This window comes from Fructilactobacillus florum DSM 22689 = JCM 16035 (assembly GCF_001436645.1).
GTDB classification, from domain to species: Bacteria; Bacillota; Bacilli; order Lactobacillales; family Lactobacillaceae; genus Fructilactobacillus; species Fructilactobacillus florum.
The window spans coordinates 1-57,671 of record NZ_AYZI01000002.1; the positions used below are offsets into that span (position 1 = coordinate 1).

Consider the following 57,671-nt stretch of genomic DNA (forward strand, 5'->3'; position numbering starts at 1 on the left):
TGATGGTACTGAGATAACAGAGTCAAGGGCTTTAGGTGGGAAAGATAAAAAAATTATAATGTTAAATATGCATTGTTGTAGATGAATCTAATAATGATTTTAATAAAGTCAATATATTTTTAAGTTAGGTAGTGTAAATATGAGTGAAAAATTAGAAAAAAATATTAGTAACAGATATGGTGATGAAGAAATAAAGCAGTCTAAACGTAACTGGAATAGTTATAGTAAAAAAGAAAAAGATGCTATCTTACAAGAAGGTAATGATATTTTTGTAGATCTTGCAAAATTAAAAAATGAAGATCCAGATAGCGATAATGTTCAACAAATTATGATTAGATGGCATGAATTTCTCAGTAATTTTTATGATCCAAGTATAGAATTACTAAGAGGATTAAATGAAATGTATTTTGTAGATACTAAATTTAAAAACAAATTTAAGAAAATAGATCCTGACCTACCAGACTTCCTACATGCATCAATTGATTGCTATGTAGATAAACTTGAAAATCAATGGATCGAAGAGAACAAAGAGACCTTAGACAATGAATTATAATTGGAGAGATACTAGGTATGACAAAAGTTGATAGAAGTGGTGAGAGAAAAACAAGACCACTAAATTTAAAAGAATCAAATTTGCCTTTTCAGGTTGAAGAACCTAAAAGAAGTTTAGAAAACTTAATTGTTTCAAATGATGTATTGAATCAAATCAAAAGTTTAATTTCCAAAATTGATAATTATGATTTGTTATACAATAAATTTGGACTTAGAGAAATAGATTCTAGTGGAGGAAGAACAGTTATAAACCTATATGGTTTACCAGGTACTGGCAAAAGTTTTGCAGCTGAAGCTATTGCTAAAGAAATGGGAAAAAAGATAATTAAAGTTAACTATGCAGAGATTGAATCTAAATACGTTGGTGAAACTCCTAAAAACATTAAATTATTATTTAAAGAAGCAAAAAAAGAAGATGCTATATTAATATTTGATGAAGCAGATTCGATATTAGGAAGAAGATTAGATAGTGTAACTAAAAGTACTGATCATGCTGTTAACTTGACTAAGTCAGTCATGCTTTTGGAATTAGATAATTTTAGTGGGATTACTATATTTACTACAAACTTTGGAAAGAATTATGATCCAGCTTTTTTAAGAAGAATTATTGGGAATATTAAATTTTCTTTACCTTCATTAAGTTCAAGAAGAGCTATATTAGAAAAATTAATATATAAGTAGCATTTTAAAAAAACAAGGAAAAATTTTATCTAAAAGAGAATAGTCAAAAAAGCATTTTTTAACTTAAAAAATGCTTTTTTGACTAGTGAATTTTAAACTCAAACGCAAAATTAGACAACAAAACTTTGTTGAACCGCTTGTCAATTATTACTAACTATTATTTTTTATATTACTTTTGGTTTCATTGTATCCTTTGATGAAATTTAAGATTTCATCAAATTTTCCTTTAAATAGTGAATTAAGAATTTCTATTATTGTTTGTGGATATATTTTGAAAAACTTACCGTGGTCAAAATCACTTAAAGCTTTATTTTGACCTAATTTATAGTCAGAGACATTAATTTTTGTATTGTTATACGTATATTTTTTATTTACATATTTGCCGTTTTCATAATTATGCTTGATTAAATTATGAAGTTTTTTGATTAATTTCATTTTCTTTACCTTTTCAATAGTTCTTGCAAGATTATAACTAACAGTTTTACGCTTAACCAGTTTGACTAACGAGCGATTATATTAACTTTTAGTATATACTATTTAATAATAGCATTAAAACTAACTACAGTTAATAATTTTTTGGTTGAAAATTATTTTAAGAGGATGGCATTAACATTCCTCAATGGGTTGTTTGTGGAATTTTATGCTTGTTAGGCTCAATTATACTTATGAGTCTGGGAACCGTTTTAACATTATTTGAAATATGCAGATAGCTTCTGGTTTTTCTAATACATTATATTTGGGGTTTTCTGTATAATGAAATATCATTTTTAAATTTCATCAAAGGAGATATAAATTATTACATCAATAGAACTAAAACTAATATTTGATCCACCATTTTATAAGTGTATTTTTGAAATAAATAATGATGATAATTATAGTGTTGCATCAGTAAATATGGGAACTAGTGAACCGAATGATTTAGTAATTTATAATTTTATTTTAAAAAACTATTCAAAAATTTCATTTTATAAAGTTGGATCTGAGCAAATTATTAATACCAAGAAGAAAATTAACCCTAAAAGACTACAGAGAATCGCAAGAAAACAAGTTAATAATGAATTTCAAGGAACAAAAGCACAAAAAACTTTACAAAAACAGCATGAATTAATAAAAAAAGAAAGGAAAAAGAAAAATTCTAAGGAAAAAGATGAAAGAAGAAAAATAATGTTTAAAAAGAAGCAAGCTAAAAAGAAAGAGAAACATAAAGGGAGGTAGTAATGAAAAATCATTCTATTATAAGGAAGATAGTAATAGTATGTTCTCTAAATGTTGGAAAATGAATTTTTAGGGAAAACTATTTTTTATAAAGAAGATACTATGATTGATTTGATCCCTAGATTTTCTAAACTTGCATTAATTGTAGCAATAGAAGCAATTAATGATCCTAATGTATTCAAAGATGGTAATAATATTTAGCTCAGCTATTGAAAGGGAAATCTGAAATACAGAGGCCATATGAGATTCTTACCGACAATAAAAGCAAAAAAATAAATTATAAAAATGTTGACATAGATTTTTACAGTCATTGTGGTTTACCTTATATTCTCTATAAAGGTTTTGTAGTGCTTCATAAGTAACAATCACAAATGAGTGGGAAATAAAATATGGGTAATTTAAAATATTCCAACTGACAATTAATCTTTATAATCTTTCGTTCATTTGCTCCATTTGGACGAGATCTAATTGTTACTAGAACTCGTTAGGAGTGAATTGTACGACAAAATATACGATCTATATTTAGCGAAGAGTGACCATAAACCTATATTGATGAACAACTTAGATTTGTATATGATCTAAGAAGATCAAAAATGCCATATAAAATTATATTTTAATAAGGTTTTTAAAGTGGCTACTGTTCAGATTCTACTTGGTTATCCTTAATTTCATGTTTTTCTGTTTAAATTTTGGATTGAACAATAGCGAAACAGCTAAAGTTTATTTAGTGGTTGGAAATTTGTTGACTAACCAGTAATTATTAGTTATGCTTTTAACAAATCAAATAGAGGTCGCAGGTAATAAGAGTAGTTAGTGGAGCTGCCATTCAGCTGAGAAACTAACCAAAGGGTTAGCTGCCGAAGTGCTAAGGAATGGGCCTTAGTTAACTGGGACATGACTTAAGAGGTCATGGACTGTCGGGATACATGTCTCGGGGAGCTATGAACAAACAATTTGATACTACTTAGTTAGGGTCAGTTGGCAGAGCTTCCGCCAATCGACTCTTTTTTTGTAAGAATTGATATAAGGGGAGAAAAGCTATGCTTGCACAAACAGATGTTCAAGATAATCAATTAGTGATCGGTGGGATACCGGCGACTAAGTTGGCTGATCAGTTTGCAACACCGCTACAGGTATACGATGTTGCCAAAATTAGGGCACAAATCCATGCTTTTCAACGAGTATTCACTGAGAACGGGATTGAGTATGCCGTTAGTTATGCCAGTAAGGCGTTTGCTTGTATCGCGATGTATCAGCTCCTGGCTCAGGAACATGTTCACATTGACGTAGTTTCTGCGGGGGAATTGTTTACCGCTCAGCAAGCTGGTTTTCCGATGGAACACGTTAGTTTCCACGGCAATAACAAATCGATTGCTGAGCTTGAAATGGCAGTACGATTGCATGTCGGAGTGATTATTCTCGATAACTTTACGGAAATCAAGCAATTAGCCACGATTTTGGAGCAGGAAGCAGCAACTTGTGATGTGATGATTCGGGTTTCTCCGGCAGTTTCGGCACATACTCATGAATTTATTCAAACTGGTCAGCAGGATAGCAAGTTTGGTTTTGATATGTTGACGGGGCAGGCGGATCAGGCATTGCAACAAGTGTTAGCGCAACCACGAATGAAGGTTGTCGGGGTTCATTCCCACATCGGTTCGCAGATTTTTGATACCACTGGGTTTCAGATTGAAACCAAAAAGTTGGTTGATTTGATGAAACATTGGCAGACCAAGTTTGACTACGTTCCAGCAATTATCAACGTGGGTGGTGGTTTTGGAATTAAGTATACCGATGATGATCAACCTTTAGCCCCAGAAAAATTTGTTGGTCGAATCATCACAACTTTACAAAGTGAGGTTGCAAAAGAAAAGCTCCCACTGCCAGCTGTTTGGATTGAACCTGGTCGTTCAATCGCTGGTCCTGCTGGAACGAGTCTTTATCGGGTGGGAACCAGTAAAACAATTCCTGATGTTCGTAAGTATGTGGCAGTGGACGGTGGGATGGGCGATAACATTCGACCGGCACTATACGGTGCCAAGTATGATGCCGTAGTGGCCGATGAGGTTCGACCAACTGGAAAAACGGAACTCGTTACTTTAGCAGGAAAATACTGTGAATCGGGTGATGTGCTAATCAAAAATATCGAACTACCGGTTTTGCACACCGGACAGGTAGTAGCGGTGTTAGCCACCGGAGCATATGGATATTCGATGGCCTCTAACTATAATCGTAATCCGCGACCGGCCGTGATTTTTGTTGAAAATGGTCAAGCCGAAGTGGTTGTCAAGCGAGAAACAACCGCCGACCTAGTCAGACTGGACCAACCATTTACTTTAGGAGAAGCAAACAAATGAGCGAACTAGATGCAGCAGCAATCATTAAATACATTGGAACTGCCCCCAAAACGACGAATGTTAAGGTTTATATCAAGGGAAAGTTAGCAGAACTTACCTTCCCCCAAGAAATAAAGGCGTTTACTGATGAACAAATTGGGATTTTATTTGGCGACTGGGCCGTTGTAAAACCTTTTTTAGCCCGTCATCAGGATCAGATTGCCGATTATCAAGTGGAAAATCTGGCTCGAAACCAAGCGGTTCCCTTGCTAGACACTAAAGAATTAGATGCCCGGATTGAACCAGGGGCACTTATTCGTGAGCAGGTTAAGATTGGCAAGGATGCGGTCGTAATGATGGGGGCTTTGATTAACATCGGAGCTGAAATTGGGGCAGGCTCAATGATTGACATGGGGGCGGTTTTAGGTGGCCGGGCCCTCGTTGGAAAGCATTGTCATATTGGTGCGGGGGCAGTCCTAGCTGGAGTAATTGAACCAGCCAGTGCTAAACCAGTTCAAATCGATGACGATGTTTTGATTGGAGCTAATGCCGTTGTGATTGAAGGGGTCCACGTGGGGACCGGAGCGGTCGTGGCTGCTGGGGCCGTCGTGACTAGTGATGTAGCTCCGCATACGGTGGTGGCTGGGATGCCAGCCGTTAAGGTTAAGGATGTTAACCAGCAAACCTTGACAAAGACGAAGTTAGAGGATGATTTGAGGGGTTAAAATGGGAACTGAACGAGTTGATTTGCCAAAAATTTATCGCGACTTACATCAGATTCCGGAATTAGCTTTACAAGAAAGCAAGACACATCAATATTTACTAGCGTTGATTCAAAAGCTGACAGCGGGACTTGATTTTGTCGAAATCAAGACGCCAGCTGCACTACCAACGGCGATCTTGGTATTGCTACATGGAAGCAATCCCAAGCGTACGATTGGCTATCGCACTGATATTGATGCCCTACCGGTAACTGAAGCGACTGGTTTGCCCTATGCTTCAAAAAATCCACATGTGATGCATGCCTGCGGGCATGATTTACATATGACCGTTGCGCTTGGGATTTTAGCGAATTTTTGTGAGCATCGCCCCAGTGATCAGCTTCTGTTCTTCTTTCAACCTGCCGAAGAAAGCGAAAATGGTGGCAAATTGGCCTATGAAGATCAGTTGTTCACTGGGAAGTGGCGACCGGATGAATTTTACGGGCTGCATGATAACCCGCAACTGCCTGCGGGAACGATTGGGTGCCGTTTAGGGACCCTGTTCGCTGGAACCACGGAAGTTGACGTTCATTTTACAGGTAAACAAGGGCATGCAGCGTATCCGCAATTTGCGAATGATATGGTAGTTGCTGCGAGTCAATTTATTATGCAAGTTCAAACAATTATTTCCCGAAGTATTGACCCCATCGAAGGGGGCGTAATTACTTTTGGGCAGTTTGAAGCGGGCACGATTCGAAATGTAATTGCGGGTACGGCGCAACTGCATGGGACGATCAGAGGATTGACTCAAAAGATGATTCGACAGATTGATAAGCGCCTCCAAGACGTGGCTACTGGGATTGCCACCAGCTATGATTGCCAGGTTGATTTAAAGCTTAATCAAGGTGGGTATCTGCCAGTTGAAAATGACCCGACAAGAACGGCGGATTTAATTAAATATATGAAAAAGAACCCAGAGATTGACTATCAAGAAACCGAACCAGCAATGACTGGAGAAGACTTTGGCTACTTGTTATCTAAATTTCCTGGAACGATGGTCTGGCTTGGAGCCGGAGATCCTGACCACCAGCTGCACTCTGATCGGTTTGCTCCTGATGTGCGGGCAATTCAACCGGGAGTTAGCGCTTTAAGTGGATTTTTAACACATCGGATGCAGGAAGCAGAGGAGGACTAAGATGTTTGAAACTACAGATATTATCACGGCATTGATTACACCGTTTGATTGTCGCCAACAGATTAACTACGATGCATTACAGAAGTTAACGGATCGCTTGTTAGCAGAGGGTGGTAATGGATTCCTAATCGGTGGGACGACGGGGGAAACAGCTACTTTAGAACATGATGAACGGCTGAATCTTTACCGTGAATTTGTGAAGATTGTAGCTGGTCGCGCTCCCATTATTGCAGGTACGGGGAGCAATAATACGGCAGAAACGATTGCGCTAACAAAGGAAGTCAGCCAAATCGCGGGGATTGCGGCAGCATTAGTAGTAGTACCGTACTATAATAAACCGGATCAAATTGGGATGAAGGCTCATTTTCGAGCCGTCGCTGATGCTTCTGATCTGCCCATCATTATGTATAACATTCCTGGTCGTACCGGAGTTACTATGAGTGTCGATACGATTGTTTCGTTAAGTACGCATCCCAATATTATTGGTGTGAAACAATGTGGTTCATTACCAGATTTTGAGCAGTTGGTGGAACGGACGCCCGAGGACTTCTTAGTATATACGGGCGAAGATCCCCAGAGTTTAGCTACCAAAGTTGTTGGTGGGAGTGGGGTCATCTCAGTTGCTTCCCATCTGTATTTGCCAACCATGCGGGCGATGTTTGATAAATTGGCACAACACCCCTTCCAAGCAGGAGCCCTACAACGAGCATTGACTCCCAAGATGCAGGCACTGTTTTTGTACCCCTCACCTGCACCCGTTAAGTTCATGTTGGCTCGCAATGGTTTGAACGTTGGTGGGTGTCGGTTGCCAATCACCGATCTGGATGAAGCAGAGCAACACCAGTTATTACAAGCGCTTGGAGAAGAGGAGTAGGGATGATTAAAGTTTTAGTTGCCGGCTTTCAAGGCGCCATGGGACAACAGGCAGTTCGTTTAATCGAGCATGATCAGCAGTTAGAGTTAGTGGCTGTTTATAGTCCGCATGCGACAAGGAATGCGTCTGTGCCGACAGGATGTCAGTTATTTACACAGTTGACAGCAATTCAGACGGATGCACAGGTCTGGGTTGATTTTTCGACTCCGGCAGGAGCTACAGAAAATGCTAAGTTTGCATTAGCCCATAATTTGATTCCAATCATTGGTACCAGCGGGTTAAGTTCTGAGACGATTCAAGCGCTTCAGGAATTCGCTAAAACCCAGCACCAAAAGGGGCTTTTGGTGCCTAATTTTGGGCTCTCAGCGGTGTTATTGATGCAGTTTGCCAAGCAGGCAGCGCGTTATTTTCCCGATGCGGAAATCATTGAAATGCATCATGCGGATAAACGGGATTCTCCTTCTGGGACGGCGATTAGTACTGCAGAACAAATTGCGATTGGTCGGCAAGGGACGCCCTTTGAAGCACCACAGACGACAGAAACAATTCCGGGAGCGCGTGGCGCACATTACGAAAATGTCCCGATCCACGCCGTCCGTTTGCCGGGCTATGTAGCTCACGAACAGGTGTTATTTGGTGGTCCAGGGGAAGCTCTTACAATTCGGCAGGATTCATTTGACCGCAGTTCATTTATGCACGGGCTTCGATTAGCATTGTTAAATACCAATAAACTATCTGGTTTTATGGTTGGGTTAGAAAATGTCTTATAGGAAGGAAGCAGCATGACGAAAAATTATACAGTTGCAATTTTAGGAGCAACAGGGGCAGTTGGTACGCGCTTGTTGAGCCAGTTGGAACAGTCAGAGATTCCAGTGGGACAGATTAAATTATTGGCATCAAAACGATCGGCTGGAAAACAACTCCAGTTTCATGACCAGTCAGTGGTAGTTGAAGAAGCAACGCCGGCCTCCTTTGACGGCGTTGATATTGTGCTAGCTTCGGCTGGGGGAGCTGTTTCTAAACGTTTGCTGCCAGAAGCGGTTAAACGAGGGGCCGTTTGTGTAGATAACACGAGTGCTTTTCGGATGGATCCAGCAGTTCCGCTGGTAGTCCCAGAAGTGAATGCGTCTGCATTACAAAAGCATCAGGGGATTATTGCTAATCCAAACTGTTCAACGATTCAAATGGTAGCTGCTTTAAAACCAATCTATGACACGGCGGGATTAAAGCAAGTCGTGGTTTCTACTTACCAAGCAGGATCAGGTGCGGGCCAGCGGGCCATTCAAGAGCTCGATCAACAGGCGCAACAACATTTAGACGGTCAAACCATGACTAGTGAGATTTTTCCAGTTAAAGGAGCTGACCGGCATTATCCGCTGGCTTTCAACCTCTTACCGCAAATTGATGTATTTGAGCCTGATGGATCAACTCATGAAGAATGGAAAATGGTTCATGAAACGAAAAAGATTTTATTGGATGATATGGATGCAACTGCAATTAAAGTGAATGCCACCTGTGTTCGAGTTCCCGTGGTAATTGGACATGGTGAATCAGTTTATTTTGAGGTTGCTCATCCAGAAAAAATGAATCCAACTAAAATGAAGGAAGTTTTGCAGCAGGCCCCAGGAGTGGTGGTACAGGATGATCCAGCAACACAGCTATATCCGCAACCCATTAACGCAGCTGGGACAACTGCTACTTATGTGGGCAGAATTAGAGCCGATCTTGAAAATCAAGGTGGGTATAATCTATGGGTCGTCGCTGATAATTTGCTTAAGGGAGCCGCTGCAAATACGGTAGCTATTGCCGCAACACTGGTTAAAAATCAGTGGCTGTAGCTCACTCGTAAAAACCGAAATATTTACTAATGTAACGGCTTTTTTGTTGCAAAATGAAGATGAATTAGTTAGCTGAAAGACTCAAAAGCTACTTAATCAGAACATTGTTGGTTTTTAAGCTTGACAAATTAATTCAGAGTTCGTAAAATGTGAACAACGATTTGCACGAACGAGTAACTGAAAACGAACGTCGAGAGAGCCGTGCTACAGCTGTGAAGCGGTCGCTCGTTTCAGCGAACCACACTCGTGATCATCAGGTATATTCTAGAACGTACTCGGGTTGCTCCGTTACAAGCTGTACCTCATCATACGCTGGGGTACCTGAGTGGCTAATAGTAATATTAGTCAAAATCGAGGTGGAACCGCGAAATCATCGTCCTCAAGTTATCGTTAATTGATAACTTGGGGACTTTTTTGTTGGGATCCCAAAGGAGGACAGAATGCACTATCTAATTACAATTTTACCTAGCCTATTGGCTGGATTAAAGATGACACTAGGAGTCTTTGCACTGACACTCATTGGTTCACTCCCATTTGGTATCTTAGTGGCAGTCTTGCAACGTAGTCCGGTAGCCCTGTTACGGGGTGTTTTAAATGGATATATTACGATTATGCGAGGAACCCCGTTACTATTGCAAATTGTGTTTGTCTATTATGGCTTGAGTTTGGCGAACTTGGTAACCCTCCCACGGTTTGAGGCAGCGGTGGTCACTTTTATTCTTAACTACACGGCGTATTTTGCTGAAATTTTTCGTGGTGGCTTGCAGGCTATCCCGAGTGGACAAATTGCTGGGGCAAAAGTGTTAGGGTTTAATCGCTGGCAGACCCTGTGGTACGTGACCCTACCACAAGTGGTGAAAACTGTGATGCCATCCGTTGGTAATGAAGTTATTAATCTGGTTAAGGATACCTCACTGGTGTATGTCATTGGACTAGGTGATTTGATGCGGGCTGGGAACATCGCTGTGGCTCGTGATGTTACGTTAGTCCCATATTTAGCAGTTGGCGCACTCTATCTCTTGTTGACCATTCTGTTGACGGTTCTAATGCGGTATGTAGAAAAACGGTTGAATTACTACCAGTAGGAGGATACGATGCTAACAATTAAAAATTTAAGCAAGCAATACAATGGAAAAGTAATCTTTAAGGATCTAAATGTTACCGTTGCGGATGGTCAGATTTTAACAGTTGTAGGGCCTTCGGGGATTGGGAAGACCACCTTTTTACGGGTGTTAGCTGGATTGACGAAGGCGGATGCAGGGGAAATCTCACTCAATCAGCATCCACTGTTATTGAACGAAAACCGCACGGGGGCAGAGGTCGGGGTTATCTTTCAAGATTTTAACTTATTTCCGCAATATACGGTATTTGAAAATATTACGTTAGCACCACGAATTGTTGCTCGTCAGCACCGACGTGTTTATCAGCCACAAGCAGAAGAGCTCCTCGCCCAGTTGCATCTAACGGAACAACGTGATTTTTACCCGTTTCAACTCTCTGGAGGACAAAAACAGCGAACGGCAATTGCCCGCGCATTGGCGATGCAGCCAGGAGTACTGGCCTATGATGAACCGACGTCTGGCCTAGATGAAACAACGACGCAACAAGTGGTTACGGTCATTAAGCAACTGCAACAGCAGGGAGTCACTCAGATTGTGGTTACTCATGATCGACCCTTTGCTGACCAGTTATCCGGAGCAGTGCTTGATTTTGGTACGGATGTAGTACGCTAACCAGGGAGGTCGGGATGAAACGAACAAGAAAACTATGGCTTGCCAATTCGCTGGTGTTTCTGGTAGTCCTTGTGGCTGGAATTTTTATTTTTGAGCGGGCTACTCATCGCAATGACACGTGGAATCGAGTGCAACAGCGCCAAACCCTCAAGATTGGGATTGATGATACCTTTGTCCCAATGGGATTTCGAAATAAACAGGGACAATTAATTGGATATGATGTCGAGCTAGCTCGGGCGGCCTGTAAAAAACTAGGGGTTCGTCCAGAATTTCAAGTGATCGACTGGTCAATGAAAGAAACGGAACTAGCTACTGGACACATTGATGCGATTTGGAATGGATATACAATTACCCCAGAGCGCCGTGAACATGCAGCGTTTACTAATATTTATCATAAAAGTTATCAGGTGCTTTTAACCCGGAAAAATGCTGGGGTTAACCAGCCACAAGATCTACATGATAAACAGTTGGGCGTTCAATCAGGTTCATCTGGTTATACGATGTTTCAAACCAAACCGCAGGCCTTAAAACAGTACTTGAAAACCAAACCGGTTCAGTACGATACCTTTGATAAGGCAATCAATGATGTGCGCGTGGGCCGGTTGGCGGCGGTTTTGATTGATCGCGACTATGCTAATTATTACCTTAATCATGAAACAGGCGTCCATAATCTAAAGATTGTAGCAACTAGTTTCCCGCCTGATGAATATGCAGTTGGGGTGCGAAAACAGGATCGAACCCTTCGCTTGAAACTCAACCAAGCGATCCAACAACTCCATCGTGATGGAACCGAGCAACGGTTGGCACGCAAATATTTTGGGAAAACTACTGCGAAACAATAAACGAAAAAAACCGTCCTCCAAGTATCATTAGGAGGACGGTTTTTTGATGATAATGGAGTTAGTTACTTCAAAAGGAACGATCCAATGATGCCAGCAAGTACGATAAGGGCAAGGCCGACGTTAATAATGATGTTTAGCCAGGGCTTGCGACGTCGCTTGCTGGTATTGGGGCGTTCACGGTCTAGTTCAGCAAATCGATTTTTAATATCTTGGTCAATAAATTTTTTGTTTTGTGTCATAATGACAATAGTATAGTATTTATCTTGAAAAGAAACAATTATTATTTAACTGAAGCAGGTGATGAGTAATGCCAAAATTACACCAGCGAAAGTATCGAAAGATTACCAAGCAAATTTTAAAGCGAATGGCAGGCTACCAACAAATGAGCGATGCCGAACTACAGCACCAAACCCAACTTTTGCAACGCCAGGTTAATGGTCAGCGCCGAAACCTCAAAAAGGTTTTGCCAGCAGCTTATGCGGTAGTCTGTGAGGCTAGTAAGCGGGTTTTGGGTCTGTCACCGTTTCCCGTCCAGATTCTTGGAGCAGTGGCAATGGAAGATGGCAATGTGGTGGAGATGAAAACCGGAGAAGGGAAGACATTGACGGCCACGATGCCAATGTATCTGCATGGACTTGCTGGACGGGGTAATTACTTAATTACTGCAAACGAATACTTGGCGAACCGTGATTCAGAAACGATGGGTAAATTGTACCGATGGCTGGGTTTGTCAGTTTCATCAGCGGTTCCCCAGCCAGGTCAAGATGCTGATCAGCGTGATTTGGCAAAAATTTATCAAGCAAACATTGTTTATACAACTAACAGTACATTGGGATTTGATTATTTATTTGACAACCTAGCGAAAACGAAGGAAGAACAGCACTTACCCAGTTTTAACTTTGCCCTATTAGATGAAGCAGATGCAGTTTTATTAGATGCAGCGCAAACCCCATTGGTAATTTCTGGAACACCGCGGGTTCAGTCCAATTTTTTAGGGAACGCTGATCAAGTGGTTAAGCTGCTACACCAAGACCGAGATTATCAGATCAGCGATGATCGGAAAAATATCTGGTTTACGCCAGAGGGAATCGTTCGGATGGAGAAATATCTAGACGTTGACAATTTACTGAGTCATGAATGGCGAGATCTGTATTGTCACCTAGTCTTGGCTCTTCGTGCCAATTATTTAATCAAAAAAAATCGAGATTATGTTGTTCATGATGATGAGGTGGTTTTAATTGATCAACATAACGGAAGAGAATTACCAGGAATGAAAATGCAAGCTGGGATGCATCAAGCGGTTGAAACGAAAGAAAACGTTTCGGTTTCACAAGAACAGCGTGCAATGGCAACGATTACCTATCAGAATCTATTTCGAATGTTTCATCAGTTAGCTGGCATGACGGGAACTGCAGCCACAGATGCAAAGGAATTTTTGGAAGTGTATAACCTGACGGTCTTTAAAGTTCCCACGAACAAGCCCAACATTCGGATTGATTTACCGGATCGACTTTACATTACAAACCAAGCCAAGCTGGTAGACAGTTTGCAGGTGGTTAAGCAGGCATATGCTCAGCGGCGACCGATTCTGATTGAAACCGGTTCGCTGGAACTATCGGTTTTATATTCACGGTTGTTATTGCAAGCGGAGATTCCGCATAGTGTTTTAAATGCTCGTAGTGAGGTAAAGGAAGCTGATATTATTCGGCATGCGGGAGAGCTTGGAGCAGTTACTGTGTCAACTGCCATGGCAGGACGGGGAACCGATATTCGAATTGCGCCAGCGGTTGAAAAATTAGGAGGTCTGTTGGTATTAGGAACCGAACGAATGCAGAATAAGCGGATTGATAACCAGTTGCGAGGGCGGGCTGGAAGACAAGGGGCACCCGGTGAAAGTGTTTTTTATACATCATTAGAGGATAAAATTGTAACCGAACATTCCACCCGAAGCGTGCAGAAATTCGCTCGTCAACATGCCCAGCAGCAACAACAGTTACTGGGGAAGAAGAGTCGTTTTAAACATGTGATTGATCGAGCACAACGATTTTTAGCTAATCAACAGCGGGCAGCACGTTTTGAAACGTTGCAGTATGGAGAAATCACACGATTACAGCGGAAAGCGGTGTACTTACAACGTGATCAGATCATGACGGCAACTGATCTTAGTGCGATTATTCAAAAAACTTTTCATTTTGTGGCTCATGAGTTTGTTTACCATCGCGGGTATCAGAATCATGGCGAAACCCTGCTAGAGTTTATTTATCAAAATATTGATCCAAGCTATCGCAGTGCGACAGATTTACAGCTTGAGTCACGCAAACAGCAGGAACGCCGCTTATTGCAACTGATGAATGATCGGTTGCAACGGCTTCACGAGCAGCTGGTTGATCAGCAGCAGTGGCTTTATTTTCAACGAGTGACGCTACTGCGGGCAATTGATCAGGGCTGGATTGGTCAGGTTGATCACTTGGAAGTTTTGATGCGAGTGATTAAGGAACGTTCGATTGCACAAGTTAATCCGATCTATGAGTTTCAACGAGAAGGTCAAAAGGCTTTTGATAAAATGAAAACGGTAATCAACTTAAAAGCAGTTCAAAATGTAACTAACTCTGAAGTTATTATAAAAAAAGACGGTAAAATTGAGATCGAGTTCCCATAAAACAGGTAGGAGGCGACGATGAAATTTTTTAGACAACATGATTTGTTGCAGCGTGGGTTGGTGATGTTTCTTCTACTAGCCATTTTACTTATAGGGCAGGCAATTATTTTACCAGGGATTAATCCGGAGATCGCACACGCCGCACTGGCAAAACGGACATATTTAGGTCTATTAGGGATTTCGGTAGGGGGTCAATTTAAACTTCCAACGATTTTTACGTTGGGGCTGGGTCCTTATATGACAGGTCTTATTGTTTGGCAGGCAATTTCTGCGTTGGATTTAGAAGGGATTAATCGGTTATCTCTTAGTCAAACGGGCTATCTGCAAAAAATAATTACGCTGGTATTGGCTATTTTGCAAAGTTCACAGATTGTTCGGTACTTACAACCAGCCCTAGTCAGTGGGACGCAGATCGGGGGAGTTTCTTTTAATAAAACCTTTGTCAGTGCTTCTGCCATGTTGATTTTGATTGCGGGATCGATGCTAACGGTCTTTTTGGGTGAGTTTAATGCAGACAAGGGACTCGGTGGTATTTCAGTTTTAATTTTACCTGGGATCATTTTGGGATTACCACAGTTATTGCAGAAAGGTTGGAAACTACATCATTATCCGTTAACCCACTATCATTTGCTGGTCGCAGCAGGCTTGACTCTCTTGGTGGTGATTATTTTTATCATGCTCTTACAAATTGAACTTCGCATCCCGGTGCAAAATCCCTTTCTGGTTGATGCCGGGCGCCAATCATACCTACCTTTCCGGTTATTAGTTGCTGGCTCCATGCCCTTTATGTTCTCGGCAACCATCTTCACGTTGCCGCGTAGTATCTTTAAAAGTAGTTTAGATCATAATGGAGGGCACTGGTTATTGCAATTGACAAATCCGCAAACAGGAATTGGGATTTTAATGTATGGGATTGTTTTGATGTTTTTGAGTTATGCATTTGGTTTGATCACAATTCAACCTTTGAAATTAGCGAAACAAATGAAAGAAAATGATGAGTATTTAATCAATGTTTTTCCTGGTGTTTATACCAGTCGCTATCTGATGCAACGATTTTTAGGAATGGCAACAATCGGTGGTTTCTGTTTAGTTGGCTTGGGAGTTACGCCGTTAATAATTGGTTTATATGCGCCTGGCTTTGAAAACTTCACTCTGTATTTCGGGAGTGTGGTTATCTTGATAACCATCATGCAGAGTTTAATTGACCAGGTGCGAGCCCTGTATACCCGACAACAGTATCAGATTTTTTGACGGAAAGGAGTTAGTAATGCCGCTAGTAATCCCTAATTTTGAACAAAATGATCGCCACCTTGCGACAGCTCCAGAAATTGTAACTGCTAATTTGTTCCAAGCGCAGGGGATTTCATTTCAACTGGTGTTATTGGAACCATGTACCGATTTGTTACATAAACTAGCAGCCACCAAGCTGCAAAATCAGTCCCTTTGGAGTGCTCTCGATGAGATTCAAAATGTTGAAATGGCTGATGGGATCTCTCGAACATTCTATGATTTGGACTTGCCCACGGGTCTGCGGGGGCTGGAACCGATTTTTTTGGATAACGAGGTGATTGTTTACCGAGAAACTAAGATTGTTGCTCGGGTTAAATTGCGAAACCAAATTGAATTGGTTCAGATTAGTTATTTTCAAGGAGACGGGACGGTACAAGAGGATCATTATGACGATCGGGGTTTTATTAGCTTTACAAGCTGGCGTAATGCGACTCATGAAGTTATCCGAAAACGTTGGTATACTCCACGGGGACATATCGTTATGGAGGCTGATCGTAGTGGAAAAATTACGCCACAGCCAGAATTTCAAGCGCAGTTTCGAGCGCCGAATTATCGTTCATTAGCATTCCTAATTCGTGAAAAATATTTAGAAAAATTTGGTGAACACCAGACAATTATTTCTGCCTTGGGTGGGAGTCGCCGTCAAAACCAAATTGCGTTTAATCTGCCAGCTGCTAAGAATTTAGTCCTCTTGGATGATCAGGTTGTTTCTGATGATTTGCTTAATGTAGTCCAAACTTTTCCACGGTTGCATTGGATTTTTCCTAGTCAGACCATGGCGCGCTCCTTTGCAAAGCAGCTCCAGTCAGCGGATGATCTTCAGCAGACGAGCATCGAACCATTTCCGGCTTCTTTTGATCTGGGAATTAGCAATGAGCTAGAGGCCAAGGTTATTTATGCGCGGATTTCTAAGCTCACAGCGACGGAGCGTACTCAGTTTGTGACGGCACTGTTACCCTTACTACTAGAGGATAAGCACAAGGTCTTAGTGGTTGAAGCTAGTATGAATGATACACAACTTTTACGCCAAGAGGTTGATGACTGGATTGCTTCGAGTCTGCACATTGATTTAACAAAAATTAACTATGAAAAAATGGTTCAGAAGTTAAGTCTCAAATCGTTTGAAACTGAAGAACAATGGCTTGATTTTTTAGATGACCAGGTTGATCAGCTTGGGGTACAAGAATTTAGTAAAGCGCAACTGCGACAATTCTACCAATTAAATCAACTATTAATGCGGATTCACCTGCTTGACGAGGGCAACCAATATCTTTTAACTGATTTTAGTCGCATTAGGCTCTATATTGATTTGGGAGAGCTCCCCAGCTTGCGTCATGGGATTCTGGCAATTACAGTGGGAGTGCCCCAAATTGTACAAGGAGAGAGCGATCTCGTATTAGAGCAAGAAAACGGGTTGCGGTGCCACTCCATAAAGGATTTACATGAACAAATTCCCTATTTTACTGATAATTTATTTAACTGGAACCATGCGCTAGTTGAAAATGTCAAGCTAGAAGAAAAGTATTCAGCCGCAAGTTTAATCAAGCAATGGGAGCAGGTGATTGGAAATGAGTCTTCGTAAGCAACAACCAACTTTAGTTATTCATTTAACCCGTTATGGTTTTACAGATGCTGCAAATATTTTAGGAGAAGATTACCAATATTACTGGTCTGATGATCGCCGATGGCAGCAAGAAATTATTGCTGATCAGCCTTTGTTTGATGATGCTGGAAAACTAAATAAAGCTTATCAACGGGCTTTATTCATTATTGATAATGGTTTTCCCTGGCTGACGGACCGCAGGGTTATTCAACAATTACCGGCCAATCAAATTTTTTTTGCTAAACAGTTAAAGATTAGTTCAGAGCTTCACGACTTATTGAGTCTCCGCGGAGCAATCGAGTTCAACAAACTTCACCCAGAAAAATTGTTTGAGATGATCAATTACTATTGGTATAGCGGCAGTGATGGATACCGTTATGATCCACAAAGCTGGTTATTTAATCCGGCGCTAGTCAAAACGATTTATCAGCGGGGAAATCTTTACCGTGAATTTCAGGTAACTGATCAGGAAAATTGGGATGTTTTGACTTATCCAAACCATTCATTTTATCTGCCTGCCGGACTAACTGATACGATTTCATTAGATTATCAAGTTTTTTCTGGGGTGCAGTTAGGGTTGAAAATTAAGCAGATTGATGTTGAAACGGGGTACCCGCTCCAAACCATTTTTCTAACGAAAAATGAAGATCTAAACAGTTTCGAGATCAAGGGACCCCGAAAACGAGCCACTCAGTTTCAGGTGTTATTGTATATTCGAGGCAGTGGTCAGGTTCGCATTGGGGAACTTCACGTCCGCCGATCTCGTGGTGCATATGGAAATATGATGATTAATGATCAGATGTTGACTGACCAACAATTACACGGAAATATAGGAATCTATTTCAATGCTGGCGACCTAAAACCACCGTTGAACGTTTACTTTGCTGGTTATCGTACGAAAGAAGGCTATGAGGGTAATCGGATGATGGCCTCTATGGGGGCACCATATTTGTTGATTTCTGATTGGCGATTAGAAGGTGGAGCTTTTTATTTAGGAGATCCAGCGTTTGAGCACCAGTTAGTAAGCATAATTAAGAAGACATTACAACGACTACAGTTTGAACCACAACAATTGATCTTGTCTGGAATGTCGATGGGAACCTTTGGCGCATTATACTATGGTGCACAATTAAACCCCAGTGGGATTGTCGTCGGCAAACCACTGACGCAGTTGGGCGAGATTGCGCAAAATGGGCGAGTGAAGCGCTCAACCGATTTTCGCACGGCGGAAGATATCCAGCTGTATTATGAACCAGATTTGACAGAAGCTAGCAGTCAGCATCTCAATGATCGCTTTTGGAACGTCTTTCGTGCAGGAAAATTGACGCAGACAACGTTGGCCGTGGCGTATATGTTACAAGATGACTATGATCAAACGGCTTTTCAGCGTTTGCGACAGGCTTATTGGCAATTAAACCCAGCTGGGCGGTTGCTAGCAAAAGGATTTGTTGGTCGGCACAATGATGATACAGCCGGGGTCGTGCAATGGTTTCAGCGACAGTACCGATTTTTGTTACAAGAATTTGGACGGGACTAGTTGAAAGGAGTACAAGATGGAGACAACGCTATCGTTTTTAACCTGGCCGCCTCAAAGTATTACAACGGACACCTATGGGTCAACGATTAATTATAATGACGATAACAGTGTTTCATATCAAAATTTATTACAACCAGCCGGGACACGAATTCATACGTGGGAGACTAATCACAACATTAATCGACGCGAACCGTTGCAATTACCGGATAAACGTGCGCCCTTTTTGAAGAATGGACAACGGTACCGGTTGCAAGGATATTTTGCAGTTGAGCCCCAGAATTCTGTTGGACTGTCATTGCGAACGTTTAACGCGAAACAAGAGCTACAACAAGATCAGATGGTTTTACAAGATCACTTAGATTTTACCTTGCAACCCTCAGACACGGACTATGAGTTGGCGTTGGTTAAATTTAATAATTATCAGCTTCGTTTTCGGGTTTTTTACTTGGCAAGTCAAACCCTCTTTGCTACGTACCGGCTCGAGTCCCATTGGGATGACTATTATTTTGATTTAATTAGAAGAACTACAACCCCCGTGAAAAAGCAGCAATTAGCGGTAAAACGCTATCGGTCGATTTCTGATGTGATGCGTATTGAACTTGATCCAGCCGAAGTGGAACGACTTCGGATTCTGCTGGTTCCGCAGAAAATGCCGATGGAACAAGTTAATCAGCTCCGATTAGCCGCAAATCATCAATTACTTCAAATTAAATAGGTAGAATGGAGTCGTTAAATTATGGGATCAAGATGGAGGTAGGAGATGAATTTTTTTATTAATCAAGCAATGGGGCTAGGTAATTCTGGGGTCGAACATGCCGAATTCTACCGAGCACAACGTTTTCAGCAGGCGCAGTTACCGTATCGGTTTGTCTTTTTAAATTTAATCCCAGAACTCCACCAAGCAATTGATCGCTGGCACCTTAATGATCACATGGTTCTGAATCTGTGGGAATATTTGGTTCTGGGCGACAACTATTTACAGACAGGACTTTTGCAAAGGCAAGCACCTCGATTACCCGAAACAGTAGTTGATTTAACCCAAACCAACCGAAAAACGGAAGAAGTTACAAGTGCCGGAATCCGGATTGTACAGCACTATTACAAGGGTCCTGATAAGCATCATCCTGCTAATCAAGTATTGCAGGTGCGTACGGCACGGGTGGAACTTTACAATGAATTGACCCAGCAGCGAAAGGTAATGTATGAAGTCGTTGATGACCAGCATCGTGGTCATAATGTGATTAATATTCACTTATTTTCTGAGCATGGGCAACACTTGTTTTTTGCCAATTTAGATGGTTTGCACGAGTATTTTTTTGATCAATTGCGTCAGGTGTATCCAGGGATCAATAACTTTTTAATTGATCGGGGTGAATTTGCAGACGATATTTTAATGCGCCAACAGCGAACTGATACAAAGATTATCTACATCATTCATGCTGATCATCTAGCTGATCGTGATGATCCGAGCCGGCCATTATGGAATGATCACTATGAATACCTTCTAGATCATCTCTCGGCCGTGGATGCGGTTGTCACGGCAACGGAACTGCAACGGCAAGATTTACTGCTCGATTTTCCTAAAGCTACTAATAAAATTGTTGCCATTCCCGTAGGAGGAATCCGGGACCAACCAGAGGTAGTCGCACAACCAGCTCAGGGAAAAGTAAAAAAATTAGTTACAGCGTCACGCTTAGCAGCGGAAAAACACCTTGAAATTGCAGTTAAAGCGGTGGTGGCTATGCACCAGGCTGGTTACCAGCTTCAATTTGATATCTATGGTCAAGGGGAACAAAAAGAACCGATTGAAAAGCTCATCAAAACCTGTCGGGCAGAGGATTATATTCAACTCCGAGGGCTTTCTGATGATTTAGAACACGTTTATCCCCGCTATGACGCTTTTATCTCCGCCTCATTTTCCGAAGGCTTTGGTTTAACCTACATTGAAGCTTTGAATGCGGGGTTACCAGTGATTACCTTTGATGCGCGATTTGGAGCGCAAGAATTAATTAAGGATGGTCAAAATGGTTTCTTAGCGACATTGAAGCGGGAAGATGAAGATTATAATGTGAACCAGCTGAAGTTGGCTTTACAAAGGTATTGGCAAGCCGATCCAGTTAAATTAAGCCACCAAACTCGTGCCTCGGTTCGACAGTACCAAGACCAAAATATTGCACAGAAATGGAGGAAACTACTGGATGGACTATCAACTAGTAAATAATGTAGCGACGGAAAAAGATTGGCACGCCCTGCAGCGAACTTTAGCAGCCAACGGCTCCCAGACGCTCTTGACGTTGGCGGCTTCCCCACAACTAGGTCGGTGGACGACGACCGCTACATTCAAGGTGATGAACATCATTGATCGACTGACCCACCGTGAATATCGAGCGGATCAGTATCGATTTTTTAATGATGCACCCATCCCTACTTGGGCCAAAACGATTGTTAATCGTGATGGTAGTATTTCGATTGTTGACCATGGAACTGAAATTGCTCGAGAATTTTTGTTCCCCAATACGCGGCGTGCAGTTCAAGATCTGCGTTATCATAACCCGGATCAAACACTGGATTTCATTGAAGAATTTGCAGCTGATGGCAGTCTGTTTAGTAACTTATTTTATGCAGAAAATGAGCTACAGGAGATGGTCTTCTTTAATCAGCAGGAGCAGCCAATTGTGCGTTATTATCTCTACCAAGGAACAATTAATTATGTAACAATTGAAGACCCCCAAAATCAGCAAGTACTAGCTGCCTATCCAGATCTAGTGGCATTCTATCGAGATCAATTGGCGCAGTTCATTACAACTGCTGATACGATTATAATTAATTATCTCGGGTTGGAACTCAGTGTTTTAGCAGAGACGAAATCACATAATATTTTGGAACTGGCAGAAGATCCAGTCGATGATCAAGGCCAAATTCGAGGTAATCTGGCGGCGATTTTACGCAATGAAATCACTAGTATTCAAGAAGTACGGGTAACTCGGCAGGTTGAACGGCAACTGCGACGGCAACGATTGCCACTAAACAAGGTTACGGTGATTGCTTCCACAGAGAAAAAAAGGTGACTGAATCAATTGATTCAGTCACCTTTTTAGGATTACTTGGACAGATAGTTATGGTTCCGTTAGCACATATCAATCCCATGTTCTTTGTAATATTCTAGACTACGGATAACCAATTCGTCAGGTTGACAATGTCGTTCTTTGGCAAGTTCCTGCAATAAGGTATCCATGTCCATCAACCGATACTTTTTATGGGGATGGTCTTGCGTATAGACCTGGAGTTGAGCCATCATCCCACCATCTTCGTGTTCGATAATGTGACAATGATACATAAAGACCCCAGGGTAATTAAAACGCATTTTAACTCGGACTGTTTCACCGGCATTGACGCCAATGGTATCTTTGTAACCTAGTTCGTTAGGATAAGGAGCTTTTCCATTTCTTGAAACTACCTTAAAGGAACCTCCGTGGGTGTGGTAAGGATGAATCATCCCACCACAGCAATCATTGGTATTAGTGATGTCCCAATATTCAGCTTTTCCTAATTCCTGACGATCGTCAATCCGCATCATGCCAAATTTTCGTCCATTGATTTCGACTTTTTCATCAGTTCCGGACATGACAACTTGATGGATTGGAGCATTCGGATCTTCAACTTCAGGATAGTCAACATCAGCTAAGTGGTCAGGTAACGGAGTAGGATCTGCTTTAAATTCATGAATCCTAAACTTCATAATGGGCACATCATCAGAATATAAAGTAACTTCATCACCAGGATGATATTGTTCAAAATCGAGGACGATTTCAGCTCGTTCGGCACAGGTAAGCATGAGCTTGGTAAGATAGACGGGCTCTGGCAACAAACCACCATCAGAACCAATTTGTGCCATTTCTAAATCATCACTCAGATGTAAGCGCCATTCGCGTCGATTGGAGCCATCTAAGATTCTCAGGCGAAGTTTTTGGGTGGTAACATCAAAGTAGGGGTTAACTGTCCCGTTAATTAGTGCAGTTGGACCGGCAGTGCCGTCAGGATCATAATCTTTGTCATAATCCCATTGGTTGTGCTCATCGAAGCGACGGTCTTGGAGAATTAGTGGGATATCATCAACGCCATAATTTCTGGGTAGCGGTAACTGGGCTTCGTGCTCGTCTTTGACCACAACAGCGGTAGCTAGTCCATGCCAAACATCCCAACCGGTCAATGGACAGGGATGAGCATGCAACCACAACGTAGCGGCTGGTTGGTTAACTGTAAAATCGATTTTTCGGGGTTTTCCGGGATAAACGGGAGCATGACAACCACCATCAACGTAAGGACCGGGAACATCCAAACCGTGCCAGTGAAAAGTAGTCAGTTCCGGCAGATCATTTTTCAAAGTAACATGATAGTTTTTGCCACTCTCAAAAACAATTGTTGGACCCAAAAGACTTTGGTTATAGCCCCAGGTCTTGGTTTTTTCACCTGGTAATAACTGGGTTTCCCCAGTTTGAGCGGTAACAGTGTACCAAACATCCGTATCAGTTTCTTGATCGGGAGCTAAAATAGCCGGAATGTTAAGCCGGCTTGCTGGTACATCTGGTTCTTCAAGCTTAACATAGCCACCATCGTGATAATCATAAGCAGATTCATTGAAAAAGTAATGATCGTAAACTTGATGTTGTTTAGCAGTCATAGTAGATAACTTCCTTTCTTCTTTCTAATACAAGTCTACTACAATTATAATTTACAAGAAACTGCAATTAGCAAGTTTATTAAATAAATTGGGCTCGATTAATTTCCTCGGTTGGGATGTTCTAAGAAGCAAGCTATTGCGAACAAAAAAAGCCAGTGCAATTAGCACCGACTTCTAAGTTCCCAGACTAGCAAGGCTGAGAAATTGGAAAAGATTTTATTGTTCTGTATACCATGGGTAATGGAAACTTCCAGGGCGATCAGTTCGTTCATAAGTGTGAGCACCGAAGTAATCACGTTGTGCTTGGAGCAAGTTAGCAGGCACAACCTCTGAACGGTAAGAATCAAAGTAAGAAACTGCACCAGCTAAGGATGGAACAGGGATTCCAGCTGCAGTAGCATATGAAATCACCCGACGAGCAGCAGCTTGATACTTATTAGCGATGTCACCAAAGAATGGATCCATCAGTAAGTTGTTTAAATCAGGCTTCTTATCAAAGGCTTTTGTAATCTCATCTAAGAATTGAGCTCGGATGATACAACCTTCACGCCAGATCTGAGCTAATTCACCATACTTCAAGTCCCAGTTATAGGTAGCTGAAGCCATCCGCATTTGTTCAAATCCTTGGGCGTAACTCATGATTTTACCAAAGTAAAGGGCTTGGCGTACATCTTCGACTAAATCGGAACCTTGATAATCAGGTTTTTCAGCTGGACCATGTAAAACTTTGGCAGCAGCTAGTCGTTCGTCTTTCAACATGGAAACGTAACGAGCATAGACAGCTTCAGTAATAACTGATTGAGGAGCACCCTCATCGAGAGCATCTTCAGATGACCATTTTCCAGTTCCCTTGTTAGCTCCACGGTCTAAGATCATGTCGACAATTGGCTTACTCTTATCATCGCCAAGATCATCCTTGCGGGTTAAAATGTCGGCCGTAATCTCAATTAGGTAACTATTAAGTTCACCTTGGTTCCATTCTTTGAAAATGTTGGCGAGGTCATCAACAGAATAACCAGCAGCATTCCGCAGGATGTTGTAGCTTTCATCGATTAATTCTTCGTCACCGTATTCAATTCCGTTATGCACCATCTTGACATAGTGACCGGCACCATCAGGACCGATGTAAGTAACACATGGTTTACCATCTTTAGCTTTGGCAGCAATTTTTTCTAAAATAGGAGCAACTCGGTCATAAGCTTCTTTTTGACCACCAGGCATTAATGAAGGTCCTTGTAAAGCACCAAGTTCACCACCAGAAACACCCATCCCGATGAAGTTAATGCCGGACTTTGCCAATTCTTGGTTACGAGCGATCGTATCGTGGAAGTTTGTATTTCCACCATCAATTAAAGTATCGCCCTTATCCAATAAGGGGAGAATCTCAGTGATAACGGCGTCAGTAGCTTTTCCAGCCTTTACCATCATCAAAATAGTCCGTGGTTTCTCAATGGACTCAACAAAACTTTGTAAGTCATATGAAGGAACTAGTTTTTTATCACTGTGATCCTTCATTACCGTTTCGGTTTTAGAAGCACTACGGTTATAAATTGCAACGGCATAATCGCGACTTTCGATGTTCAGGGCTAAGTTTTTACCCATCACAGCCATGCCGACAACGCCGATTTTTGCTTTTTCGTTAGCCATAATCTACCTTCCTCTTTGCGTAGTTATAAAATGATACAATTATATTTTATCATTAGAAATTAAAATTGTGAAATCGAGGATTCAAGATGTGAAACCGCTTTACTATTTGGTGCCACGGTAAAACCAAGCATTACCATCGCGGGCTAAGAGTTCGTCGGCGGCAGTTGGTCCCATGGAACCTTGTTGATAGTTAGGAAAGTCAGGTTGCTGAGTATCCCAAACTTGTTGCACGGGATCTACGAAGTGCCAAGCAGCTGCCACTTCTGGCCAACTAGCGAAGTAGGTTCCGTCTCCGTTTAGGATGTCATGGAACAACCGCTCGTAGGGAAGTGGAACTTGGGCAGCGCGGTTATCGGATTGAAGATAGTCAAGCGGAACGGTTTCAGTGTGCAACCCTTGCTTGGAATCTTTGGTATTGATGGTGAGGGATAAACCGACTCGTGGATCGATTTCTAAAGTTAAGACATTCTTTTGCAACTCACCGGTTGTACCGGTTCCCTTTGCAAAAATATCAACGAGCGGTTTTTTAAATTCGATATCAACGCGACCTTGTTTATCAGCCAATTTCTTACCAGAACGAATGTAAAAAGGTGTTTTCCCCCAACGTGGATTATTAAAAACAATCTTACCGGCAGCAAAGGTATCGTTGTTAGAATCGACGGGCACACCAGATTCATGGCGGTAGTCGGGATGGTCTTCATCACCAGCGTATTGTCCGCGGACAAAGTTATCTTTAACCCCTTGATCAGTATAGATTTCCATACTTTCTAAGGCTTTGACTTTTTCAGCTCGGATGGCTGTGTCAACAAATGAATTAGGTTGATCCATTGCTAGGTAACTGACGATTTGTAGCGTATGGTTTTGGATCATGTCCCGCAAAGCACCAGCGGTGTCGTAGTAGCCAGCTCGATCCTCAACGCCCAAACTTTCTGCCAGTGTAATCTGAACGTCTTTAATGTAGTTTTGATTCCAAACGGCCTCTAACAGCGGATTACCAAACCGAAGCACAGGGATTGCTTCCACTGTTTCTTTTCCAAGGTAGTGGTCAATTCTAAAAATCTGGTTTTCTTGGAAACCACTATTCAACTGGTCATTTAGTTCTTTGGCAGACTGATAGTCGCGACCAAAGGGCTTTTCAATCACTAGCCGATTGAAGCCCCCGTTCTCTGATAGCACATGCTGACTCTGTAAATTTTGAGCAACGATGCCAAAGAAGCGAGGAGCCATCGAAACATAGAACACCCGATTTCCACCGGTTTGATATTGATCATCAAGCTGATTGCCTATTTTTTTCAAGTCTTGATAGTGATCCATGTTATTAACATCATGTGATTTCCAATAAAAGTGGCTCACAAATTCAGTGGCTACTTGCTGGTCCGCAGTTTCATCAGCAATGGAGGTCATGATTTTTGCACGAAACTCTTCATCAGAGAGTTCTTTTCGAGAAAGACCTAATAATGCAAAATGTTTGCTCAGGCTTCCCTTTTTATAAAGGTTAAATAGTGCCGGATACAGTTTTCGGAGGGCCAAATCGCCGGTTCCACCGAACAACATGAATAAAGCACGTGTTCCATCTGCCATAAACTCACTCCTTTATCATAAATAGGATATACATCAAAAGTATACCATACTAATCCTAAGTTAAGCCGCTCTCAGTGATTTGGTTTTGAAGATAAATTTTTGGTAAAATATGTTAACATTATTTGTTATTTACCATTAATAGTTGCAGAATAAGTTTGTAAAATGGCTGGTTTTTGCTAAAATGACCTTTTCAATTCCAACATCAGAAAGGAGTAAGATTGTGACACAGATGATAACACCACCGCTGGCTAAGCAGCCAGCAGATTGGTGGAAAAATGAAATTATTTATGAAATTTATTGCCGGTCATTTCAGGATTCCAACGGTGATGGCATCGGTGATCTCCAAGGGATTATTTCCCGGCTGGATTATTTGCAAGAGCTTGGGGTAACAGCACTTTGGATTGCTCCAGTGTATCGGTCACCAATGGTCGATATGGGGTACGATATTGCGGCATATCAACAAATCGATCCCGTTTACGGTACGATGGCTGACATGGACGAACTACTGGAACAAGCACAAGCGCGTGGAATTAAAATCATCATGGATATGGTTTTGAATCACACTTCCGATCAGCATCCTTGGTTTCAAGCAGCACTTCAGGATCCCACTAGCAAATACCGAGATTACTATGTCTTTCAGCACCCAGCTAACGGTCAGGTACCTAACAATTGGCGAGCTACTTTTGGAGGCTCGACTTGGGAGCCGGTTCCTAATGAACCTGGTACTTACTACTTTCACACGTTTGCAACCGAGCAACCCGATTTGAACTGGGAAAATCCAGCGCTGCGGCAAGAATTGTATCGCATCATTAATTGGTGGTTAGATAAGGGAGTTGCCGGTTTTCGGCTTGATGCCATTACCCAGCTTAAAAAGGATCAAGACTGGGCAAGTTTACCCCCAGATGATGATGATGGGTTAGTAAATGTTGAACGAAAAGGGCTTAATCGTCCCGGATTGGGGCAGTTTTTAGCAGAATTAAAGGCAGCGACGTTTAGCAAATATAATGCGGTTACGATCGGTGAAGCCTACGGAGTCCCCTTGGAACAATTGGAAGAATTTGTTGGACCGGGTGGCTATTTTTCGATGATTTTTGATTTTAGTTATCTCAATATTGATGTTCAGGACGCTAATGAATGGTTCAAAAAAAATCAATGGGAAGTTTCCGATTTGGCGCAAACGATGTTTATGAGTCAGCAGGAGATTAAGAAGGCGCGGGGTTACTTTGCAAATGTAATTGAAAATCACGATCAAAATCGGGCGGTTTCTAAGTTCATTCGCACAGAAGACCACGACAATCCAGCCGCCGCAAAGGCGCTAGCAGCCTTGTATTTCTTTTTAGCTGGGATTCCGGTTATCTATCAAGGGCAGGAGTTAGGAATGACTAACTTCGAGCGCAGCGACTTGCAAGAATTTAATGATTTATCATCAATTAATAATTATCAACGTGCTTTGGCAAATGGTTACCGACCAAACGAAGCACTGAAAATCATCAACTTTCGTTCTAGAGACAATGCCCGTGTTCCGATGCCATGGGACCAAACTAAATTTGGTGGTTTTTCAACCGTAACCCCGTGGTTGGCTCCGGCCGCTAATAATGTTGTTAGAAACGTTGCTCAGCAGCGAAACGATCCGGCGTCGGTTTGGAGTTTTTATCAAAAGCTGATTCGCCTGCGTCAGGATTCTCACTGGGAAGCGTTGTGGCTGGAAGGTGAAGTGGTTCCTGTAAGGACGGGCGAGGATGAAATGATTGTTTATCAGCGCCGTTTGAAGCAGCAAACGGTGCAAATTATGATCAATCTATCTGGAAAGGTACAACCACTTCGTCAGGTAGTTGTTGGACAGTTGGAGTTAGATTCACTTGCCACAAATGGGAAACCAGCGGCAGAAATCCGTGATTTACAACCGTACCAGGTTTTAATTGTTACAATCGATTAGCTAATCTAGTTGATTTTGTGCCGTTAAATTACACAATGTTTTAAATAGATTACAGCATTACACAGCGGGCTCCTTTTTTTAAAATTCCTGTAATTTTCTTGTAACATAAACTTCTTAGTATTAGTTTTGTTGATTATTTGGAATCAACATTCTAGCAGACGAAACTAGCGTCAGATATTAAGGAGAGATATTTTTTTATGAGAAACATCAGTTTTAAATCCATAGCAGCCTTTGCTGCAATTGCTACCGGAATCTTGTTTGCCGGGGCGCAAAGTGCAAATGCCGCTTCTAAAATCACAGTTCAATCTGGTGATACATTGTCTGGATTAGCAGCAACTTACAATATTTCGATCGACAGTTTGCAAAAAGCTAACAACATCAAGGACATTAACAAGATTTTTGCAGGTGAAGTCTTTATCATTGGGGACGATGGTCAGATTAAGGCTAACCCGAATAATGCAGCGGTTAAGGCAGCAACTCCAGCTGTACCGACCGAACAAGCGGGAGCTCAAACGAGCAAGCCTCAACCAGTAGCACAGCCAAAAGCACAACCAGCTCCACAAAGTAACCAGCAACCAGCTGCTGTTAACAATGATGGTTCAATGGAATCAATTGCCAAGGTTGAGTCTGGTGGCTCTTACACAGCCCGAAATGGTCAGTATATTGGTAAGTATCAGTTATCTGCTTCCTACCTAAATGGTGACTATTCTCCTGCTAATCAGGAACGAGTAGCTCGTGAGTACGCAATTAGTCGTTATGGTTCGATCCAAAATGCAGTTAACTTCCGTGCTTCTCACAATTACTGGTAAACGCTAATAAATTTTATATAAAAAAGGCGCCAACTGAAGTTTAATTCAGCTGGCGCCTTTTTGTAGTTACGCTGGTTAATCCCGGTTAACTAGTTATTTTATTGATAGATAATGGCAAAGCCACCAGGTCCAACGTGGGTCATAATGACGGGGCAAGTTAGGCGTACCAGTACGTCAATATCTGGGCGTTCTTGGTGGATCCGCTCTGCCACGGCATCTACGTCTGCTCTAGAATCAACGTAAGATAAACCGACGGCTGTTACTGATTTGTCAGCAATTAATTGATCGGTGATTTGATCCCGAGTCGCCTTAAATTTTTTACTGCCACGGCACTTAGCCACGAACTGCAGTTTGTTATCTTGCAGCTTCAGCACCGGTTTTAGTCGAATTAATGACGAAATAAAACCGACAACCCGATTAGCACGACCACCTTTGACGAGGTAATCAAAACTATTAACAAAGACGCTTAAATAGATTTTTTTGCTAAATTCGATGGTGGCTTGTTCAACTGCATCCGCATCTTTTCCAGTAGCCGCTAGTTTAGCTGCTTTTAAGACGACAAAACCCTGACCGCGATCGGTCAATTCGCTATTAAGAACTCGAATGTCTCCATCCACTTGTTTCGCAGCGGTCCGAGCCGTTTCCAAGGTACCACTGAGAACATCGGTTAGATGAATGGAAATGATCGTTCCGTTTGGATCCGCTTCCATGATCTTTTGATAAGTATCAACGAACTGTCCGAGGGCTGGTTGACTGGTTTTGGGGAATTCGCTTTGATCGTCATCCAGCATTTTGGAAAATGCTTCTCGAGTTAGATTGACATTATCAAGGTACGTTTGACCCTCAAACGTTACTTGCAGTGGAATTACGGTGAGTTTGTTTGTTGTAATTTCATCTGGAGTAAGTTGGGCGGTCGAGTCGGTTACGATATGAATCATGATGAACTTCCTTTCGTTGAGCCTGGATAGCAGTAGCTTGTGTTTAATTATAGTTGATTTCAGCTATGAGAAATAGGGACGCATTAGAGATTACCAATCCTTTTTTCCACGGGTTAACTATGAGAAAATAGCAGTATTGTGAAAAAAGGAGATGAGCAAATGGCACGGCAACCTAAAAAAGAAATTAGTTTGCTTGCAGTCTTAGTATATTCCTTACTCTTGAATTCAGGAGCAGCACTGATGTGGCCATTAACCACGGTCTATATGCATGGGACGCTACACGAATCTTTGACAGTAGCAGGCGCAGTTTTATTTGTCATGTCTTGTTTTATGGTTTTGGGTAATTATCTTGGTGGTCAATTGTTTGACCGGTGGTCGCCCTACCAAACGGCTTTGATTAGTATTACCGTGGCGTTGGGAGCCTTGGTAACTTTGATCTTTTATCATGGTTGGCCGATGTTTGCCATCATGTTATTTGTGTATGGATTGGGACAGGGAGCAAGCCTCACCCTTCTAAATGCTTATGCTGCCAAGGTTCGCTCTCGCAGTACTAGAAGTGTTTTTAATTCATTGTACATCGGAGTTAACCTGGGGGTAGTTGTAGGAACGGCTTCGGTGGGCTATCTTTTGAAATTTGGCATTCCAGTGGTTTTTAGTGTGGCAAGTCTATTCTATCTGATTTTATTACTGATGACATTCGTATCATTTAATGTGGACTTTAGTAGTCAACCACTCGTTGCACATCAACCACAGTTGAAGCAACATTCCGCATCGCAGCGGGGAAATCCGCGGTTAGTCTGGCTAATTTGTACAATGGTATTTTTTATTTATTTAAGTTACACACTATGGGAAAGTGTTATGCCGGTTCATATGGAAGCCCTGCACATTTCATTTGAACAGTATAGTTTGATTTGGCCCGTCAATGGGTTATTAATTGTGATTGGTCAGCCAATTATTAATCGAGTGGGGCTACATTTTAACATGATTCGGCAAATTGCAGTTGGAGTTTTGATTTTTGCGGCTTCGTTTATCATGCTGATTTGGGCCAAGAATTATCTGTGGTTCGTTATTATCATGGTGGTACTGACTTTTGGAGAAATGAATGGACTACCAGCCATCCCGGCGTGGATTGATAGTTTGGCTGATGCCAAGGCAAAGGGGCGGTATCAGGCCATGTTTAATATTTTTATGTCATTTGGTCGGGCAGTCGGTCCCTTATTTGGTGGATTAATGGTAGAGTGGTTTAACTATCCGATTTTATTTGCCACGGCGGCAGGCTTGATAATAGTTTCACTGGGCTTAGTTTTAAGCACGGCTGCTACTAACAAGGACTCACAGTAATCGTTAAAGTAAAAAGGAGCCGTACAAGTATTAAACTTGTACGGCTCCTTTTTTGGTAAGCAACGAACTGCAATTAAGGGGTTCCAGTGTTATTAACGGTCCAATTTAGAGCAGCGCCATAGGTTTTTCTTTGACCACTCGTTGGAGCAGGAACATCGTCTTTGACATACATCATTAGTCCGGTTCTATTGTTCCACTGCACCTTTTGTTCATTAGGGGTGTCCTTATTACTGGTGAAAATCGGAATATTTTGGTTTCCACCCGGCGATAAGAAATGTGGCTTATCCTGTTTGTCGTAATAGACTAACTGGAACGGTGAACCATCACTGCCGATAATGTCAGCATTTTTTAGCTGATCGTTACCCAAACCATTGTTATTATCAGCGGCTTGTGACAGCGTTAATCGATAAGGCTGTCGTTCATCAGTGCCACGCGTATCTTGAATGGTAGCTGCCGTATAATCCCTGACGCCAGGATTGATTCTTGGTGAGGTTGGGATTACTTTACCATCTTGATCAAAAGTATAGGTGTTATAAGGTGCAAACGCACTATTCTTTTTGAAGTAGGCATAGGTTCCATAATCAAAGCTGTTCGGCATGATGCTAAGGCTTCCTGGCTTGAGATTATAAGTTTCTTCATTACCAGCAAATGCTAGTGAACTATCATTGGCAGTTCCAGTCACTTTAGGAGTGCTTTTGAAGGTTTTTCCTTGATTGGCGCCTAGAATGACATCTGCTTCGATGTTTTTGGTAGTTTGCTGCTGAAGGGTTCCCATGCCAGTGATGGTCACTTGTTTGGCGTTCTTGGAGTCACTGTTTTGATCCTTGCTAACCGTAAAGTGAGGGCTATCCTTAGAATCATTGCTAATTTCTTGTCCATCGACTTTAATCTTAAGATTCTTTGGATCATTGTCTTTTAGACTTGGCAAATAGAAAGTATAGCTACTATTATCAAGATTAACCTGACGACTAATATTTCTAACGGGAATCCGATACTTGATTTCGTCATTATCGCGGACATCATTTAACGTCGTTGACCAATCAGAACCCTGAGTCACGTTCTGCATTTGATTATTGATATACAAGTTAGGAGTTCCGTGATTAGTTTGATCAGGAACCACGTTGGCAATCGTTGATCGCACAGAAGTATCTGCAAAGTTGGATCCCTTGGCAACCAGCGTATTGCTAATTGCGGTAGTACCGGGATCTAGTTGATTCGATACTAAAGCAGCTTTAAATCCATGTGACATAGGGGTAGGGTCATGAATTGGAGGGATTTTATCAAAGTAGAGATCTACGTCAGTACTGTCATCCAATAACCTTAACTGGTCAGGCAAATGGTCGGTAGCATGAACATTTAACCAATCATTACCGTTCAGATTACTGTCATAGTAGTTATAGATATCGGCTCGATAAAGCAGAATATCTCCAACACGAGCGTTGTTTACCTGACTACGAAAGACTGGGTAAACTGTGCCTCCTTTACCTCCCTTCCCATCATTATAAGTTGCATCGAATGGGAAGGCATGCATTAACTCATCGGGAGAAAGGCTGGGGTCATCCGGTTTTTTCCCGTTTTCATCACCATAAACCATCGTACCACCATCTTTGTCGCTAACCCGAACGTCAGTATCTCGACTGAGTTTTGATAGGTCAGCGGCCGTCTTACTAACTCCAGGATCACCCGGAATTTGAGAAGCAGAGATGGCACTAATCATTGATTTAGCACCGGTGGAGGCGGTCATTCCCCAGTTGACCATTTTACTGCCAAATTGCTTGTTAACATCAATTTTGGGAGAAGAGAACGATTGTTGCTTAAAGCCACCAGTGTTTTTACTGCTATCGGGATAGCCAAAGGTCATAGTTGCTAGTCCGGTATTACCACCATCAGTGGTATTCCAGTGATAAACAACTGGTTCCCAACGAGCACTATTACTATTACCCTTGCTATTAGTTCCAACTAGGTTTGGAGTAGCCCGTGCCCCGAATCCATCGTTTCGCCCAGGGGCTGGATAGATCGAATTGCCATTGGGCTGGTTATTGAACCAGTCACTAGTATTCGTATAATGAGCGATCCCAGGACGAAAACTAGAGGTGGTACGATTATGCATAGTCAGGTGATCTTTATCTGGTAAGACAAAGGCCATGTGAGCACCGGTAGTGTACGGACCATTAGTTGGTAAGACATCGGCATCACTATAGTCACCATTAAAGTATGGATCAAATTCCAATGAAAGAGCATTGTTGATGCCACCATGATAAGAATTTTTGAAATAATCAAGCACCGGCTGCTTATCGCTGGAGGAACCATATTTATCCATTCGAAGATTTCCATAAGAACCAAGCGATTCCCCGCTGACTCCTAGAGCTTTGCTACCCTTATCATCATTTTGGAGGGTGAAAGTAATTCCATCGGCCGCTTCATCAGGATTATCTGAGGCCATGTAAACGTAGAATCTAAAGGTAAACGAATTTGATAAGTTAACCTTATTTTTCCACCACAACGAAGTAGCTTGGGAGGTGTCCTTGGTTACAACTTGGACGTTGGGATAAGGGGTAGTAACCGGTGGATTGGTGGTATTTGAATTGTATGAAAAATTATTCATACTTGGACCTGACTCAGGTGGTGCTGGAATATTGAGCTCATTATTAGATTCGGCAGCTTGAACTGCCGGAACAATCTGAGTGATCCCAACCCCAACAACGAGCAAGGTTAAAAGCATGATTGCAAAAAGACCCTTGAAGTGTTTGATAATAAAACCTCCCTTCTGCTGGTCATTAATGCTAGCTTGAAACGGCTCTCTTAAGTGAAACTTGTTGACGATGAGCTTTGAAACTCACAACTGTTTTGGTTCCCTTCGCACGTTTGGGAGCGGGGGTAACTAAATTAGTAGTTGTTTTCGGAGCAAGACTAACATTGGTTAACTTGGTTGTGCGTAATAATTTTTTTCCACGATAAACCTTCACAGTGGCTGTACCGTGCTGGATGAGTTGGGCAGCTGGATTTTGTAAGCGACTCTGCAGAACCTCATGATTTGCTTGAGATTTTAGTTGAACGCTCGATAACCGCAACTGCTTGAGTCGCACGCGATTGGCATTACTGTTTAGAGATACCCCGACGACGTACTCCAACTTATTCTCTATTTTACCATTAGATGGTAACGGAGCGCTTACATTAACCCCGCCAAGTACAATCCCAGGTTCCTGCTTTTTAGTAGCCAGCTGGTAGGTTACTACCTTAGATTCATCAGGTGCTAGAGTGGTGACCTGTTGCTGGGGACCGACGAGCTTGTTAGTTAGTCGGTGGGGATTATTCCGTTGCCAACTTGGTTGGTTGTAAGCAATAACCCCATTGTCAGCGGTATAGGCGTTATTGAGCGAGGTTGTAACGGTAAGGGACTGGTTACTGTTGTTTTTTAGCAGTAATGGTAATTGATACGTGTGATTATCTTTACTATTTAAAGCAAAGTAAGCCTTTTTGGACTGAATTGGAAGTTTTGTTAAGAGGGGATTAACAGAATAGGGTGCTGCCGCCCGTACGGTTGATTGCCAACCAAGACATAGCAACAAACACCCTATGATTGTTAACCACCAGCTATTTTGTTTGAAGTTCATGGTGGTCTTCTTTAGCTAACTTGCGATTAAAACGATCCATGGAAATAATGGTAAAGACTAAAAATAAGGTTATGATTCCAACTGCAGTGACACCCCAGTGCAAGGTTTGCCCGGTTTGTGGAAGGGTAGCCTTTGGAGGCTGTTTAACGCTCGACATGGAATTTGTCTGGTTTTCACTTGGCTGAGGCTTAGGGGTTGGTTTCGGTTTATTTTTATCATTTTTAACTTCCACTTGGGTGTTGGAATTATGCGTATTACCTTGTTGGTTGTCCGCATAAATGCTGGAAACACCAAACACAATTGTCACAATCGCCAGTCCTAAAACAAATATTAAGAAGACATTTCTTTGTTTTAATTTCATGGAAGTACACCTTTTTTCTTAGCTTTGATTGTTGGAAAGGGTTTGTTTTTGTTTCTTATGCTGTCGGTAAATCATGTAAATCAGGATTAGAATTAGCAATAATAAGATTGCCAAGAGGATGATCCACCACCAGTTTTGTTTCGTGTTGTACTGAATGGCATCGCCGACGCTCACGTTAAAATCTTTTTCGATTTTCCAGTGATTACCATTGTTGTCACTAGCACGGGCACTTAAATGGTAGGTTCCCGGAAGGAGAGTGTTTTTACCGAAGTCATTTTGGAATGGGAAGTTGGAATTAGGAGCCATGCTTAAGTTACTACGGCTGGCTTTGCTCAAGATTTTTTTGGGATTACTCTTGCGATAAATCTTGTTTTTCAGCTTCATTTGTTGGATGGTAGTAGGTTTTTCGTTGGCATACTTCGTCTTGATGACGGTTTGTGTCCCTTGCTGTCCTGGCTTGATGCTAGGAACTGTTAGTTTGGGCTTAACGCCAACGTCTTGGGAGCGGAGTAACACTGGCATTACGAGCGCAATCTTGTTGTTAATGTTAACCCCGTTGTTATTTTCTGCCTGGGCAATGTTACCAGTCTTGACGTAGAGACTTCCCATGATAATTCCCTTGTACTGTTTTTCAGGGGCGGTAACGGTAAAGTTCACGCTTTGGCTCTGCTTGGGAGCAAGGGAAACGTTCTTTTTTTGTTCCTTAACCAGGTCATTGAACTTGTACTTTAAGGTTTTATCAGTAGGGACCTTTCCCGGCTGATATGTAATGGCTCCATCCTTAGAAGTATAAGCAACCGTCGGGGAGACTGTTAATTTTTGTGTTTGATTAGTTAGATTAACTAATTGAATACTAATTTGTTGCGATTCGCCCGGTTTAGTTCGAACAAAGATTGAACCAGTTTGTTCAATCTGCGTGTTAGAATAGTTCGGTTTGACGGCAATCCCGGGACCTGGGGTAGCTTTAGCTGCTGGAAGACTCAGAAAAATCAACATCGAGAAAAACAGTGCCCCAATTGCAATCTTTAATTTACTATACTTTAAATCCATCAGTTACTCCTGTGTTGATAGTATAAGTAAAACGGGAAACACCCCCAAAAAGTGCTTCCCGTTTTTTAACAATTAAATACAAATTAAGCTTAACCTTTAGGCGTTGGGTCTTGGGGTGCACCAGCAGTTAAAGTCCAAGTAATTGGAGCGTTGTATGAACCAACGGCAGTGTTACCAGGAACTTCCAAGCTAGCAGATTTTACACCAACAGGAGAAGTTGATGGATTGTAATCAACTGTTGTGCTACCAGCACCTTGACCATTAGCAGCGTAAAGGACGTTTGCGCCTGAAGTATTACCGGATGTGATAGTTGCCCGGTTAGCCATTACTGCTGAATTCTGTGAGTTAACAACGTGATCGTTATTTAGACCCATAGTCCAACCTGCAGGAGCAACGTTACCAGTGGTAGCATCCTTAAAGTTTCCGAGGCTGGCATCCAAAGTCCAACCGTTTAAAGCCGTAGTTGCACGACTGTCGGTAACTTTAATATGGTTTTGGTTGTTACCAGTATTGTTATTTAACAAGTTTTGAGTCTGGTTGGTAGCTGACTGGGCACTAGCACCAAAGTTCAAGTCAGGAACGCTTTCCAGAGTCAAGTAACCAGTCATAACGTCAACGTGGGCGTTTGAGTCTGCAGAAACACTACCCTTAGTGTCGTCTTTCTGTGTACTAGTGTTCTGTGGAAGCGTTGCGTTGGTAGCAGCGTTAACACTTGGAACAGTAGCAGTTAAACCTAAAACGACAGCTAGGGAAGCAGCTCCGCCTACAAATAAATTCTTCTTCATCAAGATGAAGACCTCCTTAAAAAATATAAAATAAAAATCAACTGGAAAAAAGGCACCCGCGAAGAGCTGACCACTTTTTTCCATGAAACTTTGTTACAAGCATATTGTAACCTACTAACTTTTTGGTTGTAAAGCGTTTTCTTTTTGTAAATAATAATTTTAAGTTAATATTTGGTTAACAATTCCTTATTTATCAAGTGTTTAGGGAATAATTAAAAAATAAATAAATTTTACTGTTTGCAACTAATAATAGGATCATTCATTTTCTTTTTTATAATCATTTAGTAAAATCATTTCTTCATAATTAACGTTTTGCCGAAGTCGTAGTCCCATACTTTGGGGAATATGATGATTCTCAATCAACGTCTCAATTGCCCGGCGTTCCGCTTCAAGAGCTTGATTCTTAAGGGCGAGGACTTGTAACTCATACTGCTTTGTTTCTAAATCGGAATCACCAAATGATTTGGCCTCTTGAATTTGATTCTGATAGTAAACCATTAAGAAATGAACCGTCTGCGCAGAAAAATCTTTTCTACTAATATCATCACGATCTAAAAATTTTTGCAGTGCCGTCATAGCGCCTTGCGCCCCTACTTTTTGAATGAGACGTAGGTCAGACTTGGTTTTTTGACTTTCACTCTCATTCCACTGCCAGATTTTGATTGAACGAAAAATTCTTTGGGCAAACCCGACAGCCGGTTTTTGGCGAATGGTAGGTTTGTCACCACTGAATTGTAATAGGCGAGCTTCTTCGCGATTAAGTCGGCGACTGGCAATCCAATAGGCATCTGGACCAATTAGTTTGGACTGGTAGAGGTCATTGATAGCCTCGCGACTACCATTCAAGCCAACTCGGCGGAGCGAAACTACTTCGTTCATTTGTTTAGTGGAGTCGGCACGATTATGCTCACGACGCTGAATTTTACGGATGGAAACTTGGTAATCCATAATAATATCCCAAACAGCACGTTGGTTGCGCTCCGATCGATTTGATTCTAGATAAGCAATCGCAGAGTTTAATAAGTAGAGTTGGGCAACTGGATAACTAACGTATTCTGGCTGATTAAGCTCGGGTTGGTTATCGTCATCACCAATCGGATTACCTTCATTTAAGAGCGAGGCTCGGGTAGCAATGGTCCCAGTTCCGGGTGAAATCAGTGGCAAAGTGATGGAAGCAGCAATCAGGCTTATGATGATAACACACGCTGCAATAAAAAGCATTAAAGAACGATCAGGGAAAGTTGCACCACTGGCTATAACGCTTGGAACGGAGAGGACTCCAGCCATTGTGATGGCACCACGAACCCCCGACAAACCAGCCAGGAGAGCTACTGAAAACCGAGGCTTTTTGTTTTCCTTTTTACTAACGTAATAAGAAAATGATTGGTAGCCGATAATCCAGCAAACCCGGATGGCTAGGATTACTAGCCAAATAACAAAGGCATAACTTACTGATTGCAAAGTGCCGTACTTATCGCTCTGGATAACCGCTGTCATAGCAACCGGCAACTCAATACCAAGGATTAAGAAAACAACCCCATTCAAGCAGTAAACGATCACATCCCAAGTACGATCAGTTAAGAGGCTAATTTCTGGGGTTTGACCAGCAACTCGGGAAGTCTGGGTATGATCCAGAATCCCAGCAGTCACAACGGCAATCACTCCGGAGGCGTGCAGATAATCTTCAGCGATAATGTATACAACAAATGGGCAAAGCAATTGGAGCACGACACTAAAAATGGCATCGTGAAATTGAATGTTGTAAAGGTGATTTCTTAGCCATACTAACAGCATCATAATCGTAAAGCCAACTAAAAAGCCCACAATCGACATATAAATAAAATCACCAGCGGCTCTGGTAAGGGAAAAATAGCCGGTAACTACGGAAGCAATGGCATACTTAAAGGCAATTAGTCCGCTAGCATCGTTAATAAGACTTTCGCCACTTACCAAATGGAGGATGCTTTTGGGTAAGTGAACCCGTTTTGAAATCGACTGCACGGCTACGGGGTCGGTCGGTGAAAGGATCGCAATCAGCGCAAAACTAACCCCTAGTGGCATGGTTGGAACTAGCCAGTTCACAAAATAGCCACCTAGAATGGTCGTGACAAAGACTAACCAAATCGCATTCTCAAAAATTGGTCCCCGAAGCTCCCAGAGTTCTTTTTTGGGAAATTCTCGTCCATCGTTGAAGAGCAGGGGTGCAATGAATAGCAGGAGAAACCACGTAGTGTCTAATTGAATCTTAAAATTAAATCCGAGCGCAATTGCAAGCCCCAGTAAAACTTGAATCAAACTGACCGGGATACTGGTGATGTAATGGCTGATAATATTTGAAATTAGGACTAACCCTAATAGTACCAAAACTGATTCTAAAATTGCCAAACGACGTCCCTCCTTTTTACAGCATGGTTTAATTATAGCGAATAAACTACTTTTATAGAAATGAAGAGCTAGACCACGGCAGGGACTCTTTTTGAATCATGGCAATGATAAATTAAAAAACAAGCTGACTTCATTGGGCATCAGCTTGTTTTTTAATTTATTCATATTCAATCGTAGCAGGGGGCTTACCGGTAATATCGTAGAGTACGCGGTTAATGCCACTGACTTCGTCAACGATTCGTTTGGAAACCTTACCAAGCACTTCCCAAGGAAGTTCTGCATATTCGGCGGTCATGCCATCGACAGAAGTGACGGCACGAATCGTAACGGCTTCATCATAAGTGCGTTCATCACCCATGACACCGACACTGTGAATTCCAGGTAGCGCAGTGAAATACTGCCAAACGGTTCGATCCAGCCCAGCCTTGGCGAATTCTTCGCGTAAGATGGCATCGGAGTTACGCACCAGTTGGAGTCGTTGCTCGGTCACGGCTCCAATAATACGAATCGATAGTCCAGGACCGGGGAAGGGTTGACGCCACACCAATTCATGGGGCATTCCTAATTTTTCACCAAGCTCGCGTACCTCATCTTTAAAGAGTTTGTTGAGAGGTTCAATTAGTTTGAACTGAAGATCTTTCGGCAAGCCACCGACATTGTGGTGCGATTTAATCGTTTGGGCGGTGTCGGTTCCCGATTCGATGACGTCTGTATAGAGGGTTCCTTGTGCCAAAAAAGCCACGTCGTTATATTTTCGTGCCTCCGCAGCAAAGGTGTCAATAAATTCCTTGCCAACGATTTTTCGTTTTTGTTCGGGGTTGGTAACACCAGCCAGCTTACTGAGAAATAGTTGGCTCGCATCAACGAAGTCGATTTGTAGACCAAAGTCATCCCCCAGAGCATGTAATACTTGCTGAGCTTCATTTTTTCTGAGCAGACCGTGATCAACGAAGACGGGAATCAACTGGTTGCCAATGGCTCGATGTAAAAGCACGGCAACAACCGAGGAGTCAACTCCCCCGGATAGTCCTAAAATGACCCGTTGATCACCAACCGTGGTGCGAATATCAGCAATCGCGTCCGCAATGAAGTCATCCATCGACCAATTGGCAGTGGCCTTGGCAATGTCAAAAACAAAGTGGCGTAGCATTTCACGACCTTCGGCAGTTAGGTTGACTTCTGGATGAAATTGCACGGCATAAAAGCCTCGACTGGGGTCAGCCATGGCCGAAATAGGGCAGGAGTCACTGGTTGCCGTGACTTTAAAACCATTTGGAACCTGAGTGACAAAGTCTCCGTGGCTCATTAAAACCGTTTGTTTGTCTTCCATATTTTGGAAAAAGCGGGAGTTTTGATCGGTGACCTCAATTTGTGCCTGACCGTATTCGCTGCTGTCGGCAGTTTCGGTGGCACCGCCCGGCAGGTCATGAGCCATAAGCTGCATCCCATAGCAGATTCCTAGAATGGGAATTCCTAGTTCGAAAATCTGTGGATCAACACCAAGAGCATTTTCACCAGTAACACTATTTGGTCCGCCGGAAAAAATAATGGCGCGCGGTTTAAGTTTCTTAATGGAGGTGGCCGAGATGGTATGTGGTTTTAGTTCGGAGTAAACCCCCATTTCGCGAATCCTTCTAGTAATAAGTTGATTGTACTGGCTACCGAAATCAAGGACAAGAACGGTGTCGTACGTATGTTGATTGCTTGCCATATTATGGTACTCTCCTATTTTTGATAGTTAGGGGCGGCTTTGGTAATGACCACATCATGGGGATGTGATTCTCTGAGTCCGGCGCTAGAAATCCGAACGAAGCGGGCTTGCTTTAGGTCTTTAACTTGAGCGGCACCAGTGTAGCCCATGCCAGCTCTGAGCCCGCCCATCATCTGATAAAGAATGTCTTGGACATCGCCCTTGTATTCAGTTTTTCCTTCAATTCCTTCGGGAACTAATTTCTTTTCGCTCTTTACTTTTCCTTGAAAGTAGCGATCAGAAGAACCATTTTCCATTGCGGGAATCGATCCCATGCCGCGGTAAAGTTTGAACTGTTGCCCATCGGCACTCTCAATTATTTTTCCAGGAGCTTCAGTGGTACCAGCCAACATACTACCGAGCATGACGGCATCACCACCAGCCGCTAGTGCTTTCACGAGATCACCAGAGAACTGCATTCCTCCGTCAACAATAATCTGTTTGTGGTACTTGGCAGCGACGGCCGCACACTCAAAGGTGGCACTAATTTGGGGCACCCCCACACCAGCAACGACCCGAGTGGTACAGATTGATCCCGGGCCAATCCCCACTTTAACAACATCGGCACCCGCATTGAATAAAGCTTCAGCTGCTTGTTTAGTGGCAATGTTACCAGCAATTAAGGTTTGTTCAGGAAATTGTTGGCGAATGGCAGTTACTTTTTCAAGCACTCCTTGGGAGTGACCGTGAGCTGAATCGAGAACAATTGCATCAACACCGGCATCTACTAGAGCTTGGGCTCGTTCAGTTGTTTCAGCGTTAATCCCGACAGCTGCTGCCACTAGGTAGCGCCCTTGTTCGTCAACAGCAGCGAGGTCGCCACTGACCGGGGCAGCTTTTACGGTGGTAATTTCTTGAGCTTGGTCAGCAGGCGTCATATTTTTGTGAATTACACCGAGACCACCTTGTTGAGCCATTTTAATGGCCATCGCACTTTCTGTGACAGTATCCATGGCAGCGCTTAGTACCGGAATGTTTAAGAGAAGGTTTTTGCCTAATTTTGTTTTTAAGCTTACTTGGTTGGGGAGCACGCTGCTAGCTGCCGGAACCAATAGCACATCATCATAGGTTAATCCCTGATGAGTGCCAAACTTGTTTTCCCAATTATCCATGTAATCCTCCATCTAAAATTGTTGGTTATTAATAACATAGAATAGCAGAGCCAAGCGGGAAAAGCAATGTAAATCACGAACACTTAATTGTTTAATGTAAGAGAATGTACGTAACCGAATTATCTCGTGTAAAACTAGATTAATTGTCGGAAATTGACGAAAAAAATGATAAAATCAACCATAATGATAAAATCAATGGAAAGCTGGTTGAGACTATGAATGGAAATTTTAAACGTGTTCGGGGAATGGATGATTTGTTGCCTGATGAGACCCCCCTATGGCAAAAAATTGAGAAAGTTGCCCGCCAGACCTTTCAACGCTATCACTACGCCGAAATTCGTACACCAATGGTAGAAAAGACGGATGTTTTTAGTCGGACTTCTGGTGATTCCTCGGATATTGTAACCAAGCAAATGTATACCTTTACGGATAAAGGAGATCGAAGTATTACACTGCGACCGGAAGGGACGGCCGGCATTGTTCGGGCGTTTGTTGAGCATAAATTGTTTGGACCAGAACATCCCAAACCGGTTCAAGTTTATTATATGGGACCCATGTTTCGTTACGAACGCCCGGGAGCAACGCATAACCGAGAATTTCATCAAATTGGGTGTGAGGCGATTGGGGCAGTTAGTCCCCAGATTGATGCTGAGGTAATTAATCTAGCACTTGATGTTTTTCGTGGGGTTGGAATTGCTAATCTGCGGGTTGAATTAAATACGTTGGGCGATGATGATAGTCGTAAGCGGTATCGAGATACCCTGGTCGAATATTTTTCACAGGTTCAAGATCAGCTAAGTCCAGACTCACAACGACGGTTGGCTCAAAATCCGCTCCGAATTTTAGATAGTAAAGACCAAAATGATCAAAAATTAGTTGCGCAAGCCCCCCGATTAGAAGACAGCCTAAATGAACGTTCTCGCAGTTATTTTTCTTCTTTGTGTCATGCTTTGGATTTGTTGGGAATTGAGTATGTGGTTGATGATCGATTAGTTCGAGGATTGGATTATTACACTGATACTGTTTTTGAGATTCAAGCCAAAGCAGCGGCTTTTGGTGATGAGTACACAACTATTTGTGCCGGCGGTCGATACAATAACATGGTGCAGGAGTTTGGCGGTCCCGACATGGGTGGAGTTGGTTTTGCCTTTGGAGAAGAACGTCTGGTGACGGCACTAGCTACCGACCAGCTCGCACCAACGCTAGACTATTTTATTTGTACCGATCTAAAGGATCAGACTGAACAAGTCCAGCAACAAATTTTGGATCAGGCCTTGACTAGCGCCGCAAGTTTGCGAAATGACGGCAATTCGGTAATGGTCAATTATCAAATTCGTAGCTTAAAAAGTCAGAAAAAAGCAGCGCAGAAATTAAATAGTCAGCAAGTGATGGTGATTGATGCAGCATCATTAACCTAAAGAAAAAAGATCTAACCATGAGAGCACTAGCTTAGTTCTCAGATTGATTAGGTCTTTTTTATTGGCTTGCGATAAGATTAGTCGGCAATTAATCGATTGATTTGGTTAGTGAGCAGTTGATTTTGTTCATGGTGGACTAAAAAGATGAGTGTATCGCCAGCGGCAAGTTTCGTATCTGCTTGCGGTATAATTTTTTGTTGGTGGCGTTCGATGGTAATTAATCGGGCCGTTGGTGGCCAAGCAATGGTCTCAACAAATTCGTTGACGAGCGGGCTTGTTTGGGTAATGGTAAAACAAAGCTGATCAAGTTGGTCGAGTGAGTTGAGATAACGCTGTCCCTTAGTTAGCTGCGCTGCAAGTACGTGATAAATTGGTTGAGCACCTAAAAAGTCGCTCGTTAGATAGGCGACTAGTACCACCGTTGCAAGCGCCATAAAATTATGAGTATTACCGACCAATTCGGTGATGAGTAAGATAGCAGTAAAGGGTGCTTTACAGACAGCCGTTAGATAACCGGCCATTCCAAACACAAGCAGATTAGTAACAAATTCGGGCGGTAAGTCTACCAGTTGTACGAGTAACATCCCGTATGCCACGCCAACGAGGGCGCCCATCGTCAGTAACGGCAAGAAAAAGCCACCAGGGACACCGCTCCCATAGGATAACAGTCCAAAGGTAAATCGGAGGACAATAAAAAATAAAATTAGTGATAAAGGGAGTTTATGCGTTGCAGTTAGTAGAATTAACCGCGCTCCGCCACCAATTGTAGCGGGAAAGAAAATACCAATGGGGATCACTAGCAGAAAAGCGATTCCAGGATAAAAGTACCAGGGGATAAATTTTATTTTCTGAAACCACTTAGGAACGGTGAGAAGTCCACGATTATAAATGAAGCCTAAGCCCCCGACTAAAACCCCAAGCGGCAGTAACTGCCAGTAATTATTTGGTGGATAGATTTGCGAGTAAAAAATAGGAAGAACTGGATTTAGACCAAAAACGCGCTCAGAAATAAAATTTGAGCACAGGGCACTGGTCAGGGCTGACAGACAAATCGTGGGTTCAAAACGTCGATACATTCCTTCGATGACAAAAAAAGTTCCAGCAAGAGGAGCGCTGAACGTTGCTGACAAGCCAGCTGCGGCTCCAGTCGCAATTGATAGTCGTCTAGTAGCCCCAGTTTGCTTAAGTCCAGCAGCTAGACCCTGCCCGACTGCCGCCCCCAGTTGAATGGAAGGACCTTCACGACCAACAAAGATTCCCGTTGAGTTGGTAAGCACGCCGGCTGTGAATTTTTTCCAGAGGACCGAAAACCAGTTCAGCTCAAAAACGCCGTCCACCTGAGCCTCCACTTGCGGAATTCCAGATCCGCGAATGTTTGGTTCCAAACGGAGAAGCAGCCCGACCGCGACGGTAATCATGAGGAGAACTAAGATAACTACCAGGATCATTTCTGGTTGGTGCTTGATACTAGCATAGCCGACCATGCTCAGTTTTAAGCCAGCTTCAATTAGAAGTCTGAAAGCAGAAATCACTCCTCCAGTGATGACTCCAATCACGACACTGATGGTAATGAAATTTAGTTTTAGTATTGATAAAAAGTGGTTGGTGGTCACAGTATCCATCTCCAAAAAGGCATTAATCTAATTGTAGCATTTTCATGAAAGAAGTGCGGGGGTATGCTATAATGACGAAAATGGAGGTTTACGAAATGAATGAAAAAGTTAAGAAAAGTATGTTAGTACTCTACTATTTGTCTTTGATTACTGCAGCAATTGAATCGGTACTAGCGTTCCCCTTTTTCGGTGGAATTATCGTGTTGGTGATGTTGTACTTACCACTGATGGTTTTATTAGGTTTCTACATTGCTAGCTTGGTATTTTCAATCCAAACTCGGAATGAAATCCATAACCAGGAGATTCGGGAGATTTTAGAAAAAGCAAAACGGAATTATATTATCGGAATTGTGCTAACAGCGCTGGCTTGGATTCCTTTTTTCGGTTGGATTTCGCACATCTTAATGACTTTTCTGATGTGGCAACTTTATTTTAAATTTAATGAAATTCAAGATCAGATTTTACAAGGGAAAGTTGACTTAGTCGACGATATTCCCGCTGCGGATGTTAAGTCAGATTCAGATAATGAGAGCGATGATTAATCTAAGTGGTACGGAAGATGGACGGAAGATCGTTCGATAGAAGTTCAGATTAGAAATGCCCATGGAAATGGGCATTTTTATTTTAGAAAGAAGGTTTGCGAATTGAGACAGAGCAAGGAAACCAAGCGCAAACGAGTTTGGCCGCGAGTCCTAATTAGCCTGGTGGTTATCATCATAGTTGCAAGTTTAATCGCACTGTACTATCTATTTAACTTTGCTTTTTCAAGAGATGGGTTTAGCACGCAGCTAGGTCAGGGGGTCAATACGGAGTGGTATGATACCAACCCCTCGCAAACTTGGACGCAAAAGACGAAGTCAGGTTTAACGCTTAAAGCACACTATTTTGCAGCGGCACAACCTACCAATAAGACTATTCTAGTGGTTCATGGATATGGGGGCTCAGCACGTAGGATGAGTACCTATTTGCGGATGTTTCATAACGAGGGGTACAATGTTTTGGCTCCAGACAATCAGGCCTTTGGCGAGAGCCAGGGACGCTATGTTGGTTATGGTTGGCAGGATCGCACGGCGTTGGCTGGCTGGATGCATCAAATTAATCAATATAATCCCCACGGGGAAATTGGAATGTATGGGATTAGTATGGGGGCTTCGGCAGTTTTATTTACCTTGCCAAAAGCACCAGCAAATGTAAAATTTGCGATTGCAGATTGTGGTTATGCTAGCATTCAAGGAGAACTTGAATATGAATTGCAGCATCTGTTTCATTTGCCTACATTCCCAATTATTCCGATGGAGCGAATGTACTCACGGATTTTAGCGGGGTATGACTTTGCAGATGCAAATACCAGCCAGACGCTGAAACATAATCAAATCCCGCTGTTTATTATTCACGGTGATCAGGATCACTTGGTTCCCACCAGGTTTGCGTATGAAAATTACCGAAATAACGGCGGGAAGCAAAAGCAGTTATGGATTGTAAAGGGAGCAGGACATGCGCAATCAAAGCAGGTTGATCCCGAATTATATCAGGAAAAAACGGCTGAATTTGCGAAACGCTGGTTTGACCAATGATTTTGAAAGAAGCTGATGGGCGATGAAATTGAGTGCTTGCTTAAAAAGGCGACTGGCATGGTCGCAAATCATCACGTGGGGTTTTGTAATATGGACCGGGCTAATTTTTTTAGGAGCACTCAATGATACAAATCTTAATCCAGTTGGACTAACGTCGCTGATTTTAACCAGCTTGGGGACTGGGTTCATTTTTGGCTTTGTGATTTGGCGGTTCCAATTAGGTGTTCTAATTAAACGGTATCGCTGGTTCCTGACAGTTGTTGCAGTAGGTATTGCTTTGATTTGGCAGCTACTAGTTGTGACGCAGGTTAGTGCTCCAATAGGTTTTAGTGCGGGAGAATTGCAACGATCCTTACTCAACCCAGCAGTGGGACAGCACCTATTAGCTAGAAATCCTAGCAACTTTTTTCCGACTTATTTACAGCATTGGTTGTTGGTTCAATTCCACTTAGTACCCAGCTGGGTCAATCTCAATTTAATAAACTTGAGTTTCTTTGATTTTTCGCTATTACTAAATCTCATCACCGTCTTCTTGCTCAACCGCTCCACCCTAATGCCCTTAATTTGGGTTCAAAGTGGTTTAATGGTCACGATGATTCAAGTCATCGTTCCGGGAGCTGACATTATGGTGCTACCGTTTGTTTCTCTGTTAATGTTGGGTTTTGTTATCAATCGGACGCTCGGAAGGGATGGGCGTCTCAATGGTTGGCAACTGTTAGGCACCCTCGGGTTTAGTTTGGGCGCATTGGGAACGTGGTTGTTAAAACCGTCGGCACTGGTTTTGCTGGTGGCCATCGCTGGTTGGAGTCTGATGAAATTTTGGACAAGTTCGAAAAAGTGGTCATTAATTAAAACGGGGCTTTTTAAAGGACTAGTTTTTTTGCTGATTGTGACTTCAGGTGGAGTGGTTGCAAACCAAGTGAAGCAGCATAATGATTTTATTCAAATTACTGATCAACAGGAGCTCCCTCTCAGCCATTCATTGGCATTGGGATTGACAGCACCGGGCGGTTCAAATGTGAACCAAACTAAAAAAATGCGCCAGTTGGCAACAAAATCGGAACGAAATAAATATGCAGAAAAAATTATTTTCCATCAGTTACGAAATTATGGGATGGTGGGTTTAGGTCAATATTTTGTTACCAAAAATTATCATAATACCTCAGATGGAACTTTTGGTTGGTATCGTGGTGATCATCCCTATATTTCAAAACGACCTCAGCATAAATTACAACAACTCTACTATCGAACGGGAACCCATTTTCATGATTACCAGTTTTTAGCCCAATTATTTTGGGTTGCTTGTTTGGGTTTATTAATCTTAGGTTTTCGAGTTACCGGTTCGACCGTCCAGGTGCTACGCTTGGCTTGGATGCTAGGTTTGACCGTCCTCCTTTTGTTTGAAGGTGGTCGTAGTCGGCTGTTAATTCAATTTTTACCTGAATTGTTACTCTTGCTAGGACTAACTTATCAATCAGCCTGGCAAAAGTTAATGCGGTTGGCACATGTTTTTGTAACTAAATAGGCTTGACTACTGCTGTAGTCAAGCCTATTTAGTTAGTTACAATGGTTGGGGTTGTCTAACCTTGTCCGTCCTTAAACGCAGGGTACAAGGTCATTCCACCATCGATGTAAAGTGAGATCCCAGTTACGTAGCTGGATTCTTGAGAAGCCAGCCAAGCTGCTCCGGCAGCGACTTCTTCGGGTGTTCCCACTCGGTTCATTGGAACCATGCTGACGGTTTGTTGGTAAGTTTTAGCATCGCTAAATTTTTTCTCATTAATCGGGGTGTTGATAGCACCAGGACAAATTTGATTAATCCGAATATTCCTTTCGGCGTATTCCATTGCCGTAGTTTCTGTGAACAGTTTTACTCCACCTTTACTAGCAGCATAGCTCGCAAAGGTGGGCCAAGGAATTTGTTGGTGCACCGAGGAGGTGTTAATGATATTACCCTGTTTCCCAGTTTTTAGCCAGTAATCAAGCGCAGCTTTGGTACCTAGAAAGGTACCGGTTAAGTTAACTGAGATCACATTTTCCCAGTCCTGCAGTTCAACCTGGTCAGTCGGAAGTTTCTTCTCCATCCCGGCATTATTACAAAACACGTCTAACCCACCAAACGTCTGCACAGCTTTTTTCACAAGGGCATCCGCGGCGGCCTCATCACTAATATCTTGGGCAATGGTCACAGCTTGACCGCCGTTTTTAGTAACGATGGCAGCAGTTTCATCTGCGGCCTGTTGGTTTTTGTGAAAATTAATAACAACGTTCATTTTTTCTTTTCCGAAGCGAGCAGCAATTGCTGCTCCAATTCCAGAATCTCCACCGGTAATTACCGCCGTTTTTCCCGTTAAATCTTGATACATCACCATGTGCTCAACTCCTTGTTAGCTTTATTGCGCTAAGTCTATCATAATTGATGGGTTAAACAAAGGGGGCACTCGCAAAAATCGATTGTGAGCAAGATATTTGCACTTCGGAGCACACATGTTACTATATAAAAGTAAGTTATTCGAATTTATCAATCTAAGGAGGAATTATCATGAATTTACAAATTACTGATGAAGCGCTGAAATACATTAAGGAGCGGTTGCCCCAAGCCACTGCGTTCCTATTAACGGCAGACGATGGTTCTAATCAATATTCGGCTGGAAAGGGTAGTGCTTGTAACGTTGGCGATTCCTTTCAAGTAGTTGGGGTTAATCAGGTCGATGACCCCTACACTATCAAGTTTGATTGCGATCAGGAAGCTCGCTTCTATACGAGTCCGAACGACCAAACTTTCTTTGGGAAGGGGCTTAAGGTTGATATGAAAAATAACTGGCTCGAATTGAAAGATAATAGCGGTATTTTAGATGGACAACTAACGACTAATAACGCAGTTAAATAGTAATAGTTTAAAAAGAGCCCCTGTGCTGAGACGCAGGGGCTCTTTTATTTGCTAAAATTGATCATTAACAAGGTTGGTCAGCAACCAATTAGCTGTTAACAGAAAGATTGCTAACAGTAAGACTAAGAGGACTAGTTGAAGTGGATTCCATTTTAATAAAGCGTTGCCACCTAACGCATAGATTAGAGAAACTGGAAAAGTTCCGAGCATCGCCGTTAGTGTAACAAGTGGTCGACCAAAGCGTTGTTGCACATTAGCAGCTTGAATACTTACAAGTGACGAGGGAATGATGGGAATCGAATAACCAATTACTAATCCCATCAACGGATTCTTGATTTTGCGAAGGTGGGTTGCAAAATGATTATTGCGATAGCGAGTTTCAATGTCAGTTTTTAAAAAACTGATTAGTTGAATGGTCACGATGTTTCCCATCCCAATTGCTGTCATGTTAACAATGCTGCCGCCCAAAATACCAAAGCACAGACCGGAGAGAATCCCAAGTAACATTACTGGAACCCCAGGAATGGCGGTTCCAAAAAAGATTAGCAACCAAACAAGGATTAAATCGGACCAGCCGTGTTGGCGGATGGCAGCAACGGCTTGCTGATGCCGGTTGGGATTTAGAAATAGTTTAATTTCTGGTTTGTAGCTCTCATAAATTAAAATTAGTAATCCAAGCACGATGATTAGGGCTAGGAGTTTAATCAAGATTAAACGATGCTGGTGAAGTAGCTTCATGAGATCCTTTCTACAGAAGTCTTGAGGTAGTATTGTTATCATATACCGAGCTGCCTATTTTTGGCAATTAAGAAAAAACAACCCCTTCAGCATGAAGAGGTTGTTTTTTGGAGCTAAATTTAATTATTCTTCAGTTCTAGCCTGAATCTCAATCCTTGTTTTGTCATCGTTTAAGACAGCGGTTAGTTTTTTAACATCTTGGTGGTCGAGATAGAACATCGCAATTTTATCACGTAACTGCTGTTCGATGACTCGTCTGAGCGGACGAGCACCCATGGCCTCGTCGTAACCCTGCTCCATGAGCCACTCTTTAACAGCGGTTGAGACAGTAATTGACATGTCTTTTTGCGCTAAAGTTTGATTAAGATCGGTAATCATCAAATCAACAATCTTGCTCAGATCATCTTTAGAAAGATGACTAAACTCAACGATTGCATTGAAACGGTTCAAGAACTCTGGACGGAAGTAAGGCTGGAGCCGATCCATTAATTTCTGGTTCTGATCGTCTGCTTTTGAGAGGGCTTCGTTGCCAAACCCAGCATTTGAAGTGGCAATAACAACGGTGTTTTTGAAGTTAACAACATTACCCTGACCGTCGGTTAAGCGCCCATCGTCCATGACCTGTAATAATAGGGTAGTAACCTGCGGATTGGCCTTTTCGATTTCGTCTAGTAAGACAATCGAATAAGGATTTCTTCTTACTCGTTCAGTTAGAGTGTTGCCGTTGTCATTGTAGCCAACGTAACCGGCAGAGGCTCCGATTAATTTTGAAACCGCAGTTTCGTCTTGGTATTCCGACATATCTAGCCGAATGATGGAATCCTGGTTGTTAAACATGTCTTTGGCTAGCTGTTTAACTAATTCCGTTTTTCCTACTCCAGTTGGTCCGACAAAAAGAAATGATCCAATGGGGCGATTACCTTCGTCAAACCCAGCTCGGTTTCTGCGAATAGCATTAACGACGGCGGTAACAGCCTCGTCTTGACCGATGATGTGAGCTTTTAGCCGAGCATCCATTCCCTTGAGCCGTTCCATGTCATTAGCACTCATTTGTGAAACGGGAATGCCAGTCAGACGCTCTACGGATTCAGCAATGTCAGCAGGCTGAGCAATGGGAGTCTCTGACTGATCCGATTCACTGCTTAGTTGTGCCTCTAGCTTGGAAATCCGTTCTTTATCTTTGGCAGCGGCCTCATAGTTTTCGGCCTTAGCATCTTTTTCTTTTTGCTGTTTAGCTGCTGCTAACTCTTTTTCTAAGCTAACTTTATCAGTGACTGGATGTTTAGCAGCCAAGTGAGCAGCCGTCATATCAATCAAATCAATTGCTTTATCGGGGAGCGATCGCTGTGGAATGTATTGTTCAGAGTAGTCAATTGCCGCTTTTAAGACGTTATCTGGCAATTTGACTTGGTGGTGTTCCTCGTATGATTTGCGAATTCCCTGCAAAATGGCGAAAGTAGTTTCTTTGCTAGGGGCATTAACAGTTACGTCATTAAAACGACGAGCTAACGCAGCGTCCTTCATGATGGTGTTGCGGTATTCATCTTGGGTAGTAGCACCAATGATAGATACTTCTCCGCGAGAAAGGGCTGGTTTTAGCATGTCAGAAAGTCCTTTGCCACCGTTTTCATCGCCAGTTGATCCAGCACCAACAATCTGATGAATTTCATCAAAGAAGAGAATGACATTTTTACGTTCCTGCACTTCTTTAATGAGGTTTTGGACGTTCTTTTCATAAGAGCCTCGGTACTGAGTACCCGATTCTAGTGCCGAAAGATCGATGGAAATGATATCCTTGTCCTTAATGGCAGCAGGAACATCGCCACCAACGATTTTTTGCGCCAACCCTTCGACAATTGCAGTTTTACCAACACCAGCATCACCGACTAAAATTGGGTTATTTTTAATTCGTCTACTCAAAATCTCAGCAGTTTCTTGAATTTCCTGATCTCGACCAATCACTGGATCGAGTAAGTCTGCTTTGGCTTCTGCGGTTAGATTACGACCAATTTGATCTAAATAGCTTTTATTTTGTGGTTTATTTTCCAAGGGCTGATTCTGATTGTGGCGTCCGGCTTGTCCAGGAATTCGACCGGTACGGCGCATCTCAGCAACCTGTTCAGGAGTTAGCTCATGTCCATTAACTGTGTAACGGGTATTAGCATCATTCCCAACATTTCCAAAAAAGCTGTTGAAAATATCATCCATACCATTGCCACCAAAGGGGTCGTTACCAAAATTATTGTTTGCCATAAGTAATCCTTCTTTCTCAATTTAATTTCAAAGTGATTGTAATGTTTCACAACCATTCCTTGATTTCAAAATTAATTATAACCCCTCAAAGTGAATAATGAAAGTGTTTTACCTCATAAAGTCAAAAAAGGTCAAATTTTGTGAAACATTAAAATGCGAAAACCCTGCTGGATAATGGGTGTTAGAGGACGGGCAGCTTTTACTACCGTGAGTCACTGGGACGGTTAAAATATCAATAAAGTTGGTCGCATTTTGTAAAATTGAGTTAGTTTTGGTAGACTTTAATTATTGTGAATATGATCTTTATGAAAAGAGGAAACCATGGCAGATAGTCGAATCCAACGTGACCAAGAACGACACCACCGGTCACACAAGCTCAGGAACACGATTCTCATCATTATTGCAGTTATCTTGATTGGTGGCGGTTCCTTTGCAGCTTATAAGTATATGATGCTGAAAAATGCAGCTGATAAATCTTACAAGAGTGCTGGAATCGAGAAGGAACGAAATACGGATGCCTTACTTCGCCAGAAAAAACCGATTTCAATCCTATTAATGGGGACTGATACGGGAGAACTTCATCGTAGTTATAAGGGACGGACTGATACGATGATGGTGGTCACGATTAATCCGAAGACGGAAAAAACTTTAATTACTAGTATTCCTCGGGATACAGCGGTTAACATCCCGGGTTATCCGGCCCAATCACCAGCCAAAATTAACGCTGCCTATGCTTATGGTAGTGCTAAAACTTCGATCGAGACGGTGCAAAAAATGCTTAACATCCCGATTGATTATTATGCTCTGATTAATATGCGGGGCTTGGTCCAAATTGTTGACCAAGTTGGCGGGGTAACGATTAGTCCTCTTCTAACCTTTGACTACGAGGGCTATCATTTCGAACACAATCAGCCAACTAAAATGGATGGTAAAAAGGCCCTCGCCTATTCGCGGATGCGATATAGTGATCCCTTGGGAGACTTTGGTCGAGAACAACGCCAGCGTCAACTTTTACAGACGATTGTTAACAAAAACGGAGCAGTTTCTTCAATCATGAATCAGGGCTTCATCAATTCGCTTTCAAAAACCACGCAAACGGATCTAACTTTTGGTGATTTGACTAAGATTGTTGCCAAGTATCATGATGCTCGTAGTGAGATTCAGGAGACGTATCTAAAGAATCAAACTGGACGGGAAATTAACTATCAAGAAATGGAAGTGACCCCACGGTCTGAACTACAAGCAGCTACCAACAAGATTCGTGAAAGTTTAGATCTTCCTTACAAAGAAACTGGAAGCATTGCCATACATTAGATTAGGGTGGGATTAAAGTGGAATATTCAAAAGTAGATTATTTAATGTTTAAACTAAGTCACCTGTTCGATGGGAAAATCTTTATTTTATTGGTTGCTTTGATTATTATTGCTGGAGTGATTGTGTTTTTCACTTATGATTACCGCAATAATGGACCATTTTTAGCTGAGGAAGCGGATCGAAAAAAACAGAAGGGTCATTCTAAAAAGATCAAACGGACGGAGTTACTTTTGGCAATTATTCCAATTGCAATGGTTTTGGTCTTATTTGGTTGTCGAAAAGCTTTCTCACAAGCAGCAGCGCCTGACCAGTTAGTGGCTGGTGAAAAAGTTAAGACGGCTGCGGTTGGACGAGTTGCGGTGATTGACAGTAATTTAGGTAAAATAAAAATAGTTAACCAAAAGTATCATCTAAACAATCCCATTATTGCGCAGGTTAATAATCAAGCCATCTCACCAGAATCTGATTATATTCCGCCTTTTGGTGGAACTACGATTAGTAATAAACAGTTTTTGAACTTGCAGGTCGGTGATTATGTCAAGATCAAGGTTAGACCACTCGAATATAAGTATCGTAACCACGCTGATTATGCTAAGGATGACAAAATGGTTACCAAGCTAAGCGTTATTAATAGCGCAAATGTAAACGGTGCGGTGATTAAGGTTCAGCAACGCCAGCTAACTAATCGGGAAATCTCCCAACTTAATCCAGAACAGCCCGTCAATAGACCACAAACTGTTTCGAACTATTAAACGATAGTTTAGGAACTGTTCTTTGTGGAGAGGAATCGCAATTCATGATAACTGATTTAATAAAAAAAAGAGACAGTAATAGAATGATCCTTTTGAGAGAAAGATTAGTTTGTACTTTCTTTGGAATTTATACATTTCTAATGTTCTCTTCATTGGTATATGCGAACTGGATTAAGCCATATGATTTTATGTTCAGTCCGCTTCCTAAAATTGCTGCCATTGTTTTAATCGTTGGGTGCTGTTTAAGCGTGCTCATGAGAACAGCTAGCCAATCTTACTTTGTGTATTTTTTTCTAATTTTTCTAGGCCTGTTGGTAAAGCAAGTCTCAACCCTGGCATTCCCGCTGTGGTTTTTTGTCATGCTTTTAATGGTTAGCAAGGTTGATTTCAGTAAATTAGTTAAAGTTTTTTTCTATGTGAATGGGAGCTTAACCTGCGTCACAATTGTGCTCGGATATTTTAATTTAATTCCAACATTTTTTTCACCTCGTGGAATCGCTCCAGATGGGACCGTTTTGTTACGGCAAGCGCTTGGATTTAACTGGGTAACACTACCAGCACAAGTCTTTTTTTACCTGGTGCTAGCCTACATCATGATTAAAAAAGGGAAACTTAGTTTTTTTGCTTTAGCTATAATTTCGGGAATAAGTTTGTTCTTGTATGTCGAAACTAATACGAGAAATCCATTTATTTTAGAAATTTTGATTGTGTTGATTTTTTTACTACTAAAGAGTCCCTTGCACCACTTCTTAATGCGGATTTTTCACAGTAAATTGTTTGGTTGGACGGGTATCTTGATTTTCCCAGTACTAACTTTTCTATCAGTATTTTTTGCCACCATTGGAACTAATGGTGGTTTTATGAAAATTTTTGATCACTTGATGTCTGGAAGATTTGCATTAGCACATCAAGGGGTCGAGCGATATGGTATTAGTCTGTTTGGAAAGCAAATCATTTTTAATACTTACCGTCCTGATCGCCCCCTCCGCGGAAGTTACTTCTATCTAGATAATTCATATATTCAGTATCTCTTGAATTTTGGGTTAATTATGCTGTTTATTATTATCTTGCTAATTTCACTTGCACTTTACGTGCAGTATCAGGGCAAAAAATGGTACGTATTGTTAATTTTTATTTTAATTGCACTTCATAGTTTTAGCGATCCACAGTTGATTTATCTACAGTATTCTCCATTCATTTTGATTATTGATAGTGTAATCGATCGGGTTCGATTTGATTTTCCAAACAAGGTGCACTGGAGGATGATCAGCAGTGAATAATAAAATCTTAGTAGCCACGCACAAGGATGCTCCCATGCCGACTGATCCCGTCTATCTTCCGGTTTTAGTTGGTGCGGATTTTAACCAGGTTGATAGTCGCAACTATCAACCTGATAATCAGGGCGACAATATTTCGGCACAGAATCCCAACTTTAACGAATTAACCGCACTTTATTGGGCTTGGAAAAATCTGAAGCAAGTTGATGCCGTGGGGTTAGTACATTATCGTCGATTGTTCAGCACAGGACATCAACGCTCATTGGAGAAAGTTTTGAGTACAGCTCAAGTTGAAAAACTGTTAGCAAAAGCGCCCGTGGTAGTCCCCAAACGACGCCACTACGTTGTAGAGACGATTTCTTCGCATTACGTGCATTCACACTATAAAGAGCCCCTCATAATGACGCGAGAGGTGATTGCTGAGCAAACTCCTCAGTATCTGTCAGCTTTTGACCAGGTAATGAAGAGACGATCAGCGCATATGTTTAATATGTTTATTATGAAAACCAGCTACTTCAACGATTATTGTGAGTGGTTGTTCGGAACGTTATTTCAAGTACAGGCACGAATTGATATTAGCAGCTACTCGGCACAAGAAGCACGGGTTTTTGGATATCTATCAGAGATATTATTGGATGTGTGGCTAACCACTAATCAGGTTAGCTATGTAGAGTGCAATTGGATTCAGTTGGGGGACCGCCAGTTGGTCAAAAAAGCCATTGGATTTTTAAAGCGTAAATTTGCTAGTGATGTCGGTCAGGATGTTACGCACTACTAATTGATTGGTATAATTAAA

Annotated in this window: 50 protein-coding genes and 1 riboswitch; of the genes, 32 read left to right on the forward strand and 18 right to left on the reverse strand. The window is 42.1% G+C overall.

Annotated features, from left to right (window positions below; translation table 11 throughout):
* The first annotated feature begins 139 nt into the window (after nt 1–139).
* Nucleotides 140–553, forward strand: coding sequence for a TipAS antibiotic-recognition domain-containing protein (locus tag FC87_RS01075; protein ID WP_009166832.1), 414 nt, complete (start codon nt 140–142; stop codon nt 551–553).
* Nucleotides 554–570: 17 nt separating this feature from the next.
* Nucleotides 571–1,233: an ATP-binding protein gene (locus tag FC87_RS01080; protein ID WP_235804429.1), complete on the forward strand. Its 663-nt coding sequence runs from the start codon at nt 571–573 to the stop codon at nt 1,231–1,233.
* Between the two features lie 150 nt (nt 1,234–1,383).
* On the opposite strand, the gene FC87_RS01085 is transcribed toward FC87_RS01080, so the two are convergent.
* Nucleotides 1,384–1,668 carry a hypothetical protein gene (locus FC87_RS01085; protein ID WP_056961363.1) on the reverse strand — a complete coding sequence of 95 codons (285 nt, stop codon included), beginning with the start codon at nt 1,666–1,668 and terminating at the stop codon, nt 1,384–1,386.
* Between the two features lie 384 nt (nt 1,669–2,052).
* On the opposite strand from FC87_RS01085, the gene FC87_RS01090 reads away from it, so the two are divergent.
* From FC87_RS01090 to FC87_RS01135, 11 genes are all read left to right on the forward strand, one after another.
* Entirely contained in the window at nt 2,053–2,448 is a 396-nt protein-coding gene (locus FC87_RS01090) for a YjdF family protein (protein ID WP_268869346.1), read from the forward strand.
* 51 nt (nt 2,449–2,499) lie between these two features.
* Nucleotides 2,500–2,649: a hypothetical protein gene (locus tag FC87_RS06895; protein ID WP_009166828.1), complete on the forward strand. Its 150-nt coding sequence runs from the start codon at nt 2,500–2,502 to the stop codon at nt 2,647–2,649.
* A gap of 576 nt (nt 2,650–3,225) precedes the next feature.
* Nucleotides 3,226–3,398: riboswitch (Lysine riboswitch) on the forward strand.
* Nucleotides 3,399–3,488: 90 nt separating this feature from the next.
* Complete coding sequence (gene lysA, locus FC87_RS01095) at nt 3,489–4,805, forward strand: diaminopimelate decarboxylase (protein ID WP_056961365.1); 1,317 nt, start codon at nt 3,489–3,491, stop codon at nt 4,803–4,805.
* Nucleotides 4,802–5,509 (forward strand): 2,3,4,5-tetrahydropyridine-2,6-dicarboxylate N-acetyltransferase, encoded by a 708-nt coding sequence (gene dapD, locus FC87_RS01100; RefSeq protein ID WP_009166826.1) that lies wholly within the window; start codon nt 4,802–4,804, stop codon nt 5,507–5,509. The genes lysA and dapD overlap by 4 nt, the downstream gene beginning before the upstream one ends.
* 1 nt (nt 5,510) lies before the next feature.
* Nucleotides 5,511–6,680, forward strand: a complete 1,170-nt coding sequence (locus FC87_RS01105) for an N-acetyldiaminopimelate deacetylase (RefSeq protein WP_056961367.1) — start codon at nt 5,511–5,513, stop codon at nt 6,678–6,680.
* A 1-nt stretch (nt 6,681) separates the two neighbouring features.
* Complete coding sequence (gene dapA, locus FC87_RS01110; protein WP_009166824.1) at nt 6,682–7,554, forward strand: 4-hydroxy-tetrahydrodipicolinate synthase; 873 nt, start codon at nt 6,682–6,684, stop codon at nt 7,552–7,554.
* 2 nt (nt 7,555–7,556) lie between these two features.
* Nucleotides 7,557–8,324 carry a 4-hydroxy-tetrahydrodipicolinate reductase gene (gene dapB, locus FC87_RS01115; protein WP_009166823.1) on the forward strand — a complete coding sequence of 256 codons (768 nt, stop codon included), beginning with the start codon at nt 7,557–7,559 and terminating at the stop codon, nt 8,322–8,324.
* A 12-nt stretch (nt 8,325–8,336) separates the two neighbouring features.
* Nucleotides 8,337–9,392 carry an aspartate-semialdehyde dehydrogenase gene (locus tag FC87_RS01120; RefSeq protein ID WP_009166822.1) on the forward strand — a complete coding sequence of 352 codons (1,056 nt, stop codon included), beginning with the start codon at nt 8,337–8,339 and terminating at the stop codon, nt 9,390–9,392.
* A 440-nt stretch (nt 9,393–9,832) separates the two neighbouring features.
* Nucleotides 9,833–10,477 carry an amino acid ABC transporter permease gene (locus tag FC87_RS01125; RefSeq protein ID WP_009166821.1) on the forward strand — a complete coding sequence of 215 codons (645 nt, stop codon included), beginning with the start codon at nt 9,833–9,835 and terminating at the stop codon, nt 10,475–10,477.
* Nucleotides 10,478–10,486: 9 nt separating this feature from the next.
* Nucleotides 10,487–11,125 carry an amino acid ABC transporter ATP-binding protein gene (locus FC87_RS01130; protein ID WP_040473203.1) on the forward strand — a complete coding sequence of 213 codons (639 nt, stop codon included), beginning with the start codon at nt 10,487–10,489 and terminating at the stop codon, nt 11,123–11,125.
* A 14-nt stretch (nt 11,126–11,139) separates the two neighbouring features.
* Nucleotides 11,140–11,967, forward strand: coding sequence for an amino acid ABC transporter substrate-binding protein (locus FC87_RS01135; RefSeq protein WP_009166820.1), 828 nt, complete (start codon nt 11,140–11,142; stop codon nt 11,965–11,967).
* A 62-nt stretch (nt 11,968–12,029) separates the two neighbouring features.
* On the opposite strand, the gene FC87_RS06900 is transcribed toward FC87_RS01135, so the two are convergent.
* Nucleotides 12,030–12,206, reverse strand: a complete 177-nt coding sequence (locus tag FC87_RS06900; protein WP_156656513.1) for a hypothetical protein — start codon at nt 12,204–12,206, stop codon at nt 12,030–12,032.
* 68 nt (nt 12,207–12,274) lie between these two features.
* Between FC87_RS06900 and secA the strand changes: the two genes are divergently transcribed.
* From secA to FC87_RS01170, 7 genes are read left to right on the forward strand one after another with little or no spacing between them, the layout of a single operon-like run.
* Nucleotides 12,275–14,626 (forward strand): preprotein translocase subunit SecA, encoded by a 2,352-nt coding sequence (gene secA / locus FC87_RS01140; protein ID WP_082619190.1) that lies wholly within the window; start codon nt 12,275–12,277, stop codon nt 14,624–14,626.
* Between the two features lie 18 nt (nt 14,627–14,644).
* On the forward strand, nt 14,645–15,877 hold the full coding sequence (locus FC87_RS01145) for a preprotein translocase subunit SecY (protein WP_035421199.1): 1,233 nt from the start codon (nt 14,645–14,647) through the stop codon (nt 15,875–15,877).
* 16 nt (nt 15,878–15,893) lie between these two features.
* A complete protein-coding gene (asp1, locus tag FC87_RS01150) occupies nt 15,894–17,498 on the forward strand; it encodes an accessory Sec system protein Asp1 (RefSeq protein ID WP_056961368.1) in 1,605 nt (534 codons plus the stop codon).
* The gene (gene asp2, locus FC87_RS01155; protein ID WP_056961370.1) at nt 17,485–19,056 is read left to right on the forward strand and encodes an accessory Sec system protein Asp2; all 1,572 of its coding nucleotides are present in this window, start codon (nt 17,485–17,487) and stop codon (nt 19,054–19,056) included. The genes asp1 and asp2 overlap by 14 nt, the downstream gene beginning before the upstream one ends.
* 16 nt (nt 19,057–19,072) lie before the next feature.
* Nucleotides 19,073–19,771 (forward strand): accessory Sec system protein Asp3, encoded by a 699-nt coding sequence (gene asp3, locus FC87_RS01160; protein ID WP_054690466.1) that lies wholly within the window; start codon nt 19,073–19,075, stop codon nt 19,769–19,771.
* Nucleotides 19,772–19,816: 45 nt separating this feature from the next.
* Nucleotides 19,817–21,277, forward strand: coding sequence for a glycosyltransferase (locus FC87_RS01165; RefSeq protein ID WP_054690463.1), 1,461 nt, complete (start codon nt 19,817–19,819; stop codon nt 21,275–21,277).
* Nucleotides 21,255–22,124 carry a hypothetical protein gene (locus FC87_RS01170; RefSeq protein WP_009166812.1) on the forward strand — a complete coding sequence of 290 codons (870 nt, stop codon included), beginning with the start codon at nt 21,255–21,257 and terminating at the stop codon, nt 22,122–22,124. Before FC87_RS01165 ends, FC87_RS01170 begins: the two co-directional genes overlap by 23 nt.
* Nucleotides 22,125–22,183: 59 nt before the next feature.
* Here FC87_RS01170 and FC87_RS01175 read toward each other — a convergent pair whose 3' ends face one another.
* The 3 genes from FC87_RS01175 to zwf form a co-directional block, all read right to left on the reverse strand.
* Nucleotides 22,184–23,737, reverse strand: a complete 1,554-nt coding sequence (locus FC87_RS01175) for a multicopper oxidase family protein (RefSeq protein ID WP_056961371.1) — start codon at nt 23,735–23,737, stop codon at nt 22,184–22,186.
* Nucleotides 23,738–23,953: 216 nt separating this feature from the next.
* A complete protein-coding gene (gene gndA, locus FC87_RS01180) occupies nt 23,954–25,384 on the reverse strand; it encodes an NADP-dependent phosphogluconate dehydrogenase (protein ID WP_009166956.1) in 1,431 nt (476 codons plus the stop codon).
* Between the two features lie 102 nt (nt 25,385–25,486).
* Nucleotides 25,487–26,965, reverse strand: coding sequence for a glucose-6-phosphate dehydrogenase (gene zwf, locus FC87_RS01185; RefSeq protein WP_054690453.1), 1,479 nt, complete (start codon nt 26,963–26,965; stop codon nt 25,487–25,489).
* Between the two features lie 229 nt (nt 26,966–27,194).
* Here zwf and FC87_RS01190 point away from each other — a divergent pair, with 229 nt between their 5' ends.
* Nucleotides 27,195–28,901 (forward strand): alpha-glucosidase, encoded by a 1,707-nt coding sequence (locus FC87_RS01190; RefSeq protein ID WP_054690489.1) that lies wholly within the window; start codon nt 27,195–27,197, stop codon nt 28,899–28,901.
* A 197-nt stretch (nt 28,902–29,098) separates the two neighbouring features.
* Entirely contained in the window at nt 29,099–29,710 is a 612-nt protein-coding gene (gene apf, locus FC87_RS01195) for an aggregation-promoting factor (protein ID WP_054690449.1), read from the forward strand.
* Nucleotides 29,711–29,808: 98 nt separating this feature from the next.
* Here the strand turns inward: apf and FC87_RS01200 are convergent, their stop codons facing one another.
* Nucleotides 29,809–30,648 (reverse strand): DegV family protein, encoded by an 840-nt coding sequence (locus FC87_RS01200; protein WP_054690446.1) that lies wholly within the window; start codon nt 30,646–30,648, stop codon nt 29,809–29,811.
* 159 nt (nt 30,649–30,807) lie between these two features.
* On the opposite strand from FC87_RS01200, the gene FC87_RS01205 reads away from it, so the two are divergent.
* Nucleotides 30,808–31,989, forward strand: coding sequence for an MDR family MFS transporter (locus FC87_RS01205; protein WP_056961373.1), 1,182 nt, complete (start codon nt 30,808–30,810; stop codon nt 31,987–31,989).
* Between the two features lie 73 nt (nt 31,990–32,062).
* Here FC87_RS01205 and FC87_RS01210 read toward each other — a convergent pair whose 3' ends face one another.
* The 8 genes from FC87_RS01210 to guaB all read right to left on the reverse strand — a co-directional run bounded on the left by FC87_RS01210 (nt 32,063) and on the right by guaB (nt 43,046).
* The gene (locus tag FC87_RS01210; protein WP_056961375.1) at nt 32,063–34,711 is read right to left on the reverse strand and encodes a lectin-like domain-containing protein; all 2,649 of its coding nucleotides are present in this window, start codon (nt 34,709–34,711) and stop codon (nt 32,063–32,065) included.
* A 61-nt stretch (nt 34,712–34,772) separates the two neighbouring features.
* Entirely contained in the window at nt 34,773–35,603 is an 831-nt protein-coding gene (locus FC87_RS01215) for a WxL protein peptidoglycan domain-containing protein (protein WP_009166963.1), read from the reverse strand.
* Nucleotides 35,584–35,964, reverse strand: coding sequence for a hypothetical protein (locus FC87_RS01220; RefSeq protein ID WP_009166964.1), 381 nt, complete (start codon nt 35,962–35,964; stop codon nt 35,584–35,586). The genes FC87_RS01215 and FC87_RS01220 overlap by 20 nt, the downstream gene beginning before the upstream one ends.
* 18 nt (nt 35,965–35,982) lie before the next feature.
* Nucleotides 35,983–37,014, reverse strand: coding sequence for a WxLIP family cell surface protein (locus tag FC87_RS01225; protein ID WP_009166965.1), 1,032 nt, complete (start codon nt 37,012–37,014; stop codon nt 35,983–35,985).
* Nucleotides 37,015–37,103: 89 nt separating this feature from the next.
* Complete coding sequence (locus FC87_RS01230) at nt 37,104–37,799, reverse strand: WxL domain-containing protein (protein ID WP_035421219.1); 696 nt, start codon at nt 37,797–37,799, stop codon at nt 37,104–37,106.
* 255 nt (nt 37,800–38,054) lie between these two features.
* Nucleotides 38,055–40,184, reverse strand: coding sequence for a cation:proton antiporter (locus tag FC87_RS01235; RefSeq protein WP_009166967.1), 2,130 nt, complete (start codon nt 40,182–40,184; stop codon nt 38,055–38,057).
* Nucleotides 40,185–40,341: 157 nt separating this feature from the next.
* Nucleotides 40,342–41,895: a glutamine-hydrolyzing GMP synthase gene (guaA, locus tag FC87_RS01240; RefSeq protein WP_040473216.1), complete on the reverse strand. Its 1,554-nt coding sequence runs from the start codon at nt 41,893–41,895 to the stop codon at nt 40,342–40,344.
* 14 nt (nt 41,896–41,909) lie between these two features.
* Entirely contained in the window at nt 41,910–43,046 is a 1,137-nt protein-coding gene (gene guaB, locus FC87_RS01245) for an IMP dehydrogenase (protein ID WP_009166969.1), read from the reverse strand.
* A gap of 215 nt (nt 43,047–43,261) precedes the next feature.
* Here guaB and hisS point away from each other — a divergent pair, with 215 nt between their 5' ends.
* A complete protein-coding gene (hisS, locus tag FC87_RS01250; RefSeq protein ID WP_035421267.1) occupies nt 43,262–44,464 on the forward strand; it encodes a histidine--tRNA ligase in 1,203 nt (400 codons plus the stop codon).
* Between the two features lie 77 nt (nt 44,465–44,541).
* On the opposite strand, the gene FC87_RS01255 is transcribed toward hisS, so the two are convergent.
* Entirely contained in the window at nt 44,542–46,077 is a 1,536-nt protein-coding gene (locus tag FC87_RS01255; RefSeq protein ID WP_082619192.1) for a ClC family H(+)/Cl(-) exchange transporter, read from the reverse strand.
* A gap of 95 nt (nt 46,078–46,172) precedes the next feature.
* On the opposite strand from FC87_RS01255, the gene FC87_RS01260 reads away from it, so the two are divergent.
* The 3 genes from FC87_RS01260 (at nt 46,173) to FC87_RS01270 (ending at nt 49,176) form a co-directional block, all read left to right on the forward strand.
* A complete protein-coding gene (locus FC87_RS01260) occupies nt 46,173–46,619 on the forward strand; it encodes a hypothetical protein (RefSeq protein WP_009166972.1) in 447 nt (148 codons plus the stop codon).
* A gap of 102 nt (nt 46,620–46,721) precedes the next feature.
* A complete protein-coding gene (locus tag FC87_RS01265; RefSeq protein WP_040473217.1) occupies nt 46,722–47,651 on the forward strand; it encodes an alpha/beta hydrolase in 930 nt (309 codons plus the stop codon).
* A gap of 22 nt (nt 47,652–47,673) precedes the next feature.
* Nucleotides 47,674–49,176: a glycosyltransferase family protein gene (locus FC87_RS01270; RefSeq protein ID WP_009166974.1), complete on the forward strand. Its 1,503-nt coding sequence runs from the start codon at nt 47,674–47,676 to the stop codon at nt 49,174–49,176.
* A gap of 55 nt (nt 49,177–49,231) precedes the next feature.
* Here the strand turns inward: FC87_RS01270 and FC87_RS01275 are convergent, their stop codons facing one another.
* Nucleotides 49,232–50,017 carry a glucose 1-dehydrogenase gene (locus FC87_RS01275; protein WP_040473222.1) on the reverse strand — a complete coding sequence of 262 codons (786 nt, stop codon included), beginning with the start codon at nt 50,015–50,017 and terminating at the stop codon, nt 49,232–49,234.
* A 176-nt stretch (nt 50,018–50,193) separates the two neighbouring features.
* Here FC87_RS01275 and FC87_RS01280 point away from each other — a divergent pair, with 176 nt between their 5' ends.
* Nucleotides 50,194–50,541 carry an iron-sulfur cluster biosynthesis family protein gene (locus FC87_RS01280; RefSeq protein WP_009166976.1) on the forward strand — a complete coding sequence of 116 codons (348 nt, stop codon included), beginning with the start codon at nt 50,194–50,196 and terminating at the stop codon, nt 50,539–50,541.
* Nucleotides 50,542–50,592: 51 nt separating this feature from the next.
* Here FC87_RS01280 and FC87_RS01285 read toward each other — a convergent pair whose 3' ends face one another.
* Together FC87_RS01285 and FC87_RS01290 are read right to left on the reverse strand one after the other, a co-directional pair.
* Nucleotides 50,593–51,279 carry a VTT domain-containing protein gene (locus FC87_RS01285; protein ID WP_009166977.1) on the reverse strand — a complete coding sequence of 229 codons (687 nt, stop codon included), beginning with the start codon at nt 51,277–51,279 and terminating at the stop codon, nt 50,593–50,595.
* 123 nt (nt 51,280–51,402) lie between these two features.
* Nucleotides 51,403–53,532, reverse strand: coding sequence for an AAA family ATPase (locus FC87_RS01290; protein ID WP_009166978.1), 2,130 nt, complete (start codon nt 53,530–53,532; stop codon nt 51,403–51,405).
* 321 nt (nt 53,533–53,853) lie between these two features.
* Here FC87_RS01290 and FC87_RS01295 point away from each other — a divergent pair, with 321 nt between their 5' ends.
* From FC87_RS01295 to FC87_RS01310, 4 genes are all read left to right on the forward strand, one after another.
* Nucleotides 53,854–54,846 carry an LCP family glycopolymer transferase gene (locus FC87_RS01295; RefSeq protein WP_009166979.1) on the forward strand — a complete coding sequence of 331 codons (993 nt, stop codon included), beginning with the start codon at nt 53,854–53,856 and terminating at the stop codon, nt 54,844–54,846.
* A gap of 17 nt (nt 54,847–54,863) precedes the next feature.
* Nucleotides 54,864–55,598: a cytochrome c oxidase subunit II gene (locus tag FC87_RS01300; protein ID WP_035421236.1), complete on the forward strand. Its 735-nt coding sequence runs from the start codon at nt 54,864–54,866 to the stop codon at nt 55,596–55,598.
* Between the two features lie 83 nt (nt 55,599–55,681).
* A complete protein-coding gene (locus tag FC87_RS01305; protein WP_156656514.1) occupies nt 55,682–56,878 on the forward strand; it encodes a hypothetical protein in 1,197 nt (398 codons plus the stop codon).
* The gene (locus FC87_RS01310; RefSeq protein WP_035421240.1) at nt 56,871–57,653 is read left to right on the forward strand and encodes a DUF4422 domain-containing protein; all 783 of its coding nucleotides are present in this window, start codon (nt 56,871–56,873) and stop codon (nt 57,651–57,653) included. Before FC87_RS01305 ends, FC87_RS01310 begins: the two co-directional genes overlap by 8 nt.
* The last annotated feature ends 18 nt before the right edge of the window (nt 57,654–57,671 follow it).

Bases quoted from the DNA above. Each gene is read 5' to 3' on its own strand.
- FC87_RS01075 (WP_009166832.1), top strand. From the start codon at position 140: ATGAGTGAAAAATTAGAAAAAAATATTAGTAACAGATATGGTGATGAA.
- FC87_RS01080 (WP_235804429.1), top strand. From the start codon at position 571: ATGACAAAAGTTGATAGAAGTGGTGAGAGAAAAACAAGACCACTAAAT.
- FC87_RS01085 (WP_056961363.1), bottom strand. From the start codon at position 1,668: ATGAAATTAATCAAAAAACTTCATAATTTAATCAAGCATAATTATGAA.
- FC87_RS06895 (WP_009166828.1), top strand. From the start codon at position 2,500: ATGTTGGAAAATGAATTTTTAGGGAAAACTATTTTTTATAAAGAAGAT.
- lysA (WP_056961365.1), top strand. From the start codon at position 3,489: ATGCTTGCACAAACAGATGTTCAAGATAATCAATTAGTGATCGGTGGG.
- dapD (WP_009166826.1), top strand. From the start codon at position 4,802: ATGAGCGAACTAGATGCAGCAGCAATCATTAAATACATTGGAACTGCC.
- FC87_RS01105 (WP_056961367.1), top strand. From the start codon at position 5,511: ATGGGAACTGAACGAGTTGATTTGCCAAAAATTTATCGCGACTTACAT.
- dapA (WP_009166824.1), top strand. From the start codon at position 6,682: ATGTTTGAAACTACAGATATTATCACGGCATTGATTACACCGTTTGAT.
- dapB (WP_009166823.1), top strand. From the start codon at position 7,557: ATGATTAAAGTTTTAGTTGCCGGCTTTCAAGGCGCCATGGGACAACAG.
- FC87_RS01120 (WP_009166822.1), top strand. From the start codon at position 8,337: ATGACGAAAAATTATACAGTTGCAATTTTAGGAGCAACAGGGGCAGTT.
- FC87_RS01125 (WP_009166821.1), top strand. From the start codon at position 9,833: ATGCACTATCTAATTACAATTTTACCTAGCCTATTGGCTGGATTAAAG.
- FC87_RS01130 (WP_040473203.1), top strand. From the start codon at position 10,487: ATGCTAACAATTAAAAATTTAAGCAAGCAATACAATGGAAAAGTAATC.
- FC87_RS01135 (WP_009166820.1), top strand. From the start codon at position 11,140: ATGAAACGAACAAGAAAACTATGGCTTGCCAATTCGCTGGTGTTTCTG.
- FC87_RS06900 (WP_156656513.1), bottom strand. From the start codon at position 12,206: ATGACACAAAACAAAAAATTTATTGACCAAGATATTAAAAATCGATTT.
- secA (WP_082619190.1), top strand. From the start codon at position 12,275: ATGCCAAAATTACACCAGCGAAAGTATCGAAAGATTACCAAGCAAATT.
- FC87_RS01145 (WP_035421199.1), top strand. From the start codon at position 14,645: ATGAAATTTTTTAGACAACATGATTTGTTGCAGCGTGGGTTGGTGATG.
- asp1 (WP_056961368.1), top strand. From the start codon at position 15,894: ATGCCGCTAGTAATCCCTAATTTTGAACAAAATGATCGCCACCTTGCG.
- asp2 (WP_056961370.1), top strand. From the start codon at position 17,485: ATGAGTCTTCGTAAGCAACAACCAACTTTAGTTATTCATTTAACCCGT.
- asp3 (WP_054690466.1), top strand. From the start codon at position 19,073: ATGGAGACAACGCTATCGTTTTTAACCTGGCCGCCTCAAAGTATTACA.
- FC87_RS01165 (WP_054690463.1), top strand. From the start codon at position 19,817: ATGAATTTTTTTATTAATCAAGCAATGGGGCTAGGTAATTCTGGGGTC.
- FC87_RS01170 (WP_009166812.1), top strand. From the start codon at position 21,255: ATGGACTATCAACTAGTAAATAATGTAGCGACGGAAAAAGATTGGCAC.
- FC87_RS01175 (WP_056961371.1), bottom strand. From the start codon at position 23,737: ATGACTGCTAAACAACATCAAGTTTACGATCATTACTTTTTCAATGAA.
- gndA (WP_009166956.1), bottom strand. From the start codon at position 25,384: ATGGCTAACGAAAAAGCAAAAATCGGCGTTGTCGGCATGGCTGTGATG.
- zwf (WP_054690453.1), bottom strand. From the start codon at position 26,965: ATGGCAGATGGAACACGTGCTTTATTCATGTTGTTCGGTGGAACCGGC.
- FC87_RS01190 (WP_054690489.1), top strand. From the start codon at position 27,195: ATGATAACACCACCGCTGGCTAAGCAGCCAGCAGATTGGTGGAAAAAT.
- apf (WP_054690449.1), top strand. From the start codon at position 29,099: ATGAGAAACATCAGTTTTAAATCCATAGCAGCCTTTGCTGCAATTGCT.
- FC87_RS01200 (WP_054690446.1), bottom strand. From the start codon at position 30,648: ATGATTCATATCGTAACCGACTCGACCGCCCAACTTACTCCAGATGAA.
- FC87_RS01205 (WP_056961373.1), top strand. From the start codon at position 30,808: ATGGCACGGCAACCTAAAAAAGAAATTAGTTTGCTTGCAGTCTTAGTA.
- FC87_RS01210 (WP_056961375.1), bottom strand. From the start codon at position 34,711: ATGCTTTTAACCTTGCTCGTTGTTGGGGTTGGGATCACTCAGATTGTT.
- FC87_RS01215 (WP_009166963.1), bottom strand. From the start codon at position 35,603: ATGAACTTCAAACAAAATAGCTGGTGGTTAACAATCATAGGGTGTTTG.
- FC87_RS01220 (WP_009166964.1), bottom strand. From the start codon at position 35,964: ATGAAATTAAAACAAAGAAATGTCTTCTTAATATTTGTTTTAGGACTG.
- FC87_RS01225 (WP_009166965.1), bottom strand. From the start codon at position 37,014: ATGGATTTAAAGTATAGTAAATTAAAGATTGCAATTGGGGCACTGTTT.
- FC87_RS01230 (WP_035421219.1), bottom strand. From the start codon at position 37,799: ATGAAGAAGAATTTATTTGTAGGCGGAGCTGCTTCCCTAGCTGTCGTT.
- guaA (WP_040473216.1), bottom strand. From the start codon at position 41,895: ATGGCAAGCAATCAACATACGTACGACACCGTTCTTGTCCTTGATTTC.
- guaB (WP_009166969.1), bottom strand. From the start codon at position 43,046: ATGGATAATTGGGAAAACAAGTTTGGCACTCATCAGGGATTAACCTAT.
- hisS (WP_035421267.1), top strand. From the start codon at position 43,262: ATGAATGGAAATTTTAAACGTGTTCGGGGAATGGATGATTTGTTGCCT.
- FC87_RS01260 (WP_009166972.1), top strand. From the start codon at position 46,173: ATGAATGAAAAAGTTAAGAAAAGTATGTTAGTACTCTACTATTTGTCT.
- FC87_RS01270 (WP_009166974.1), top strand. From the start codon at position 47,674: ATGAAATTGAGTGCTTGCTTAAAAAGGCGACTGGCATGGTCGCAAATC.
- FC87_RS01275 (WP_040473222.1), bottom strand. From the start codon at position 50,017: ATGTATCAAGATTTAACGGGAAAAACGGCGGTAATTACCGGTGGAGAT.
- FC87_RS01280 (WP_009166976.1), top strand. From the start codon at position 50,194: ATGAATTTACAAATTACTGATGAAGCGCTGAAATACATTAAGGAGCGG.
- FC87_RS01285 (WP_009166977.1), bottom strand. From the start codon at position 51,279: ATGAAGCTACTTCACCAGCATCGTTTAATCTTGATTAAACTCCTAGCC.
- FC87_RS01290 (WP_009166978.1), bottom strand. From the start codon at position 53,532: ATGGCAAACAATAATTTTGGTAACGACCCCTTTGGTGGCAATGGTATG.
- FC87_RS01295 (WP_009166979.1), top strand. From the start codon at position 53,854: ATGGCAGATAGTCGAATCCAACGTGACCAAGAACGACACCACCGGTCA.
- FC87_RS01305 (WP_156656514.1), top strand. From the start codon at position 55,682: ATGATCCTTTTGAGAGAAAGATTAGTTTGTACTTTCTTTGGAATTTAT.